General features: G+C 67.3%; 58 protein-coding genes and 1 riboswitch (1 of these 59 running past the window's edge). Of the genes, 29 read left to right on the forward strand and 29 right to left on the reverse strand.

Annotated features, from left to right (window positions below; translation table 11 throughout):
- The first annotated feature begins 379 nt into the window (after positions 1-379).
- Positions 380-1,285 (forward strand): cytochrome c oxidase assembly protein, encoded by a 906-nt coding sequence (locus tag B1790_RS21500; protein WP_142271442.1) that lies wholly within the window; start codon positions 380-382, stop codon positions 1,283-1,285.
- On the opposite strand, the gene B1790_RS21505 is transcribed toward B1790_RS21500, so the two are convergent.
- The 3 genes from B1790_RS21505 to glnX are packed head-to-tail and all read right to left on the reverse strand — an operon-like array spanning position 1,282 to position 5,815.
- A complete protein-coding gene (locus B1790_RS21505; protein ID WP_079925291.1) occupies positions 1,282-3,531 on the reverse strand; it encodes a serine/threonine-protein kinase PknG in 2,250 nt (749 codons plus the stop codon). The genes B1790_RS21500 and B1790_RS21505 overlap by 4 nt on opposite strands.
- Complete coding sequence (locus B1790_RS21510) at positions 3,528-4,499, reverse strand: glutamate ABC transporter substrate-binding protein (RefSeq protein ID WP_079925292.1); 972 nt, start codon at positions 4,497-4,499, stop codon at positions 3,528-3,530. Before B1790_RS21510 ends, B1790_RS21505 begins: the two co-directional genes overlap by 4 nt.
- Positions 4,496-5,815, reverse strand: coding sequence for a protein kinase G-activating protein GlnX (gene glnX, locus B1790_RS21515; protein ID WP_079925293.1), 1,320 nt, complete (start codon positions 5,813-5,815; stop codon positions 4,496-4,498). The genes B1790_RS21510 and glnX overlap by 4 nt, the downstream gene beginning before the upstream one ends.
- Positions 5,816-5,948: 133 nt before the next feature.
- Here glnX and B1790_RS21520 point away from each other — a divergent pair, with 133 nt between their 5' ends.
- Positions 5,949-6,446, forward strand: coding sequence for an NUDIX hydrolase (locus B1790_RS21520; protein WP_079925294.1), 498 nt, complete (start codon positions 5,949-5,951; stop codon positions 6,444-6,446).
- Here B1790_RS21520 and thiE read toward each other — a convergent pair.
- A complete protein-coding gene (gene thiE, locus B1790_RS21525) occupies positions 6,430-7,095 on the reverse strand; it encodes a thiamine phosphate synthase (protein WP_079925295.1) in 666 nt (221 codons plus the stop codon). The two genes, B1790_RS21520 and thiE, sit on opposite strands and share 17 nt — an antisense overlap.
- Before the next feature lie 33 nt (positions 7,096-7,128).
- Positions 7,129-7,239: riboswitch (TPP riboswitch) on the forward strand.
- Here thiE and thiO point away from each other — a divergent pair.
- From thiO to B1790_RS21550, 5 genes are all read left to right on the forward strand, one after another.
- Positions 7,232-8,239 (forward strand): glycine oxidase ThiO, encoded by a 1,008-nt coding sequence (gene thiO / locus B1790_RS21530; protein ID WP_079925296.1) that lies wholly within the window; start codon positions 7,232-7,234, stop codon positions 8,237-8,239. It overlaps the preceding riboswitch by 8 nt.
- Entirely contained in the window at positions 8,236-8,433 is a 198-nt protein-coding gene (gene thiS, locus B1790_RS21535; protein WP_079925297.1) for a sulfur carrier protein ThiS, read from the forward strand. Before thiO ends, thiS begins: the two co-directional genes overlap by 4 nt.
- A 10-nt stretch (positions 8,434-8,443) precedes the next feature.
- Positions 8,444-9,202: a thiazole synthase gene (locus B1790_RS21540; RefSeq protein ID WP_079925463.1), complete on the forward strand. Its 759-nt coding sequence runs from the start codon at positions 8,444-8,446 to the stop codon at positions 9,200-9,202.
- A 5-nt stretch (positions 9,203-9,207) separates the two neighbouring features.
- Positions 9,208-9,978 (forward strand): SGNH/GDSL hydrolase family protein, encoded by a 771-nt coding sequence (locus tag B1790_RS21545; RefSeq protein ID WP_255407296.1) that lies wholly within the window; start codon positions 9,208-9,210, stop codon positions 9,976-9,978.
- Positions 9,979-9,988: 10 nt separating this feature from the next.
- On the forward strand, positions 9,989-10,480 hold the full coding sequence (locus B1790_RS21550) for a MarR family winged helix-turn-helix transcriptional regulator (protein ID WP_079925299.1): 492 nt from the start codon (positions 9,989-9,991) through the stop codon (positions 10,478-10,480).
- 16 nt (positions 10,481-10,496) lie between these two features.
- Here B1790_RS21550 and B1790_RS21555 read toward each other — a convergent pair whose 3' ends face one another.
- Positions 10,497-11,243, reverse strand: a complete 747-nt coding sequence (locus B1790_RS21555) for an SDR family oxidoreductase (RefSeq protein ID WP_079925300.1) — start codon at positions 11,241-11,243, stop codon at positions 10,497-10,499.
- 117 nt (positions 11,244-11,360) lie between these two features.
- On the opposite strand from B1790_RS21555, the gene B1790_RS21560 reads away from it, so the two are divergent.
- From B1790_RS21560 to B1790_RS34390, 3 genes are all read left to right on the forward strand, one after another.
- Positions 11,361-12,848, forward strand: a complete 1,488-nt coding sequence (locus B1790_RS21560; protein ID WP_079925301.1) for a M28 family metallopeptidase — start codon at positions 11,361-11,363, stop codon at positions 12,846-12,848.
- 26 nt (positions 12,849-12,874) lie between these two features.
- Positions 12,875-14,281 carry a M28 family peptidase gene (locus B1790_RS21565; RefSeq protein WP_079925464.1) on the forward strand — a complete coding sequence of 469 codons (1,407 nt, stop codon included), beginning with the start codon at positions 12,875-12,877 and terminating at the stop codon, positions 14,279-14,281.
- Between the two features lie 72 nt (positions 14,282-14,353).
- Positions 14,354-14,740, forward strand: a complete 387-nt coding sequence (locus B1790_RS34390) for a hypothetical protein (protein WP_142271443.1) — start codon at positions 14,354-14,356, stop codon at positions 14,738-14,740.
- Here the strand turns inward: B1790_RS34390 and B1790_RS21575 are convergent.
- Genes B1790_RS21575 through B1790_RS21590 form a run of 4 tightly spaced genes read right to left on the reverse strand, consistent with a single transcriptional unit; the run spans position 14,682 to position 18,963 of the window.
- Positions 14,682-15,875, reverse strand: coding sequence for an SRPBCC family protein (locus tag B1790_RS21575; protein WP_079925303.1), 1,194 nt, complete (start codon positions 15,873-15,875; stop codon positions 14,682-14,684). The two genes, B1790_RS34390 and B1790_RS21575, sit on opposite strands and share 59 nt — an antisense overlap.
- A 45-nt stretch (positions 15,876-15,920) precedes the next feature.
- Entirely contained in the window at positions 15,921-16,802 is an 882-nt protein-coding gene (locus tag B1790_RS21580) for an ABC transporter permease (RefSeq protein WP_079925304.1), read from the reverse strand.
- Entirely contained in the window at positions 16,799-17,752 is a 954-nt protein-coding gene (locus B1790_RS21585; RefSeq protein ID WP_233165250.1) for an ABC transporter permease, read from the reverse strand. The genes B1790_RS21580 and B1790_RS21585 overlap by 4 nt, the downstream gene beginning before the upstream one ends.
- Positions 17,710-18,963, reverse strand: a complete 1,254-nt coding sequence (locus B1790_RS21590) for a spermidine/putrescine ABC transporter substrate-binding protein (RefSeq protein ID WP_233165251.1) — start codon at positions 18,961-18,963, stop codon at positions 17,710-17,712. Before B1790_RS21590 ends, B1790_RS21585 begins: the two co-directional genes overlap by 43 nt.
- 90 nt (positions 18,964-19,053) lie before the next feature.
- Here B1790_RS21590 and B1790_RS21595 point away from each other — a divergent pair, with 90 nt between their 5' ends.
- Together B1790_RS21595 and B1790_RS21600 are read left to right on the forward strand one after the other, a co-directional pair.
- Positions 19,054-20,430 carry an aspartate aminotransferase family protein gene (locus tag B1790_RS21595; protein WP_079925305.1) on the forward strand — a complete coding sequence of 459 codons (1,377 nt, stop codon included), beginning with the start codon at positions 19,054-19,056 and terminating at the stop codon, positions 20,428-20,430.
- Positions 20,427-21,542, forward strand: coding sequence for an ABC transporter ATP-binding protein (locus B1790_RS21600; RefSeq protein ID WP_079925306.1), 1,116 nt, complete (start codon positions 20,427-20,429; stop codon positions 21,540-21,542). The genes B1790_RS21595 and B1790_RS21600 overlap by 4 nt, the downstream gene beginning before the upstream one ends.
- Here B1790_RS21600 and B1790_RS21605 read toward each other — a convergent pair.
- The gene (locus tag B1790_RS21605; RefSeq protein WP_079925307.1) at positions 21,523-22,173 is read right to left on the reverse strand and encodes a TetR/AcrR family transcriptional regulator; all 651 of its coding nucleotides are present in this window, start codon (positions 22,171-22,173) and stop codon (positions 21,523-21,525) included. The two genes, B1790_RS21600 and B1790_RS21605, sit on opposite strands and share 20 nt — an antisense overlap.
- 117 nt (positions 22,174-22,290) lie before the next feature.
- Here B1790_RS21605 and B1790_RS21610 point away from each other — a divergent pair, with 117 nt between their 5' ends.
- Together B1790_RS21610 and B1790_RS21615 are read left to right on the forward strand one after the other, a co-directional pair.
- Positions 22,291-23,934: an NAD(P)/FAD-dependent oxidoreductase gene (locus B1790_RS21610; RefSeq protein WP_079925308.1), complete on the forward strand. Its 1,644-nt coding sequence runs from the start codon at positions 22,291-22,293 to the stop codon at positions 23,932-23,934.
- A 12-nt stretch (positions 23,935-23,946) separates the two neighbouring features.
- The gene (locus B1790_RS21615; protein ID WP_233165252.1) at positions 23,947-25,998 is read left to right on the forward strand and encodes an acetate--CoA ligase family protein; all 2,052 of its coding nucleotides are present in this window, start codon (positions 23,947-23,949) and stop codon (positions 25,996-25,998) included.
- On the opposite strand, the gene B1790_RS21620 is transcribed toward B1790_RS21615, so the two are convergent.
- Complete coding sequence (locus B1790_RS21620) at positions 25,900-27,090, reverse strand: ROK family transcriptional regulator (RefSeq protein ID WP_233165253.1); 1,191 nt, start codon at positions 27,088-27,090, stop codon at positions 25,900-25,902. The genes B1790_RS21615 and B1790_RS21620 overlap by 99 nt on opposite strands.
- A gap of 103 nt (positions 27,091-27,193) precedes the next feature.
- On the opposite strand from B1790_RS21620, the gene xylA reads away from it, so the two are divergent.
- From xylA to B1790_RS21640, 4 genes are all read left to right on the forward strand, one after another.
- Positions 27,194-28,417 (forward strand): xylose isomerase, encoded by a 1,224-nt coding sequence (xylA, locus tag B1790_RS21625; protein ID WP_079925309.1) that lies wholly within the window; start codon positions 27,194-27,196, stop codon positions 28,415-28,417.
- Between the two features lie 84 nt (positions 28,418-28,501).
- The gene (locus tag B1790_RS21630; RefSeq protein ID WP_079925310.1) at positions 28,502-29,584 is read left to right on the forward strand and encodes a sugar ABC transporter substrate-binding protein; all 1,083 of its coding nucleotides are present in this window, start codon (positions 28,502-28,504) and stop codon (positions 29,582-29,584) included.
- 7 nt (positions 29,585-29,591) lie between these two features.
- Positions 29,592-30,368: an ATP-binding cassette domain-containing protein gene (locus B1790_RS21635; protein ID WP_079925311.1), complete on the forward strand. Its 777-nt coding sequence runs from the start codon at positions 29,592-29,594 to the stop codon at positions 30,366-30,368.
- 11 nt (positions 30,369-30,379) lie between these two features.
- A complete protein-coding gene (locus B1790_RS21640) occupies positions 30,380-31,660 on the forward strand; it encodes a sugar ABC transporter permease (RefSeq protein ID WP_079925468.1) in 1,281 nt (426 codons plus the stop codon).
- A 10-nt stretch (positions 31,661-31,670) separates the two neighbouring features.
- On the opposite strand, the gene B1790_RS21645 is transcribed toward B1790_RS21640, so the two are convergent.
- Together B1790_RS21645 and B1790_RS21650 are read right to left on the reverse strand one after the other, a co-directional pair.
- Positions 31,671-32,006 carry a cupin domain-containing protein gene (locus tag B1790_RS21645; RefSeq protein WP_233165254.1) on the reverse strand — a complete coding sequence of 112 codons (336 nt, stop codon included), beginning with the start codon at positions 32,004-32,006 and terminating at the stop codon, positions 31,671-31,673.
- Positions 32,003-33,205, reverse strand: coding sequence for an FAD-binding oxidoreductase (locus B1790_RS21650; protein WP_079925312.1), 1,203 nt, complete (start codon positions 33,203-33,205; stop codon positions 32,003-32,005). Before B1790_RS21650 ends, B1790_RS21645 begins: the two co-directional genes overlap by 4 nt.
- Before the next feature lie 52 nt (positions 33,206-33,257).
- Between B1790_RS21650 and B1790_RS21655 the strand changes: the two genes are divergently transcribed.
- Positions 33,258-34,457, forward strand: a complete 1,200-nt coding sequence (locus B1790_RS21655; protein WP_079925313.1) for an acyl-CoA dehydrogenase family protein — start codon at positions 33,258-33,260, stop codon at positions 34,455-34,457.
- On the opposite strand, the gene B1790_RS21660 is transcribed toward B1790_RS21655, so the two are convergent.
- From B1790_RS21660 to B1790_RS21680, 5 genes are read right to left on the reverse strand one after another with little or no spacing between them, the layout of a single operon-like run.
- Positions 34,430-34,687, reverse strand: a complete 258-nt coding sequence (locus B1790_RS21660; RefSeq protein WP_079925470.1) for a hypothetical protein — start codon at positions 34,685-34,687, stop codon at positions 34,430-34,432. The two genes, B1790_RS21655 and B1790_RS21660, sit on opposite strands and share 28 nt — an antisense overlap.
- Before the next feature lie 13 nt (positions 34,688-34,700).
- Entirely contained in the window at positions 34,701-36,050 is a 1,350-nt protein-coding gene (locus tag B1790_RS21665) for a uracil-xanthine permease family protein (RefSeq protein WP_079925314.1), read from the reverse strand.
- A gap of 57 nt (positions 36,051-36,107) precedes the next feature.
- The gene (locus B1790_RS21670; protein WP_079925315.1) at positions 36,108-36,968 is read right to left on the reverse strand and encodes an LLM class F420-dependent oxidoreductase; all 861 of its coding nucleotides are present in this window, start codon (positions 36,966-36,968) and stop codon (positions 36,108-36,110) included.
- Positions 36,969-36,987: 19 nt separating this feature from the next.
- Positions 36,988-37,422 carry a MarR family winged helix-turn-helix transcriptional regulator gene (locus tag B1790_RS21675; RefSeq protein WP_079925316.1) on the reverse strand — a complete coding sequence of 145 codons (435 nt, stop codon included), beginning with the start codon at positions 37,420-37,422 and terminating at the stop codon, positions 36,988-36,990.
- 32 nt (positions 37,423-37,454) lie between these two features.
- Positions 37,455-38,393, reverse strand: a complete 939-nt coding sequence (locus B1790_RS21680) for a LysR family transcriptional regulator (RefSeq protein WP_079925471.1) — start codon at positions 38,391-38,393, stop codon at positions 37,455-37,457.
- A gap of 190 nt (positions 38,394-38,583) precedes the next feature.
- Between B1790_RS21680 and B1790_RS21685 the strand changes: the two genes are divergently transcribed.
- The 4 genes from B1790_RS21685 (at position 38,584) to modA (ending at position 41,607) form a co-directional block, all read left to right on the forward strand.
- Positions 38,584-39,756 (forward strand): NAD-dependent formate dehydrogenase, encoded by a 1,173-nt coding sequence (locus tag B1790_RS21685; protein WP_079925317.1) that lies wholly within the window; start codon positions 38,584-38,586, stop codon positions 39,754-39,756.
- Positions 39,757-39,835: 79 nt separating this feature from the next.
- Positions 39,836-40,288 (forward strand): cyanase, encoded by a 453-nt coding sequence (gene cynS / locus B1790_RS21690; protein ID WP_079925318.1) that lies wholly within the window; start codon positions 39,836-39,838, stop codon positions 40,286-40,288.
- A gap of 147 nt (positions 40,289-40,435) precedes the next feature.
- Positions 40,436-40,840, forward strand: a complete 405-nt coding sequence (locus B1790_RS21695) for a molybdopterin-binding protein (RefSeq protein WP_079925319.1) — start codon at positions 40,436-40,438, stop codon at positions 40,838-40,840.
- Entirely contained in the window at positions 40,837-41,607 is a 771-nt protein-coding gene (modA, locus tag B1790_RS21700) for a molybdate ABC transporter substrate-binding protein (protein ID WP_079925320.1), read from the forward strand. Before B1790_RS21695 ends, modA begins: the two co-directional genes overlap by 4 nt.
- Before the next feature lie 45 nt (positions 41,608-41,652).
- Here modA and B1790_RS21705 read toward each other — a convergent pair whose 3' ends face one another.
- Positions 41,653-42,423 (reverse strand): SDR family NAD(P)-dependent oxidoreductase, encoded by a 771-nt coding sequence (locus B1790_RS21705; protein ID WP_079925321.1) that lies wholly within the window; start codon positions 42,421-42,423, stop codon positions 41,653-41,655.
- Between the two features lie 17 nt (positions 42,424-42,440).
- Positions 42,441-43,274 carry a sugar phosphate isomerase/epimerase gene (locus tag B1790_RS21710; RefSeq protein ID WP_079925322.1) on the reverse strand — a complete coding sequence of 278 codons (834 nt, stop codon included), beginning with the start codon at positions 43,272-43,274 and terminating at the stop codon, positions 42,441-42,443.
- 198 nt (positions 43,275-43,472) lie between these two features.
- On the opposite strand from B1790_RS21710, the gene B1790_RS21715 reads away from it, so the two are divergent.
- Genes B1790_RS21715 through B1790_RS21730 form a run of 4 tightly spaced genes read left to right on the forward strand, consistent with a single transcriptional unit; the run spans position 43,473 to position 47,338 of the window.
- Positions 43,473-44,807, forward strand: a complete 1,335-nt coding sequence (locus B1790_RS21715) for an MFS transporter (protein ID WP_079925323.1) — start codon at positions 43,473-43,475, stop codon at positions 44,805-44,807.
- Positions 44,807-45,649, forward strand: coding sequence for a transketolase (locus B1790_RS21720; RefSeq protein ID WP_079925324.1), 843 nt, complete (start codon positions 44,807-44,809; stop codon positions 45,647-45,649). The genes B1790_RS21715 and B1790_RS21720 overlap by 1 nt, the downstream gene beginning before the upstream one ends.
- Complete coding sequence (locus B1790_RS21725) at positions 45,646-46,629, forward strand: transketolase family protein (RefSeq protein WP_079925325.1); 984 nt, start codon at positions 45,646-45,648, stop codon at positions 46,627-46,629. Before B1790_RS21720 ends, B1790_RS21725 begins: the two co-directional genes overlap by 4 nt.
- 43 nt (positions 46,630-46,672) lie before the next feature.
- A complete protein-coding gene (locus tag B1790_RS21730) occupies positions 46,673-47,338 on the forward strand; it encodes a GntR family transcriptional regulator (RefSeq protein WP_079925326.1) in 666 nt (221 codons plus the stop codon).
- Between the two features lie 50 nt (positions 47,339-47,388).
- Here the strand turns inward: B1790_RS21730 and B1790_RS21735 are convergent, their stop codons facing one another.
- Positions 47,389-48,021 (reverse strand): TetR/AcrR family transcriptional regulator, encoded by a 633-nt coding sequence (locus B1790_RS21735; protein WP_233165255.1) that lies wholly within the window; start codon positions 48,019-48,021, stop codon positions 47,389-47,391.
- Between the two features lie 133 nt (positions 48,022-48,154).
- Here B1790_RS21735 and B1790_RS21740 point away from each other — a divergent pair, with 133 nt between their 5' ends.
- The gene (locus B1790_RS21740; protein WP_079925328.1) at positions 48,155-49,018 is read left to right on the forward strand and encodes an NAD(P)H-binding protein; all 864 of its coding nucleotides are present in this window, start codon (positions 48,155-48,157) and stop codon (positions 49,016-49,018) included.
- A gap of 16 nt (positions 49,019-49,034) precedes the next feature.
- Here B1790_RS21740 and B1790_RS21745 read toward each other — a convergent pair whose 3' ends face one another.
- Genes B1790_RS21745 through B1790_RS21755 form a run of 3 tightly spaced genes read right to left on the reverse strand, consistent with a single transcriptional unit; the run spans position 49,035 to position 51,173 of the window.
- Positions 49,035-49,574: a hypothetical protein gene (locus B1790_RS21745; RefSeq protein ID WP_079925329.1), complete on the reverse strand. Its 540-nt coding sequence runs from the start codon at positions 49,572-49,574 to the stop codon at positions 49,035-49,037.
- A complete protein-coding gene (locus B1790_RS21750) occupies positions 49,567-50,691 on the reverse strand; it encodes an NADH:flavin oxidoreductase (RefSeq protein WP_233165256.1) in 1,125 nt (374 codons plus the stop codon). Before B1790_RS21750 ends, B1790_RS21745 begins: the two co-directional genes overlap by 8 nt.
- Positions 50,688-51,173, reverse strand: a complete 486-nt coding sequence (locus B1790_RS21755; RefSeq protein ID WP_079925331.1) for a peroxiredoxin family protein — start codon at positions 51,171-51,173, stop codon at positions 50,688-50,690. The genes B1790_RS21750 and B1790_RS21755 overlap by 4 nt, the downstream gene beginning before the upstream one ends.
- A 164-nt stretch (positions 51,174-51,337) precedes the next feature.
- Between B1790_RS21755 and B1790_RS21760 the strand changes: the two genes are divergently transcribed.
- A complete protein-coding gene (locus B1790_RS21760; protein WP_233165257.1) occupies positions 51,338-51,907 on the forward strand; it encodes a TetR/AcrR family transcriptional regulator in 570 nt (189 codons plus the stop codon).
- Between the two features lie 19 nt (positions 51,908-51,926).
- On the opposite strand, the gene B1790_RS21765 is transcribed toward B1790_RS21760, so the two are convergent.
- The 5 genes from B1790_RS21765 to B1790_RS21790 form a co-directional block, all read right to left on the reverse strand.
- Positions 51,927-53,153 carry an APC family permease gene (locus B1790_RS21765; RefSeq protein WP_079925333.1) on the reverse strand — a complete coding sequence of 409 codons (1,227 nt, stop codon included), beginning with the start codon at positions 53,151-53,153 and terminating at the stop codon, positions 51,927-51,929.
- 18 nt (positions 53,154-53,171) lie between these two features.
- Positions 53,172-54,011, reverse strand: a complete 840-nt coding sequence (locus B1790_RS21770; protein ID WP_369832399.1) for a polysaccharide deacetylase family protein — start codon at positions 54,009-54,011, stop codon at positions 53,172-53,174.
- A 120-nt stretch (positions 54,012-54,131) separates the two neighbouring features.
- Positions 54,132-54,401, reverse strand: a complete 270-nt coding sequence (locus tag B1790_RS21775; protein ID WP_079925335.1) for a hypothetical protein — start codon at positions 54,399-54,401, stop codon at positions 54,132-54,134.
- 15 nt (positions 54,402-54,416) lie between these two features.
- Positions 54,417-55,904 carry an NAD(P)/FAD-dependent oxidoreductase gene (locus tag B1790_RS21780; protein ID WP_079925336.1) on the reverse strand — a complete coding sequence of 496 codons (1,488 nt, stop codon included), beginning with the start codon at positions 55,902-55,904 and terminating at the stop codon, positions 54,417-54,419.
- 360 nt (positions 55,905-56,264) lie between these two features.
- Positions 56,265-56,375, reverse strand: partial view of a hypothetical protein gene (locus tag B1790_RS21790; RefSeq protein ID WP_079925338.1) — the 3' portion only. Its footprint extends 141 nt past the window's final position; 111 of the gene's 252 nt are visible here — the last part of the coding sequence; the start codon falls outside the window, past its right edge; the stop codon is at positions 56,265-56,267.

Consider the following 56,375-nt stretch of genomic DNA (forward strand, 5'->3'; position numbering starts at 1 on the left):
CAGGTGTCGGTGCACCACAGGTCGCGCTCACCGGACCCGTCGGCGGCGGAGGCGGTCGCGAACATGCCGGCCATCGCCGCGACGCGACGGGCGCACGCGGCGGACTCCACCCGCGACCACGACTCGACAGCATCGGCACCGGAAGTGCCGGTCGCCGAGCCCGTCAGCCAATCGAACATGCATTCGATAATATGTGCGACGAGCTACTAAAACCAGGCCGGAGCGGCGGCCCTGTGGATGAATGGCAACCTGTGGACAACCCGCCCGCTAACCGCGCGGAATGTCGGTGGCGCGTGCTAGTTGGTGCCGGATGAATCTGCTGCTGTGAACAATTCAGCGCCACCGGTTAGTTCCCAGGTTGGACACATAGCTTCGGCTGGTGCCGTCGCCCGCCCAGACTCCGCTGACCCTTCGGGTGGCGGTCGAGGCGTGGCAGCTGGACCCCGCCGCACTGCTGCTCATCGTGGCCCTCGGCCTCGGCTATGCCTGGTGTCGGCGCACCGCGCCCGCCGAACGTGCGCCCGTGTACTGCTTTACCGCCGGCCTCGTCACCTGGGGACTCGCCACGTCCAGTGCGATCGCGGTCTACGCGCCCGTGCTGTTCTGGATGCGGGCGCTGCAGGTGCTGACGCTGTTGTTCGTCGTCCCCTTCCTGCTCGCCCTCGGCAGGCCGGTGACCACGCTTCGGAACGTCCTCCCGGAGTCGGGTCGCCGGCGGGTCGACCACGTGCTGGCGTCAAGGGCGTGCCGGGTCGCCGCCTCGCCGCTGTGCACGTCGGCGGCGATGCTCGGCCTGCCGTGGCTGCTGTACCTGACACCGTGGTACGTGGCGTCGATGGGGGGAGCGACCGGCTCGGCGACGCGAATCCTGTTGGTGGTGATCGGCTTCGGCTATTTCTACGCCAGGGTGCAGAGTGACCCCGTGCCGAGGCGTTATCCGCCACTGCTCTCCGTCGGCATCAGCGTCGTCGAATCGCTCGGCGACGGCCTGCTGGGCCTGGTGCTGTGGCTCGGTCCGCTGATCGCGCAGTCTTACTACGCTGGTCTGCAACGCAATTGGGGTCCGAGCGCGAGGACCGACCAGTCCGTCGGCGCGGGCGTCCTCTGGGTCGTCGGCGACATCCTCGGCGTTCCGTTCCTGGCCGTCCTCTTCAAGGGGCTGTCCACGCACGAGAAGCGGCGTGCGCGCGAAGTCGACGCCGAAATCGAAGACCTAGCCGAACCCGAACCCGCCCTCTGGTGGGAAGCCGACCCGCAGCTGAATCAACGCTTCCGGAGAGGTTAGAACGTGCTCATAGGGCGCACGCTGTTGGCGAGATCCACCAGCGCGTAACGGTGTTCCTGCGTCGGCGCGACGCGCGACAGGCCGCGTAGCGACGCCTCGACGCCGAGGCGGAGGCCGTGCTCGGTGAAGGGGAAGCCCAGGATGTGATTGGTGCTCGCCTCGTTGTCGGCCAACCAGTCCATCGCCGTGCCGAGTACCAGGGCGCGAATCTGCAGCACCCGAGGCTCGGTGTCTGGCAGCACTTCCACCCGCCGTGCCGCGTCGCGGATCTGCTGCTCGGTGATCTCGCTGCCCGAGCGGCCGGACAACAGCGTGACGGCACTGGTGAGCCGAGCCGTGGTGAAGTGCCTCGAGGTGGGCGGTACCTGGTCGAGTGTCGTGACGGCGTCGTCGCGTTCGCCGGCGGCGGACTGCGTGCGGGCCAGGCCGAAGCCCGCCGAGATGATGCCGTTGTCGGTGTTCCACACGGTCTTGTAGAACCGTCGCTCGTCGGACGTCCCGCTCAGTTCCGCTGTTGCGGCCAGCGCCAACTTCGGCGCGAGTTCGCCAGGCAGGGTGTCGAGGACCTCGGTGAAGTGCTTGGTGGCGTTTTCATAGTCCGCGGAAAGCAACTCGGCCACGGCGCGGAACCACACCAGGCGCCATTGCCAACCCGTCCGTTCGCCGAGATCTTCGAGTTTGCGGTTGGCCTTTGCCACGTCGCCAAGGTCGAGGAGTGCCCGCACCTCCATGAGTGGAAGCTCGACGGACTCTGAAAGATCAACTCCGCCATCGGAATCCAGCGATCCATAGCGCGCCGCACGTAGCGAGTCAAGAGTTTGGACGGGTTGGCTGAGCACCGTCGCCGACAACACCGCCGCCCCGACGTCGGCGGGGTCAACGAGTGGAACCTGCAGTGCCCTGACGATTTCCTGCGCGGTGAGCTTCTCCGAATGCACCTGACCGTCGAGGTACACGTCGGTGTGGGCGACGAGGAGGTCGACGCCGAACGTCGAACGCGACGGGCTGAACACGGCCGACAGGCCCGGCCGCGGCATCCCAGAGTCTTGGGCGACCACTTCTCGCAGCACGCCGATCAGCTGGCCGGACATCTCCTCCGCGCTGGCGAACCGCCGGCGAGGGTCCGGGTCGATGGCCCGCTGCAACAGTCGACCGAACGAATCATATTTCAGCAGAACGGGATCGCCCTCGGGCAAGCCGTCGTCGTATCGACCGTTGCGAGTGCGCAAGTCCAATGTCAGGGCGGCCAGGGTGCGGCCGACGGTGTAGATGTCGGTGGCCATCGTCGGCCCCGTCTTGACGATTTCGGGAGCCTGGTATCCCGGTGTGCCGTAGAGGAATCCGTACGAGTTCAACCGCGACACCGCGCCGAGGTCGATCAGCTTGAGCTGTTCCTCGGTGACCATGATGTTCTCGGGCTTGAGGTCGTTGTAGACCAGGCCGACGGAGTGCAGGTAACCAAGGGCGGGCAGGATCTCGAGCATGTAGGCAATCGCTTGGGCGACCGGAAGCTTGTGTCCCTTGGCCTGTTTGAGCGACGTCCCGCCGACGTACTCCATCACGATGTATCCGACGGGGTCGCCGTTCTTGTCGTCGTGCTCGACGAAGTTGAAGATCTTCACGATCCCGGGATGGGTGACCTCGGCGAGGAACTGGCGCTCGGCCATCGCGATCGACTGCGCTTCGGCGTCACCCGAGTGGACCAGGCCCTTGAGAACGACCGGCCGGTCGTTGACGTTCTTGTCGAACGCAAGGTAGATCCAGCCGAGACCGCCGTGCGCGATGCATCCCTTGATCTCGTACTGGTCGACCACCATGTCGCCCGGACTCAGCTGTGGCAGAAAGGAGTACGGGCTGCCACAGTGCGGGCACCAGCCCTCGGAGAGCGCCTCGCCGTCGGAGGTCGAGCGACCCACCGGCTTGCCACAGTTCCAGCAGAACCGCTTGACCTCGGCGACGACCGGGTCGGTCATCAACGCTTCCAGCGGATCGCGTTCAGGTACCCGCGGCACCTCCACCAGACCGCCACCGAGCCGCCGGATCGGGGACCACTGCCGCGTCATCATGGTCATCTGTTCGTGTGGATCGGTCTCGACGGTGCCCACCGAGAAGCTGTCGGAATCGTCGAAGTTCGGCCGGAAGACGGCCTGGGTGGCCATCGGCCGCAGCGTCGCCAGCGAGTCGTAGGCCATGGCGTCGGCAGGCTGAGTACCCGGGTAGGCCTCGTCCTCGTCTGGCGCGGTCATTGGGACTCGTACCTCGGCGAGGGTGGCGCGGGTGCCGGGCCGAGCACCGTCAACCACTTGCGGTACAACGTGTTCCACGTCCCATCGCGGCGGATTCGCTCGAGGGTTCCGTTGACGAACCGCACCAGGCCGGTGTTCTCCTTGTTGATCCCGATTCCGTAGGGCTCCTTGGCCATCGACGGTCCGACGATGTGCAGGTACGGGTCCTGGCTCACCAACCCGGCGAGAATGGAGTCATCCGTGCTGACGGCGTCGACCTGACGCTGCTGAAGTGCAACCAGGCAGTCGGCCCACGTCACCACCTCGACGATGACCGGCGGCGGGCTGACCTGCCGGACGCGATCGAGCGACGTGGTCCCCGACACCGCGCACACCCGCTTGCCGGCAAGATCTGAGGCTTGGCTGATCGGCGAGTCGCGGGGCGCCAGGATGCGCTGGGTGGCCGCCAGGTACTCGGTGGAGAAGTTGACCAGTTCCTTGCGCGCACACGTGATGCTCATGGTCTTGACGACGATGTCGACCTGATTGTTCTGCAGCGCCGCGATGCGATCGGCTGACGACAGGATGCGGTACTCGACCTGCGACGGCGTGCCGAAGATGTCCCTGGCCACTTCGCCAGCGACGTCGACGTCGAAGCCGGTGATCTCACCGGTGATGGGGTCGCGGAAGCTGAACAGGTTGCTCCCGATGTCGAGGCCGACGATGAGCCTGCCCCGATTGCGGATGTTGGTGACGGCGTCGTCGGCATCGGCCTTGGAGGTGAACGGACGCAGGCTCGCCGTGCAGTTGTCGCCGTCGTCGTCGGGGTCGGGAGGCAATGCGGGCTCCGGCGCGGCTTCCGTCATGCCAGCGGGCGTCGGAGGGGCCAACGTCACGCTCGGCACGCTGACGACGGGCGCGGTCTGGCTGCACCCGGCGACGGTCGTCACCGCCGCGAGCACCGCCAAGGCCTTCGTCAAAACCTTCATCGGTACTCACTCAACCTCGGCCACAGCCCCAGCGCCACCGCGATCGCCGCGATGATGCTCAGCACCGCCGCGCCGACCGTCGCGCCGGACAGCACCCGGCGGGCGTTGACGATGTCGTTGCGCAGCTGCTGGCGACTCTCGCCGATGCCCTTGGTCAGTGCGGCGTCGAGCTTGTCGAAGGCCGGCGTCGAGTCGTCCTCGCCCGTGCCGAGGGCCACCTGCGTGGCGGCCTGGTAGTTGCCGACCGCGATGTAGGCGTTGATCCGGTCGTCGGCGGCCCGCCAGCGTCTCAGCAGTTGTTCGGCGTCGGCAAGGTCGGCCTTGTCGATGGCGTCGTCGCGCCCCAGGTATCCGGCGAGCTGTTGCTGCATCGTGTCGATGCGCTGGTAGTAGGACTGCTTGCGGACGCCCTCGTCGCCGCGGCGGATCAAGGACAGCGTCTCGTCCGCGCGCGCCTGCTGCGCGGTGATGGCCATGGTGGTGACGGTCTTGAGGGATTCGGCCGCGGTGCTCTTGGCGCTGCGACTGTCGGCGGTCGAGATCGTCAGCGCCGTGCCGACCCACACGATCATGATCAGCACGGCAAGACCCCCGGCGACGAAGCCGACGTTGACGCGTCTGCGGGTGCGCCTTGCCAGCCACCGGTTCGCGAACGCACCGAACATCAGGGTCGCAAGAACCACCAAGATGACCGGGGCGGGGATCCTGGTCGAGGCGGTCGTCTCGGTGTCGACCTGCTTGCTGGTCTCCTCGTACAACCGCTGGGCGTTGGGGAGGATCTGCGTCTGCATGAGCGACGAGGCCTCCGACAGGTACGACGAGCCGACCGGGTTGCCGGCGCGGTTGTTCGTGCGGGCGGTCTCGACGAGGCCGGTGTAGACGGCGAGTTGGGCGTTGACGCGGCCGAGCAGCCGTACCATCTCGTCGTCGGTGAGGCCGCTCGACGCGCGCGTCACCGCGACGGACGCGTCGGTGATGGCCTGTTCGTATCGCTGCCGGACGGCTCGGGGTTCGGCTCCCGAGATGAAGGCGGTCGCGGCGGCGGCGTCGGCGACGGACAGTGTCGTGTAGAGCTGACCTGCCGCGAACGACAGCGGCTCGGTGTGGTCGAGCACGTTGGTCAGCGCCTGCTGGCGGTTGTTGATGGTGGTCGACGTCGCGAAGGCGCACGCGATGACCATCGCGGCGAGGACGAATCCGATCGTGAGGATGCGGCCGGGGGTGGTCCAGAGGAACCACCAGCGTGGGTGCGCTGGTCTGGTTTGCGAGCGCGACGCAAGGGGCTCGGTGGAAGGGTGCGCCAACTCCACGGTCACCTGTGCGTGGACCTCTGCTTTCGGTCTGCTTTCCCGACTCCACAACTGTAAAGGAATTCTAAGAGGAGGGGGCGGGACGCGCGGGACAATCGCCGACACCCATGTTCGTCGTCCCTTCCCTATCCTGGGTGGCGTGCGTGGTGACGGGGACGGTTGGGTCAGTTCGACGGATGGCGCGCACTTCTGGGGCCTGCACGGCGCGGCCGGACTGCTGCTGCGGGCGCCACGCCCCGACGGGCGCGCCGCCGTACTGCTCCAGCATCGTGCGCCGTGGAGCCATCAGGGCGGAACGTGGGGCTTGCCGGGCGGAGCCCGCGACAGCCACGAGACCGTCGAGCAGGCCGCCGTCCGCGAAGCGCATGAGGAGGCCGGCCTGTCACCAGACCAGCTGGTGGTGCGGCTCGAGGTCGTGACGTTCGAGCCGGAGGGCGTGTCCTGGACCTACACGACGGTCATCGCCGACGCGCCAGAGCCGTTGCATACGGTGCCCAACCGGGAGAGCTCGGAGCTGCGCTGGGTCCCGGAGGACGAAGTTGCCGACATGCCGCTGCATCCCGGCTTCGCCGCCAGCTGGGAGCGGCTGCGCACCGAGTCGGCGTCGCTCCCGTTCGAGGTCACCCCAGAGCGTTGAGCAAGGTTCTGGCCGCCGCGGCGGGATCATCGGCGGCGGTGATGGCGCGCACCACCACGATCCGACGGGCTCCCGCGGCGAGCACCTCGGGCACCCGGTCCAGGTCGATCCCGCCGATGGCGAACCACGGCATCTCACCGTCCAGTGCGGCGGCCGTCCGTACCAGGTCGAGTCCTGGTGCCGTGCGTCCTGGTTTGGTCGGGGTCGGCCAGCAGGGGCCGACGCAGAAGTAGTCGACGGCCTCCCTGGTGGCGGCGCCGGCCTGCTCGGCGTCATGGGTGGACCGCCCGATCAGTGGCTCCGGACCGATGACGTCCCTGGCGACGGAGAGCGGCAGGTCGTCCTGGCCGAGGTGCAGGATGTCGGCCCCGGCGGCGCGTGCGACGTCGGCTCGGTCGTTGACGGAGAACAGCGCGCCGTGGCGGCGCGCCGCATCGGCGAGCACCTCGAGGGCGGCGAGCTCGCCGCGCGCCTCCAGCGGGCCGAACTGTTTCTCACCCGCCGAGCCCTTGTCGCGGAGCTGGATGACGTCGACGCCACCCGCAAGAGCGGCGTCGGCGAACTCGGCGAGATCGCCGCGCTCCCGCCTGGCGTCGGTGCACAGATAGAGCCGGGCGGTCGCGAGTCGCTGACGACGATCGAAGGACATACCGCGAACGTTAGCGATTGGTGGGTACCCTTGAACACGCGACGCGGGAGTCCCGAGATCGGGGGCTGAGAGTGGGTGCGTTCACCCTTACCGTCACACCTGATCCGGGTCATGCCGGCGTAGGAAGGATGGAACCGTGCGTAGGCACTCATTGGCCGTCATCGGTGGCGGCGTCATCGGATTGTCGGTTGCCCGCCGCGCGGCCCTCGACGGTTGGACCGTGCGGGTGCACCGGGACGACGTGCGCGGCGCCTCCTGGGTGGGCGGCGGCATGATCGCCCCACTCGGCGAGGGCTGGCCTGGTGAAGAGCGGCTACTGCAGATCGGGCTCGCCTCGTTGGCGATGTGGCACGACGACTTCCTGGACGGGCTGCCCTCCGACGTCGTCACCGCCAGGCAGTCGCTGGTGGTCGCCGTCGACCGCGCCGATGCGGCGGATTTGGCCACGATCGGGGAATGGCTTGGCGCCCAAGGGCATCCGGTGACGACGACCAGATCCGCGCGTGATCTCGAACCGCTTTTGGCGTCGGGCATCCGGCACGGGTTCGTCGCCGACACCGAACTGGCGGTGGACAACCGGGCGCTGCTGACCGCGTTGGCGGAACAGTGCGAAACTCTCGGGGTGACGTGGGCGGGTCCGGCGCAGTCGTTGGACGAAGTGCGTGACGCCGACGTCGCGGTGATCGCCAATGGCGTCGACGCGCCGTCGTTGTGGCCCGGTCTGCCGATCCGACCGGTCAAGGGCGAGGTTCTGCGACTTCGGTGGCGACGTGGTTGTATGCCGTTGCCGCAGAGAGTTATTCGAGCCAGGGTGCACGGTAGGCAGGTGTACCTGGTGCCGCGCGCCGACGGCGTTGTGGTGGGGGCGACGCAGTACGAGCACGGCAGGGACACCGCACCCACGGTGGCCGGCGTCCGCGAACTCCTGGACGACGCGTGCGAGGTCATGCCGGCGCTTGGCGAGTACGAGCTGGCCGAGTGTGCGGCCGGCTTGCGCCCGATGACCCCCGACAACCTGCCGTTGGTCGCCAGGCTGGACGACCGCACGCTCGTCGCCGCGGGCCACGGCCGCTCTGGTTTCCTGCTGGCTCCGTGGACCGCCGCCACGATCGCGGCCGAGTTGAAAGTTGGTGTGCCCGCATGAAGATTGAGGTCAACGACGAATTCGTCGACGTCGACGACGGGATGAGTGTCGCCGATCTGTTGGCGACGCTTGGCATTCCTGAGAAGGGCATCGCGGTCGCGGTCGACTGGACGGTGGTTCCGCGGTCGGACTGGAGCCGCGGACTCGCCGACGGTGCGAAGGTGAAAGTGGTGACGGCGGTGCAGGGTGGTTGAGTCGAAGCTGGTGGCGGAATCCAAGCTGACCATCGCGGGCCGTAGCTTCGGCTCGCGGCTGATTCTCGGCACTGGCGGGGCCGCCAACCTCGCAGTGCTCGAGGATGCGCTCGTCGCCTCTGGGACCGAGCTGACAACGGTGGCGATGCGCCGGGTGGACGCCGAAGGGGGCACCGGGGTGCTCGACCTGCTGAACCGGTTGGGCATCACCCCGTTGCCCAACACCGCCGGTTGTCGAGGGGCGGCCGAAGCGGTGTTGACGGCCCAGCTGGCCCGCGAAGCGCTTGGCACCGAGTGGGTCAAGCTCGAGGTCATCGCCGACGAGCGGACACTGCTGCCCGACGGCATCGAATTGGTCAGGGCCGCAGAGCAACTGGTCGACGACGGCTTCGTAGTGCTGGCCTACACCAATGACGACCCGGTGCTGGCGCGACGGCTCGAAGACATCGGGTGTGCGGCGGTGATGCCGCTGGGGTCGCCGATCGGGACGGGCCTCGGCATCGCGAATCCCCACAACATCGAGATGATCGTCGAGCGGGCGAACGTGCCCGTCGTCCTCGACGCGGGGATCGGCACCGCAAGCGACGCCGCGCAGGCGATGGAACTCGGATGCGACGCGGTGCTTTTGGCGACCGCCGTCACCAGGGCCGCCGACCCACCCATGATGGCGGCGGCGATGGCGTCTGCGGTCACGGCGGGCCGGCTCGCGCGCCAGGCCGGTCGAATACCGAAGCGGTTCTGGGCGCAAGCGTCGAGCCCCGCCAACTGATGCCGGTGGGCAACCGCTACGTGGCGCTCGGGTCGTCGATGGCGGCGGGCCCGGGGATCAAGCCGAAGGCGGCGGGCGCGCCCATGGGTTCGGGCCGGTCGGCGGTCAACTACCCGCACCTCGTCGCGGCGCGGCTGTCCTACGATCTCGTCGACGTGACGTTCTCGGGCGCCACCACGGCCAATGTGCTTTCCGAGCGTCAACGCGGCGCGCCGCCGCAGATCGAGGCGCTCGACGGCACCGAGAGTCTGGTGACCATCACCATCGGCGGCAACGACGCAGGTTACGTCCCCCTGCTCTACGCCGCGGGCCTACCGCGCTGGACCCGGTCTCTTCCTGTTCTGGGTCGGATCGTCCGCGGTCAACTAGACGGCGGCGCGCGTGATGCGGCGCTGGCCGCGGTCGGGAACTCGCTGACGGCCGTCGGCGCGGAGGTGCGGCGCCGTGCACCGTCGGCTCGGGTTCTGTTCGTCGACTACCTGACTCTGTTGCCGCCGAAGGGGATTCCCGCACCTCCGCTGTCAGAGGAAGACGCCGAGACGGGTCGTCGAATCGCCGACGCTCTGGAGCGCCTCACCGCGGAGGCCGCCGCGGCGACGGGCTGCGAACTGGTGCGGGCAGCCGCCGCGAGCCGTGACCATCACCCGTGGTCGGCCGATCCGTGGACGACGAGGTTCGGGGTTCCGCTGCCGGGGCGGGCGGCTCCGCTGCACCCCAACGCCGCCGGAATGCGCGCGGTGGCCGATCTGATTTGCGTGAAGTATCACCGATCGTGATGATGGCGGGATGACCGTGTGGTTGTCGCCGTCGCAAGGGCGAACGTGGTTGAACTACATGAGCGTCTACCACCGGTTGGAATACGAGATGAACCGGCACCTGCAGGCCGAGTGCGGACTCTCGCTCGCCGACTACACGGTGATGAACGCGCTCTCCGCCGCGCAGGGGCGCCGGACGAGGCTCTCCCAGTTGGCAATCACCATCGGCTGGGAGCGCAGCCGGCTGTCGCATCACCTGCAGCGGATGGCGAGCCGCGGCCTGGTCGACCGGGTGCAGTCCGAAACCGACGGCCGGGCGACCGACGCCGTGCTGACCGACGCCGGGCTCAAGACGTTGCGGGTGGCGGCGCCAAAGCACGTCGCCTGGGTGCGCACGTTGTTCTTCTCCGACCTCCACGACGACCAGGTCGAGGAGATGGGTGATCTCCTCGACCTGGTCTATCGAACGATCCTGCGCGAAGGCACGCTGCCGACGCCCGAGTGGCCCCCCGCGCCTGAGTGACTCGCGTCTGGACGACTTAGGTCTGCACCTCGCCGCCGTCGACGAACATCTCGCTGCCCGTCATGAAGCTGCTGGCAGGCGAGGCGAGGAACACCACCGCCGCGCCGATCTCGTTGGGCTGCCCGATGCGTCCGAGCGTCACGTCGGCGGTCAGATTCTTCAGCAGTTCCTTCTCGCCGCCGGCCGGGGCGAGGCCGACGAGTCCCGGGGTCTCCACCGGACCGGGCACCAGGGTGTTGACCCGGATGCCGCGCGGTGCCAGCTCGGCGGCCCAGGTGCGACCGAACGAGCGGACGGCGGCCTTGGACGCGGCGTAGACGCCGAAGGAGGGGATGCCCCGTGACGCCGACGTCGAGCCCGACAGGATGACCGAGGCGCCGTCGTTCAGCAGGGGCAGCACCTTCTGCACGGTGAACATCGTGCCGGCGACGTTGCGGTTGAAGGTGTCGAGGTAGTGCTCGACGGTCACCTCTTCGAGGGTGGCGAACTCGCCGCCGCCCGCGTTGGTGAACACCGCGTCGAGACCGCCGCCGTGGGCGGTGATCGCGTCGACGATGGCGTCCAGCTGGGCCGGGTCGCTGACGTCGCTGCGGATGCCGGTTGCCGACGACCCGATCGACGCCACCGCCGCGTCGATGGTGTCTTGATTGCGACCGGTCAGGAAGACATGTGCTCCCGCCTCGGCCAGCGCAACTGCGGACGCGAGGCCGATGCCTGCGGTGCCGCCGGTGACGAGGGCGTTCTTCCCGTCCATTGATCCCATGTCTGCTCCTCCTGGGGTGCCTCGGTGTAGGTTCGAGGGTGCGCGCATTTGCGTGACATGTCAATCAACTGGCATGGCGTCGGAGGTATTCCGCCAAGCGTGACTAACGTTGGGGCGATGCGGCGGAGATCACGGACGGTAGGGGCTGCCTTGACGGCGGCGGTGTTGGCGGCGGGTGTCGCCGGATGTGGCAAGGAGGCCGCCGAGCCGGCGGCGACCTCGCCGTCTGACTTCGCGATCGCACTGAAGGACCGCGTCTCGACCGACGCGATGATGGCGCACCTCAAGAAGCTGCAGGACATCGCCGATGCCAACGGCGGGAACCGGGCGCTCGGCTCACCCGGTTACGACGCCAGCGTCGACTACGTCGTCCAGACGTTGCGGGACAAGGGCTTCGACGTGCAGACCGATGACTTCGAGGTCCGCATTCCGTTCGCCGACGAACCCGTCGTGACCGTCGGCGGACAACGGATCAAGGCCGCACCACTCATGTACACGGCCGGCACGCCGAAGGGCGGGGTCGCGGGACGCCTGGTGCCCGCCCGCACCGGGCCACGGCCGGGATGCAAGGCGTCGGACTATGACGGGCTCGACGTCGCGGGTGCCGTCGTCCTCGTCGACCGCGGCGCGTGTCCGTTCGGTGACAAACAGGTCGTCGCCGCCGAACGTGGCGCGGTCGCCGTAATCGTGGCGAACAACGAGGGCGGAGACGACATCGGTGGCGGCACCCTGGGGGAGGGCACCGAGGTGAAGATCCCCGCCGTCAGCATCTCCAAGGATGACGGAGCGCGCCTGCGCGACGAACCCGCCGAGACGACGATCGCCGTCAACGCGGGCGTTCGCGTCGACCACACCCGCAACGTGATCGCGCAGACCAAGACAGGGGCGACCGACAACGTCGTCATGGCGGGCGCCCATCTCGACAGCGTGCGAGAGGGGCCCGGCATCAACGACAACGGGTCCGGTGTGGCCGCCGTACTGGAAACCGCTGTGCAACTTGGTAGTTCGCCCGACATCAAGAACGCCGTGCGATTCGGGTTCTGGGCGGCCGAGGAGGAGGGCCTGGTCGGGTCCACCGAGTACGTCAAGACCCTCGACGTCGAGGCGCTCAAGGACATCGCGCTCTACCTCAACTTCGACATGCTGGCCTCACCGAACCCCGGATACTTCACCTACGACGGCGATCAGTCGGCGCCACCCACTCCCGACGTGCCGCGGGTCCCCGAGGGATCGGCGGGCATCGAACGCCTGTTGTCCGCCTATCTGAATGACGCGGGTAAGGAACCGCGCGACACCAGCTTCGACGGGCGCTCCGACTACGACGGCTTCACGCAGGCGGGCATCCCGGCGGGTGGGCTGTTCTCCGGCGCGGAGGACAAGATGACTGCCGACGAAGCAAAGCTCTGGGGCGGTGCGGCCGATCAACCGTTCGACCCGAACTATCACGAGAGTTCGGACACCTACGCCCATCTCGACCGCACCGCGCTCGACATTCAGGGCAAGGGCGTCGCATACGCCATCGGCGTCTACGCCAAGGACGACGGCGGGCGCAACGGCGTCCCCGCCCGCGACGACCGCACCCGTCACGTGGTGTCGGAGTCGTGAAGTCGGTACTGATCGCGGCATGCCTGATGTTGGTGGCCGGCTGCTCGTCGCAGACATCACCCCCTGCACCCGCGGCTCTCTCCGCCCGCGAGCTCGCTGACAAGGTGACCGCCGACGGCATGTACGCACACCTCGAGAAGCTGTCGGACATCGCCGCCGCCAACGGCAACAGCAGGGCCGACGGGACGCCCGGCTTCGACGCGAGCGTCGACTACGTTGCCAAGATGCTGCGCGACAAGGGTTTCGACGTCGAAACGCCGGAGTTCGACCGGCTCGCGATGTCGTCACCGGGGCGGCCGTCCCTCGTCGTCTCGGGCCGTAGCTTCTCGGTAACCCAGGCGTCGCCGTTGGTGACCACTGCGCCGGGCGGACTCAGTGCCGTCACCCTGCGGCCGGAGAAGTCGTCCGGCTGTACCGCTGCCGCATACGGGTCGGTCAACGTTCGCGGTGCACTCGCGATCGTCGACGACAAGGACTGCTCGGTGGTCGACAAGCAGAACGCGGCCGTTGGCCGGGGAGCGGTCGGCGTGCTCGTCGTGAGCGATCCCGACGAAAATGGCAGTCCGGCAGGCTTGTTCACGCCGGGGTACTACCAGCAGCTCACGTCGCCGGTCGCGGTGATCGACGAGACCGCCGACGCGGCGCTGCGCCGCACCACCGCGGACGTTCGGCTCACCCTCAACGCCAAGAACGCGGTCGTGAAGTCGCGAAGCGTGGTGGCGCAGACCAAGACCGGTGATCCGCACAACGTCGTCGTGGCGGGAGCGCATCTCGACTCGGCGCTGGACAGTCCGGGCCTCAACGACAACGGGTCTGGTGTCGCCGCGGTACTGGAAACCGCAGTGCAACTGGGTGGTTCGCCGACGGTCACCAACGCCGTGCGGTTCGTCTTCTGGGGCGCCCAGCAAACCGGACTTCAGGGTTCGACCAAGTACGTGGCGGGCCTTGGCGACGCCGGGTTGAACGACGTCGCAATGTATCTCGACTTCGACCTGCTCGGTTCCACCAATGCGGGCTACTTCACCCTCGACGGCGACCAGTCGGGCCAACCCAACCCCGACGTCCCGGCCGCGCGGGTGCCCGCCGGATCGGCCGGGGTCGAACGGACGCTGGCCGGATACCTCAACCTCGCCGGGGTGCGGCCAGCCGATCTCCCGCTGGGTCTGGCCAGCGACTACAGCGCGTTCCTGCGCGCCGGAATACCCATCGGCGGCATCACCACCGGCTCATCGCAGCGCAAGACCGCGACGCAAGCCAGGCTGTGGGGTGGCCGCGCCGGGGTAGCCTTCGACCCCAACTATCAACGGCGCAGCGACACCATTGCCAACGTCGACAGGGCCACCCTGACCATCACCGGTCCCGCGGTGGCCTTCGCCGTCGGTACCTACGCGCAGTCGACCGAGGGCCCGAACGGAGTCCCGCCCCGAGGTTGACAGCAGACGGTACGCCCATCCCCAACCGTGTCTCAGCGGATCTCACAGCTGGCGTGCGTAGGAATGTCGTTCGTGACCAAAACTTCTCGACGCCTGAGCGCGACGGTTGGACTGGCGGCTGCGGTCGCCATGGGTGCGCTGACCGTGGCCTGCGGGTCCACCGGCACCACCTCTCCGTCGACCACCGCAACCACCACGACCAGCACCACCCCGACTACCACCAGCACGACACATCGACAACATTCGTCGAGCGGTAGCAACGACGGTGGTGGCGGCGCTCAAGCCCCCGCCACGGTGACCAACACCGAGACCGACACCCAGACGGTGACCCCGACGGTGAGCACGTCCGTCGAGACCGACACCCAGACCTCGACTCAAACCTCGACTCAGACGGTGACGGTCACGCCGACGCGTCAGCAGCGTGACTTCGGCCCTGGTACGAACGGGCAACACGGGTGACGAACTGGTAGACGCCGTCCTCGTCGGGAGCCAGCGGGCCCGGCCTGGCATGCGGTGAGCTCAGACCGCGTTGGACGGACTCGCATGCCGCCCAGTCCTGTCGGTTGGTCAGATCCCAGAAGTCCACGGCATAGGACGGATCGAAACCCTCTTGGGCCGCAACGTCCTTCGGGAAGGCCCACGCGCATTCGACGTGGGTGCGGTCGGCCGCGAGTGGGGTCATCAGGTGCGTCATGACGTAGTCGGGGTGCAGGCTGACGAGGAGGTTCGGGAAGCCGACCAGGTACATCACGGTGCTCAGCTCGTGTTCGGACAGCCCCTTGATCGCCACGCCACCGCTCTTGCCGGTGAACGACATCGTCTCGGCGCCTTCGATCATCGACATCCAGCCGCCCATCCACGAACCCTCGAAGTGCAGGTTCTCCCCGCTGGTGGGCGGGCTGATCTTGGAGAGCTCGGGGTGAATGGTCGAGCAGTGGTAGCACTCCTGGTAGTTCTCGGCGATGACCTTCCAGTTGGTGGCCAGCTCGTAGGAGTGGCGGGCGACGATCACCAGATCCTCGGGCCGGTAGCCGCTCACCACGTCTTCGAGGCCGGCGACGTGGTCGGTGAATTCGACGTCGGTACCGCTGGCGTCGACGAACAACCAGCCGTGCCAGTCGACCAGCCGCAGTTCGGTCAGGCCGAACTCGCCGTGGTTGAAGCTGTCGTCGAATCCCGGTGCGCTGCGCAGACTCCCGTCGAGTCGGTACGACCAGGAGTGGTAGGGGCACACGATGCCGCGCCGCTTCGCAGTGGTGCCGCACGCGAGTAGCTCGTGGCCGCGGTGGCGGCACGTGTTGGCGAAGGCGCGGATCACGCCGTCGTCGCCGCTTACCAACAGCATTCCGTCGGCACCGGAGCCGATGGCCCGCTGCGAACCCGTGCCCGCCATGTCGGCGGCGTGGCCGACGCACTTCCAGCCGGAGAAGACGTTGCGCTGCTCCCACTCGAAGACCGCCGGGTCGACGTACGCCTCGCGGGGCAGCATGCGGGAGGCGCCGAACGGGGCCAGGCTCGCGGCGAGATCGTCGGCCGGAACGGGTGCCGGGTCCGGACGCGAGGAGGAAGAATTGCTCAAGTGCTGTTTGAACATACAGTCAGGATAGTCCGTGGACGCCCCCCGCGCGAGGGGCCGGGCTCAGGCCTCGCCGGCGAACGCGGCGAGACCCCGGTCGGCTCCCGTGGCGTCGCCGCGCGTCATCCGGCGGTACACCAGATACCCGACGACGACGGCGGCCAGCGCGGCAAGGAGCAGCAGGGTGGCCAGCGCGTTGAGCGCAGGCGTCGGAGCGGCTCGCGCGGTGTTGTAGATCTTCACCGAGACCGGTTCGGTCGAGGATCCCGCCGACAGATAGCGCACCAGCACGAAGTCGTCGATGACGTCGGCGAAGACCAGCACGGTGCTCGCGAAGATGGCCGGCATCAGCATCGGCATCGTGACCCGCCACAGTGACCCGAGCGGGGAGGCGCCGAGATCCGTTGCCGCCTCTTCGTATTGCTTGCCGATGGTCGCCAGGCGGGCCCGCACCAGGACCGCGGGATAGGCCACCTGATAGGTCACCAGGCCGACCACCTGTGCCGAGGTGCCGAGGCCGATCGGCAGCGCCAGGTTCGTCATCACGAACAGCAGCGCGACGGCCAGCAGCACCTCGGGGATGACGAAGGAGATCAGCATCAGCACGTTCGCCCCGGACGGCAGCCTGCCGCGCCAGCGGTCGACGCCGATCGCGAAGAGAACGCCGAGCGGAACGGTGACGAGGGTGGCGATCACGCCGAGCTTCAACGTCTGCAGCAGTGCCGTGTGCAGGCTGGCGTCGTGCCAGACCGACCGGGTCGGGTCGCCCCAGTACCACCGGAACGAGAACCCCTGCCAGTTGGTCCGCGACCTGCCGTCGTTGAAGGAGAACATCACGGCGATCAGCACCGGGAGCAGCGACCACACCAGGTAGAAGACGGTGATGGCGGCGAGAATGCGGGGGCGGCGCCAGGGATCGCGAAACCAGCTGACCGGGCCCCTCACGTCCGAACCTCGTCCCCGCGCAACGTGACTCGGACGTAGTAGAACATCGGCAAGACCGTGGCAAGCAGCACCAGCATCACGAAGGCACCGGCCTGACCGGTCTGGCCGGGCGCCTGCACACTGTCGTTGATGAGGTTGCCGACCATGGCGGTCTTCGGCGAGGCGGACAACAAGTCGTTGGTGAAGTAGTCACCGAGCATGGGCAGGCAGGTCAGCAGTACCGCGGCCAGGATCGTCGGCCGGCACAGCGGCAGTGTCACCCGCAGGAACGACGAGACACGGCTCGCGCCGAGGTCGCGGGAGGCCTCCAGCATCGGCTGCGACAGCCGGTCGAGCCCGGCGTAGAGCGGCAGGATCATGTAGGGGACGTAGCCGTAGGCCAGGCCGAGAATCACCACGACGGGCTGGCCGGTGAGCCAGTCCACGGTGACGTCGAAGAGCCCGCCGACGCCCAGCAGCCGGTTGACCAGGCCGTCGTTCTGAAGGAGGTTGACCCACGCCAACATTCGCATCATGTAGCTGATCCAGAAGGGCGCGATCAGCAAGGCGATCAACATGCCCTTGTGCTTGCCGGCCAGGCGGGCGACGAAGTAGGCCACCGGGAAGGCGATCGCCAGGCACAGGACGCTTGCGGCGCCGACGTATCCGACGGTGCGCAGCAGTGCGGGGAAGTAGACCCCGTCGGGGCTGATCCGCGACAGCACGTAGGTGAACTGAGAGGGGTTCCACTGCAACGGGTTCCAGACCGGAACGGCGGTGCGGAACAGCGGGTCGACGCGACCGAAGACGATCGCCAGCACCACGTACAGCGGGGCAAGGAAGAACAGCAGCAGCCAGCCGATGCCGGGGGCGGCCAAGGCGGCCCACAGTCGGGCGTTGGGTTCGCGGGACCGCTGCAGCACCGCTGCTAGGACCCGCCGGCGTTGAACGCGTTCCAGACGTTGTGCCACGCCGCGTCATTGTCCGCGTCCAATTCGAGCAGTCGGTAGCCGGTGTCGAAGTATTCGGGTTTGACGATGGCTGACCGCAGATTCTCGGGGATGAACTCCTCGGCGATCAACGAGTCGGCGGTCAGGGTGTTCTGCGGCGGCTGGTAACCGATTGCGGAGAAGTTCTCCTTCGCGACGGCGGGATCCAGCATGTGGTTGAGGAACAGATGCGCCAGCACGGGGTTCTTGCCACCCTTGAGGGTGACCAGCATGTCGTTGTCGACGAGCCCCTTGCCATCCTGCGGGAACCAGTACTGCAGGACGTCCGTCCCGACCCCCTCGGGCAGATAGGACTGTGCGTTGATGACGTCACCGGACCACATCTGGCACAGTCCGATCTGGCCGGACGGCATGTCGCTGTACATCGTGATCGTGACCTTGGGCGACGTCGCCTTCACCAAGGCGCTGAGCTGTTCGCCGACCATCTTCAGGTCGTCGGCCGACGACGTGTTGACGTCGGTGATGCCTTGCTTCAACAGCACCATCGCCATGGCGGTGTGCCAGTCGTCGATGATGGCCGTCTTGTCCTTGTAGGCGGGGTCCCAGAGTGATTCGTACGGATTCTTCAGTCCACCGATGTCGGCGGGCACTTGGTCGCTGCGCCAACCCATTCCGGTGGTGTAGATCGTGTACGGCACGGTGTACTGCCACCCCTGGTCGTACCAGGGGTTGGTGAAGCTCGGCCACACGTTGGAGATGTTGGGAAGATAGGTGTGGTTCAGCGGGCGCAGCAACCCACCCGTCACCAGCCTGCTCATCTCGGTGTAGTTGGCGTTGTAGATGTCGAAGTCGACTCCGCTGCGGAGTTTGGTGATGGCCTCGTCGCCGTCGTTGAAGGTCGAGACCTCGACCGTGCAGCCGTGTTCGTCCTCGAACGCCTTGATGGCCTGCGGGCTGAGGTAGTCGGCGTAGTTGTAGATCTTGAGGGTGGCGCCCTTTTCCGGCGCCAGCCCGTCCGCGATGGGTTGATTGTCGCTCGCGATGTCCCATTTGACCGGGCTATCCGGTTTGGCGATCGTCAGCGTTGGCCCAGAGGAGGGTGGCGCGGACTTGGAGCAGGCGGCCAGGAAGGCGCCGAGGGTGGGCGCCGCGGCGGCGAAAAGTGCAGCGCGCTGGAGGAATTGGCGACGATTCGGAGCAGGTCGACCGGGTATCGGCATCTCGGCTGGCATCCGGGCCTCCCGCAGTTCGCGTCTTGTCGGTGATAGGACTCTCGCATAGACTGAATACTCAGTCAACCGCTAGCGAAGTGGAGGTGCGCCGTGCCTTCGACGGTGGTGCAGAGCAAGGTGTCCGACGCGGTCGACGATCTCATCGCCGCCGAGGAGCAGGTTTTCCTCCGCCGCCAGCCGCGCAGCTCCGAGATGATCGTCAGGGCACGCGAGCACCTGGCCGGCGGTGCCACGTCCAACTGGCAGATCGCCGAACCGCAGGCCGTCTGGATGAGCCACGGCGAGGGCTCGAAGGTCTACGACGTCGACGGCAACTCCTACGTCGACATGCATGGCGGTTACGGCGCTTCGATTGCGGGACATGCACATCCGGCGATCGTCGCCGCGGTCAGCGATCGGGTTCGGCGGGGCACGCACTTCGCCCAGCCGACCGAGGACGCGATCTGGATCGCCGGCGAGTTGGCCCGCCGGTTTGGCCTTCCGCTGTGGCGGTTCGCCAACTCCGGCACCGAGGCCACCATGGACGCGATCCACCTGGCGCGCGCGCTGACCGGGCGTGACCTCATCATCAAGGTCGAGGGCTGCTATCACGGTCATCACGATTCGGTTCAGGTGTCGGTGCTGCCGGAGGCCGACGAGATCGGTCCCCGCGATCATCCCACCGGCGTGCCAGGGAATTCGGGGATTCCGGCGGCAATTCGGGATCTGGTGGTCGTCGTGCCGTTCAACGACGCCGACGCGGTCGCGAGGGCACTGTCCGAACACCGCGACCGGGTGGCCGCGATGATCCTCGAGCCCATCATGATGAACGCCGGCATCATCACCCCGGACGACGGCTACCTCGCCGCGATTCGGGACCTCGTCCACCAGGCCGGAGCCCTGCTCGTCTTCGACGAGGTGAAGACGGGCTTCACCACCGGGCCGGGCGGCGTGACCGCACTCTCCGGGGTCGTACCCGACATGGTGTGTCTGGCCAAGGCGTTGGGCGGCGGCATCTCGGTGGCGGCGATCGGCGGTACCACCGAGGTGATGTCGGCGATCGCCGACGGCCGCTACGAACAGGTCGGCACCTTCAACGGCAACCCGTTGGCGATGGCCGCGACCAGGGCCACGCTGTCGGAGGTGCTCACCGACGACAACTACCGCCACCTCGACGCGCTTGGCGCGCGCATGCGTCGGGGGCTTGAGGCGACCGTCGCACGGTACGGCTTCGACTGGTACGTCGTGTCGGTCGGAGCCAAGGGGTGCGTGACGTTCTGCGCCGACCCCGTCCGGGAGTTCCGCGACTTCCTGCGGGTGGACGCGCGTCTCGGCCATCTGCACTGGCTCATGCAACACAACGGCGGCGTGTTCCTGCCACCGTGGGGGAAGGTGGAGCAGTGGCTGCTGTCCGTTCAGCACGACGAGGCCGACGTCGACCGGTTCACGACGAACTTCGCGCGTTTGGCTGAGGCAGTAGCGCCGTGACGGGCGGTCACATCGGGCTGCACCAGCTGGCCAAGTCCTTCGACGGTGTTCCCGCCGTGACGGGGATCGACCTCGACATCCCTGCGGGACAGTTCTATTCGCTGCTGGGGGCGTCGGGGTGTGGCAAGACCACGACGTTGCGGATGATTGCCGGTTTCGAGAAACCCGATTCCGGCCGGATCGAACTCGACGGTCGCGACGTCGCGGGCGATCCGCCGCATCGCCGCCCCGTGAATACCGTCTTCCAGACCTATGCCCTCTTCCCCTTCATGTCGGTCGCAGACAACGTGGCGTTCGGCCTGAAGTACCTGAAGACGTCACGGGAGGAGACCAGGCGCCGCGTCGACGAAGCCCTCGACCTGGTGCAGATGGGCAGGTTCGCCAAGCGGCGACCCGCCCAGTTGTCGGGCGGGCAGCAGCAGCGGGTGGCGTTGGCTCGGGCGTTGGTGCTGCGGCCGCGGGTGCTTCTGCTCGACGAGCCGCTCGGGGCGCTGGATGCCAAGCTGCGCAGGCAGTTACAACTCGAGTTGCGCGCGGTGCAGCGCGAGGTCGGCATCACGTTCGTCTACGTCACCCACGATCAAGAGGAAGCGCTCACCATGAGCGACCAGATCGCGGTTCTGGCGGACGGCAGGGTCGAGCAGGTCGGGCCGCCGCAGGAGATCTACTCGTCGCCCGCGACCACGTTCGTCGCCGGATTCCTCGGGGCTGCAAACATCTTCGACGCCGACGTGGTCGACGTCTCCGACACCTCGGCAGTCTGCCTGGCGATCGACACCCGACTCGGTGCGGTGGTCGACCATTCGGTGCCACGGGGCGCGGCTGCCATCGTGATTCGGCCCGAGCGCATCGCGCTTCAGGGCCGCGACGAACCGGTGCCCGCGGGACACAACGCGATCAACGGCACGGTGGCGCAGATCGTGTACCTCGGCGCCCAAACGCAGGTACACGTGGACGTCGGCGCGGCAACGACATTGGTGGTCGAGGTGCCCAACGCCGCCGGTCCGACGTCGGTGACGCATCCGCCCGGATCCGCGGTGGTCTGCGTCTGTTCACACGACGCCGTACGCGTGTTGCACCGCAGCGCGGCGCTCAGCCCTTCTTCGGCTTGATCTTCTTCTTCGCCGGGGGCAGGTCCAGCTCGCGCTCGCAGAAGCGCATGGCGATGGCGTAGGCCACCTCGGAGTCGACCTCGGGATCTTCGAGTGCGACCTGAATCGACAGACCGTCGAGCAACGCGCCGAACTCGAGTGCGAACATCCGGGCGTCGACCTTGCCCCCGACCTCGTCGGAGGCCTCCCCGGACTTGACGGCGTCGACGATCATCCGGCGCCAACGGGCGTCGAGCTCGACCCGGCCCGCCTTGACCTCCTCGTGTCGGAACGCTTGCGCCCACAGGTCGAACCACAACCCCCAGGCACCAGGAATCTCGTTGTCCGCCTGCGGAATCACCGTCCACTTGATCAGCAGCGACAGCCTCTCGCGCATCGAGGTGACCTCGGCGAGCATCTTCTCGGCCGCCTCGTAGAACGACTCCTCGGAGTAGCGAAGTGCGTCGACCAGAAGCCTGTCGCGAGTGCCGAAGTAGTAGATGACGAGCGCTGAGCTGACACCGGCTCGCTTGGCCACGTCGGCGATGCGGGTGTCGCCGAAGCCGCGCTCGCAGATCAAGCTCGCTGCGGCGTCGAGCATTTCGACGCGACGGCCCTCGTTGTTCTCCGTCGCAGGCGCAGGTTCGGCCATGACCCTTCAAATCCCCCTCAGCGTGGCGGCACTGCCTCTTGTCCGCAAGCCTAACACTCGATTAGATTGAACAGTCAGTCAGGACTTCCCGCCGCACGACACGGAAGAAGGTCTCCAGTGACCAATGCGTATGACGCCGTCATCGTCGGCGGTGGGCACAACGGTCTCGTCTCGGCCGCCTATCTGGCCCGCTCCGGCGCGAGGACCCTGGTGCTGGAATCGCGCGGCAGCATCGGTGGGGCCGCAACCACCGAGGCGCCCTGGAAGGACGCCCCCCACCTGCGGGTCACGCGGCTGTCCTACGTGGTGAGCCTGATGCCGCCGACCATCGTCCGCGAGCTCGGCCTTGAGCGGCACGGCTACAAGGTGCACCCCATGGGGCCCTACTACCAAGCGTTCCCCGAGGGCGGCTCGCTGACCATCTTCGAGGACGATCCGGCGCGCACCCACGAGCAGATCGCCAAGTTCTCCAAGCGGGACGCCGACGCATGGCCACGATGGAACGAGTGGCTGGAGGGCATCGCCGAGGTGATGGGGCCGCTGCTCACCCAGGTGCCACCCAACATCGGCTCCCACAAGCCGTCGGACCTGTTCGATCTCGCCAAGCTGGCGTGGAGCCAGAAGGGCATCACCACCCGGATGACCGCGGACGTCACGCGGCTGCTGACGATGAGCATCGCCGACCTGCTCGACGACTGGTTCGAGTCCCCTCAGATCAAGGGAGCGCTCGCCGTCAACGGCGTGATCGGCACCTGGGCCGGCCCGTACGAGCCGGGCACGGCGTACGTGATGGCACACCACTCGATCGGCGACGTCGGTGACGGGCAGCTCGGAAGCTGGGGCTACCCCGAGGGTGGCATGGGCGGGGTGTCGGAAGCCATCGCCCGCTCGGCGCGCGCCTTCGGGGCCGAGATCCGCACCAACGCAAGGGTGTCCACGCTGAAGGTGCGCGGCGGCAAGGTCGAGGGAGTCGTCCTCGAGAACGGCGAGGAGATCACCGCGCCGCTGGTCGTGACGACGCTGCACCCGCGTACCGCCTTCCTCGACCAGATCCCGCGCCACGAGCTGCCCGACGACTTCGTCCGCGACATCGAGCACTGGAAGACCCGCAGCGGCGTCGTGAAGATCAACCTGGCCCTCGCCGAGCTGCCCAACTTCACCGCCGACCCGAGCTCGGGCATCGCCGAGCACCACACCGGCTCGGTGGAGATGGCTCCGACGATGGAGTTCATCGAGGCGGCCTTCCAGGACGCCCGCGTCGGCAAGCCGGCATGGGCGCCCTTCAGCGACGGCGTCATCCCGACGACCTTGGACAAGACGCTCAATCCCGATGGCACGCACATCATGTCGCTGTTCACCCAGTGGGTGCCCGCGGAGTGGGCCGACGCCCCGCACGCGCACGAACTCGACGCCTACGCCGACCGGATGATCGATCTGTACGACCAGGTGGCGCCCGGTTTTGCGTCCTCGATCCTGCATCGCGACGTCGTCGGGCCGCACGAGATGGAGCAGGAGTACGGGTTGATCGGCGGCAACATCTTCCACGGCGAACTCTCGCTCGAGCAGCTGTTCCACATGCGGCCCGCGCCTGGCTTCGCCGACTACCGCACACCCATCGCCGGGCTCTACAACGGCAGCTCGGCAACGCACGCCGGCGGCGGCGTGTGCGGCATCCCGGGCTGGCAAGCCGCCAAGGCCGCACTGGCGGACAAGAAGCGGGCCAACGGCCGGTTGCGCTCCGTCCTGAGTCGCTCGTCCTAGGTCTGCGATCCGGTGGGGGAGCAGCGCCGCGCGGCGGTGGCCGCCATGCTCGGGGCCCGATCGGTCGCGATCGTCGGTGCCAGTGCGCGCCCCGACAGCTTCGGCGCCCGGATGATCGTCGAGGCGCAGCGCAGTTCGGCGCGGATGCACCTGGTCAACCCCCGCTACGACCGGATCGGCGACGTGCCGTGCGCGGCGTCGCTTGCCGAGCTCGACGAGCCCGTCGACCTGGTGTTGCTCGGCGTGCCAGACGGTGCGCTGGTCGAGCAGGTGGCCGCCGCCGCGGACGCGGGTGCCCGGTCCGCCGTCGTGTTCGGCGCCGCGCTCGGGGTCCGCGACAAGGTGGCGGCCGTCGCCTCGCAGGCCGGGATGGCGCTGTGCGGTGCGGGATGCATGGGCTTCGTCAACAACGCAATCGGTCTTCGCGCGCTCGGATACCTCGAACCCGAGGACCTACCGGCGGGCGGGGTCAGCCTCGTCACCCATTCCGGGTCGGCCTTCTCGACGCTGTTGCGGGCCCGTCGCGGGTTCGGGTTCCGGCTCGCCGTCTCCTCGGGTCAGGAAATCGTCACCACCACAGCAGATTACGTCGACTACGCGTTGGACGATCCTGGCACCGACGTGCTTGCGCTGCTGCTCGAAAGCCCACGCGAGGTGCCCCGGCTACGACGGGCCTTGCGCCGCGCCCATGACGGGGGCATCCCCACCGTGGTGCTCCCGGTCGGCGGTTCCCCGACCGGTCAGGCGATGGTCGCCGCCCACTCGGGAGCGCTGGCCGGTGGTGACGCTGCCTGGCAGGCCTTCTGTGACGACGTCGGAGCCCTCCGGGTGCGGGACATGGCCGAGTTCGCCGACACCGTCGAGATGTTCAGCATGCGTCGGCGGACCAGGTCCGGGGGTCGGGTGGCGACCGTGCACGACTCCGGTGCCGAACGAGCCATGATCGCCGACCTCGCACACGAGGTCGGCGTCGAGTTCGCCCAATTGTCTCCGAAGTCCCTGACGGCCATCGCGGATCTCCTCGACGACGGGCTGATCGCCACCAATCCGCTCGACGTGTGGGGCACCGGCGCCGACACCAGGTCGCTGTTCCGGGCTTGTCTGCACGTCATGACCCAGGATCCCGCGGTCGCCGTCACCGCGTTGGCCGTCGACCTGGTTCCCGAATTCGACGGCGACACGGCCTATCCGGATGCGGTGCTCGACGTGGCAGCGGAGACCGACGCCCCGCTGGCCGTGCTGACCTCACTGCCCGGCGCCGTCGACCGCGATGCGGCGACCCGGTTGCGCGACAACGGGATACCCGTGCTGGAGGGTTTCCGCAGCGGGGTGGTGGCGTTGGGTCACCTGGCCAGGTGGCCGCTGCGCTTGGAGTCCGGTGCGGCGGCCGTCGACCGCGACCGGCGGCGACGATGGCAGGCGCGGCTGGACCACTGGGACCCTGCGCTGGGATTCGAGTTGCTCGCCGACTACGGCATACCGGTCGCCCGGCCGATCGTCGCGAACACCCTCGACCAGGCCCTCGCCGCCGCCGAGGCGACCGGCTGTCCCGTCGTCATGAAAACCGTTGCGGCCGAGCACAAGAGCGACGTCGGCGGGGTTGCGCTCAACCTGGTCGACGCCACCGCGGTTCGGGCGGCATACGCGGATCTGGCCCAGCGTTTGGGCCCGTCGGTGACGGTGCAACCGATGGTGCCCGGCGGCGTCGAGGTGTCGGTGGGCGTGGTACGGGACGCCACGTTTGGCCCGCTAGTCGTGGTCGCCGCAGGCGGCACGCTGGTGGAGCTTCTGGCCGACCGCGTGTTGGCGTGCCCGCCGGTGTCCCACGGTGGCGCGCTGCGGATGTTGGACGCGCTGCGCATCCGGCGCCTGCTGGACGGCTGGCGTGGTGCACCCGCAACCGACGTCGACGCATTGGCCGAAGCGATCGTCGGCTTCTCGCAGCTGGCAAGCGAACTCGGCGATTCACTCGAGGCTGTCGAGGCCAACCCGCTGATCGCCTCGGACTCCGGCGTGGTCGCCGTCGACGCGTTGGTGGTACAGCGCGGCGGGGTTGGCCAGTAGCGGCGCGAAGGCGAGCTCCGCGGCACCGATCATCAGGGTGTCCGCGTCGAGGCTTGCCGGAACGATCCGCAGCATCTCCGCGGGTGCGCGGAAACTGTGTCGCGCGATGGCCTCGTCGAGGGCGGTGGCCGCCACCGATGGGAAGACTCGCAGGAAGCCGCCGAGCACCACCAGGCCGGGGTTGAGCAGGTTGACGACGTTGCCGAGTGCGATGCCGAGGTAGTGCGCCTGGCGTTCGATCGTGCTGGCCCGCACGCTCGAATCCTTCTCGAAGGTCTGTGACTGGCTGACCTCGGTCTCCAAACATCCCGTTGCCCCGCAATGACATTGCTTCGCACCGCCGACGAAGGTGTGGCCGAGCTCGCCGGCGTAGCCCGCCGCACCGTCGAACAGTTGCCCGGCGACCACGACGCCGGCGCCGATGCCGCCCGCGCCTCCGTTGACGTACACCATGTGTTCGGCGTTGGCGTGCTGGCCGAAGATGTGCTCCGCGATGGCACCAAGATTCGCGTCGTTGGCCGCGAACGTTGGCAGACCCGTTGCCGCGCACATCATCTCGCCGATCCGAGCATCATGCCAGTCGAGGTGCGGGGCCAGTCGGATGGTGGATCCGGCCGCGTGCACCAGGCCGGGCACCGCGACGCCGACGGCGGTCACGGTGCAGTCCGGCTCGAGCCGACTCCGCAACCGGTCGATCATGTCGGCCGCGAGGTCGACGGTCTGCTCGGCGGTGAGGACGCCGGGGGTGGCCCGTTTGTTCACCTCGATGACGTTCCCGCCGAGGGTGACCAGGCCGACGGTCAGCGAGTCGACTTCCGGGTTGACGGCGATGGCCAGCATGCTCGGGTGTGGCCGCACGACGGGGCTTGGCCTGCCGACTTGGGTTGAGGCGGCGGGTCGGGTCTCCTCGATCAGGCGATGTTCGGCCAGTTCCTCGACGAGGTCCTTGACCGTCGACCGGGACAGCCCGGTTCTGCGGGTCAGCTCGGCTCGGCTCATTCCGCGGTGGCGATGGACCAAGGTCAGCACACCGGACAGGTTGCGCCTGCGTACGTCATCGGTGCTGGTCCCGATCCTTGCGGCGCGATTCACGACGTTCCTCCCCTCGACGATCTCCCCGTTGACAGTGGCGTGGAACACACTATAAGTTCGGCGACTGAACAAATCTACAGTCTGATTCAACCAGGAGGCGGAGATGTCCGTAGCCCAGTCCAGTGTCTCGCTCGCCGACGGCGTCACGCCTCAGCCGTCGGACAAGTTCTCCTTCGGATTGTGGACCGTGGGGTGGACCGCATCCGATCCGTTCGGCGTCGACACCCGCCCCGCGGTCGACGCGGTCGAGGCGGTCGAGCGGCTCGCCGAGCTGGGCGCCTACGGGCTTACCTTTCACGACGACGACCTGTTCCCCTTCGGCTCGTCGGACGGCGAGCGTCGACGGGCGATCGACCGGCTGGTGTCGGCGCTGAAGTCCACCGGCATGGTGGTGCCGATGGTGACCACGAACCTATTCTCCCAGCCCGTGTTCAAGGATGGCGGTTTCACCAGCAACGACCGCTCGGTGCGGCGCTTCGCGCTGCGCAAGGTCCTTCGGAACATCGACCTGGCGGCCGAACTGGGCGCCGAGACCTTCGTGATCTGGGGTGGGCGCGAGGGCAGCGAGTACGACAGTGCCAAGGACGTTCAGGCCGCCTTCGAACGCTACCGCGAATCGTTGAACCTGTTGTGCGAGTACGTCCTCGACAACGACTACCAGCTGCGCTTCGCGATCGAGCCCAAGCCCAACGAGCCGAGGGGCGACATCCTGCTGCCGACGGTTGGCCACGCGCTGGCGTTCATCGAGACGCTGGACCACTCCGAGATCGTCGGCGTCAATCCCGAGACCGGTCACGAACAGATGGCCGGCCTGAACTTCGTCCACGGCATCAGCCAGGCGCTGGACGCCGGCAAGCTGTTCCACATCGACCTCAACGGTCAGCGCGGCATCAAGTTCGACCAGGACTTGGTGTTCGGCCACGGCGACCTGGCCAACGCGTTCGCCCTGGTCGACCTGCTGGAGAACGGCGGCCCCGACGGCGGCCCGAGCTACCTCGGGCCGCGCCACTTCGACTACAAGCCAAGCCGTACCGAGGACGGGGACGGTGTGTGGTTCTCGGCGGCGGCCAACATGCGGATGTACCTGTTGCTCAAGCAGCGTGCCGCCGCCTTCCGGGCTGATCCGGAGGTTGCCGAGGCCATGGAGTTGGCTCAGGTCGCCGAGTTGCGGCGGCCCACCCTCGACGCCGGCGAAACCTACCGCGACCTGCTGACCGACCGGTCGGCAATGGAGGACTTCGACGCCGAATCATATTTCGGAGCAAAGGGATTCGGCTTCGTCCGGCTCAACCAACTGGCCATCGAGCATCTGCTGGGCGCGCGCTGAGGCTGGCGTACGCCAATCCCTAGACGTGATGCACGTCACGCTATATGTTGTCGTCAAGAACAAATCGAGAATGGGGAGCAATCCATGAACCGAGTGCCATCAATGGTGTGTGCCGTGCTCGCCGTCGCCGGACTGGCCCTTTCGGGCTGCAGCAGCAGCGGAAGCGGCGGAAGCGGCGGCGGCGGTGAAGCCAAGTCCGAGGGCAAGATCGGCGTGATCCTGCCCGACACCAAGTCCTCGGTCCGGTGGGAGTCCAAGGACCGGCCGGCCCTCGAGGAGGCCTTCAAGGCTGCTGGCGTGCCGTACACCATTCAGAACGCCGAGGGGTCGACGGACAGCATGGCCACCATCGCCGACGGCATGATCGCCGACGGTGTCACCGTGTTGGCAATCGTGAACCTCGACTCCGACAGCGGTGCGGCGATCCAGCAGAAGGCGGCCAGCCAAGGCGTCAAGACCATCGACTACGACCGGCTCACCCTTGGCGGATCGGCCGACGTCTACGTCTCGTTCGACAACAACACCGTCGGTCAACTCCAGGGCCAGGGTCTGGTCGACTGCCTGGCGGGCAAGCCGTCGAACGTGGTGTTCCTCAACGGTTCTCCCACCGACAACAACGCGACCCTCTTCACCGCCGGAGCTCACTCGGTGGTCGACAAGACCCCGAGCGTCAAGATCGTCGGCGAGCAGTCGGTGCCGGATTGGGACAACGACAAGGCCGTCACCATCTTCGAGCAGATGTACACCGCCGCCGACGGCAGGATCGACGGCGTGTACGCAGCCAACGACGGCCTCGCCGGATCGGTGATTTCGATCCTCGAGAAGAACGGTCGCGCGGGGCAGGTGCCGGTCACCGGTCAGGACGCCACCGTCGAGGGTCTGCAGAACGTGCTCGCCGGCACCCAGTGCATGACGGTCTACAAGTCCGCGAAGGAAGAAGCGGGCGCGCTGGCCAAGGCCGCCATCGCGCTGGCGAAGGGCGAGTCGGTCACCGCATCGGGAACCTCGCGCGACGACAAGGGAAATCGCGAAGTTCCCTCCGTGCTGCTGACCCCGAAGGCGATCACCAAGGACAACGTCGACGTCGTGATCAGCGACGGCGGCCAGTCCAAGGACGAGGTCTGTGCCGGGCAGTTCGCCGCGATGTGCAGCGCAGCGGGGCTCTGATCGACTGATGACCGCGCCCATCCTCGAACTGCGGGGAGTCAACAAGAGCTTCGGCATGGTGCACGTGCTTCGTGACGTCGACTTCGCCGTCCGGCCCGGCGAAGTGACGGCGCTCGTCGGAGACAACGGCGCAGGCAAGTCGACGTTGGTGAAGGCGATCGCCGGAATCCATCCGATCGACAGCGGCGAGTACCTGTTCGAGGGTGAGCGCGTCACGGTGCATGGCCCCAATGACGTTGCCGCCCTTGGCGTCGAGGTGGTCTACCAGGATCTGGCCCTGTGCGAGAACTTGGACATCGTGTCGAACATGTTCCTCGGTCGCGAAATCCGGCAACGGGGGATGCTCGACGAGGCCCGGATGGAGACGATGGCACGCCAAGCGCTGGCGTCGCTGTCGGTGAAGACGGTCAAATCCGTGCGCCAGACCGTCTCCAGCCTGTCCGGCGGCCAACGCCAGACCGTCGCGATCGCCAAGTGCGTGCTGTGGAACTCGAAGGTGGTGCTGCTGGACGAACCGACGGCAGCACTTGGGGTGGCGCAGACACGTCAGGTCATCGATCTGGTGCGGCGTCTTGCCGATCAGGGGCTCGGCGTCGTGCTGATTTCCCACAACATGATGGACGTCTTCGAGGTGGCCGACCGGATCTGCGCGCTCTACCTGGGGCGGGTGGCGGCCGAGGTCAAGACCGCCGAGGTCACCCGCGGGCAGGTCGTCGAGCTGATCACCGCCGGGCACTCCGGCAGCCTCGGGCTGGCCCCCGCCGACGCCGCCCAGTCGACGTGAAGGAACGCGACATGACAACCACCAACTCGCCGACAGCCAAGGCCGAGCTCGACGACACGGCCTTCGCGGCCGACAGTCACTCGGACGCCACGTTCGCCGACGCGGCCCGCGGCTACCTGCGCAGGGTGCGCGGCGGCGACATGGGTTCGCTGCCCGCCATTCTCGGACTAGTCGTGCTCTTCGTCGTGTTCGGTTTGGCCAACGACCGGTTCCTCTCCGCTCTCAACCTGGCCAACCTGGTGACCCAGGCCGGCTCCATCTGCGTGCTCGCCATGGGCCTGGTCTTCGTGCTGCTGCTCGGCGACATCGACCTGTCGGCGGGGGTGGCGGGCGGTGTGTCGGCCTGTGTGATGGCGCTGACGATGACCGGGCAAGGCTGGCCGTGGTGGGCCGGCGTGGTGGGGGGCGTGCTCTGCGGCGCGTTCATCGGGCTACTGATCGGGCTGCTCCGCGCCAAGCTGGGAATTCCGTCGTTCGTGGTGACACTGGCGTTCTTCCTTGGGTTGCAAGGCGTCACGCTCAAGCTGATCGGTGAGGGCGGCTCGGTCCGGGTGGACGACCCGGTCATCCGCGGCATCACCATCGCCAATCTGCCGGTGGCCATCGGATGGGCCTGCGCGCTGCTGATCGTCGTCGCCTTCGCCGGCTTCGAGTTGCTCAAGCACCGCAACAAGGTCGCGGCCGGATTGCACCACGCCCCACTGGGAGTCGTGATCGCGCGCATCGTCGGCGTGGCCGCGGTGACGCTGGGCGTGACCTTCCTGCTGAGCCTCAACCGCAGCGTCAACCCGCGAGTCGAGATCCGCGGCATCCCCTACGTCCTGCCGTTGGTCGTGGTGCTGCTCATCGGCCTCACGTTCGTGCTCACGCGCACCCGCTACGGCCGACACCTCTACGCCGTCGGCGGCAGCGCCGAGGCGGCGCGTCGGGCCGGCATCAACGTCGACCGGATCCGGATTTCGGTGTTCGTGATCGGCTCGTCTCTCGCGGCCGTCAGCGGCATCATCGCCGCGTCCTACGGTGGCAAGGTGTCGGCGTCCTCTGGCGCGGGCAACGTCCTGCTGTACGCCGTCGGTGCGGCCGTCATCGGCGGCACCAGCCTCTTCGGTGGCAAGGGTCGCGCGGTTGACGCAGTGATCGGCGGCGTGGTGGTCGCCACCATCGCCAACGGCCTTGGCCTGCTGAACCAGTCGTCCTACATCAACTTCCTGGTGACCGGCGGTGTTCTGCTGCTCGCCGCCAGCGTCGACGCGATCTCACGCCGCCGACGGTCGGCCACGGGCCTGAGTTGACCGGGGTCGCTCAGAAGATCGAGTAGACCTTTCGGACGGTCTCGTGGATGTCCCACGTGCCCGTCCAGCCCTTCGGGAACACCGCGACGTCACCGACGCCGATCTCGGAGGCCTCGCCGCCGTCCGGGGTGACCGTCATCCGGCCTGCCACCAGGTAGATCACCTCGTGCGTCGCCAGCGTCCACCGGGACGGGCCGGGGGCGCACTGCCAGATGCCCGCCGACGAGTCGCCGTCCGCCCAGACCTCGAGTCCGCTGGTGGCCATCGGAGCTCCGGTGGCCTCGTCGAGGGGTCCCCAATCCTCGAGCTCGGCGTCGGCGGCGTTGGGCAGCATGCTGGTGATCATCGGGAGGCCCTCTCGGGGAACGGTAGTGAAATCGGTTCGGGGGCAACCCGACTGTTGCCGTCGGCGTCGAAGCGGTCGAGGCCTAGGTCGGTGAGGTCGAGCCAGTCGCAGCGGCCCGTGGTCGTCAGATCGGCCGCCACCTGCGAGACGGCGGGACCCCACATCATGCCGTGGCCCGCCGCACTGGCCACGACGGTGCCGTCGACCGGGCCGTCGTCGGTGAGCAGCGGGCCGAGGATTGGGAGGTGGTCGGGGGTGTAGTCGATGGTCGCCGCCCACGAGCGCCTGAGCCCGAGGCCCCTGACCGCGGGGAAGAGGTGTTCCATGCGCGTCAGCGCCGTGCGGTAGTACGCCGTGTCGAAGTCGACCGCGGTGCCCGGCGCCTCGTCGGGGTTGCTCATGCCCCACAGGACGCCGCCGGCTTCACCTGGGCGCCAATAGATTCCAGAGGTGACGTCGAAGACCATCGGAAGTTCGTGCACGTCGACGCCGGGCGGCGCGGCGGTGACGACGACCTGGTGACGTGCGCCGCCGGCGTGGATCCTGCCGCCCGCCGTGGTGCCGACCGCGGCGAGCTTGGGTCCGCCGGTCAGCACGACGCGGTCGGTGTCGATCGGGCCGTCAGCCGTGTCGACGCCGACCACCCGGCCTCCCTTGGTGCGCAGACCGGTGAACGCGCAGTGCTCGCGGACGTCGACGCCGTGCGCGACCAGGGCGGCGGTGTAGGCGAGTACGTTGCGGGGCGCGTCGATGTAACCGTCTCCTGGGGCGTAGGACGCGCCCATCGTCACGCCGGGTGCGAGGCCCGTCGGGCGGGCGTCGAGGTCGTCGCTGCCGAGCCATTCCACGGTGAGGCCGAGGCTCTGCTGTAGCGCGATACGGGAATGCGCCTGCTGCACTTCGGCTTCGGTGAACGCCGGCATGAGGTAGCCCTGCGCGACGAAGCCGCAGTCGAGCGGAAAGCGGTCACCGCTGGCGGTGTAGAACTCCTGGGCGCGGAGGCCGAGCTTGATCGCGGGTTCGGTGCCGCCCTGGGCGCGGACCATGCCCGCGGCGCGGCTGCTTGCTCCGTCGCCGAGCGTGGCCGCCTCGAGAAGGACGACGTTGGCGACGCCTGATTCGGCAAGAAGCACCGCCGTCCAGGCGCCGACCGTCCCGCCACCGACGACCACCACGTCGGCACGAGTGGAACTAGTCATAGCACTGAACGCTGACATAGACTGAACGCTCAGTCAAGCGCGAGGAGCATGGATGTACGGGCTATCCGAGGCTGATCGACTCGTCCAGGACGCGGCGCGCGGATTCGTCGACTCGCTGATACCACTCGAGCTCGAAGCCGAGCTGGCCGGCGGCCTGCTCCCGAAGGAGGTGACTTCCGAACACCATTCCCGGGCAATCGAATTGGGCCTCTTCGCCACCAACATGCCGGCGTCGGTCGGCGGTCGGGGCTGCTCCGCGCTGCAGCAGGTGCTGGTGCAGGAACAGTGCGGGCGGGCAACCAACGGGCTCGGCTGGGTGATGGCGACTCCGCCGCAGTGGTGGGTCGACGTCGCCACCGATTACCAGCGGGACAGGTGGCTGCTGCCCGCCGTGCGCGGCGAGAAGCACGAGGCCTATGCCATCACCGAGGAGTTCGCCGGCTCGGACGTCTCCGCGCTGACGACCACCGCACGCCGGGACGGCGACGAGTACGTGGTCGACGGTGTCAAGTGGCACGTCACGTCCTACAACCTGGCCGACTACTGCTTCGTGCAGGCGGTGCTCGTCGGAGGGGAGTTCGAGGGCGAGCACGTGCTGCTGGTGGTGGACCTACCGTGGCCGGGTGTGGAAGTGGTTCGTAGTCCGCACTATTCGCACCACATTGCCGACGAGCATCCGATCGTCGCGTTCACCGGTGTACGGGTGCCGGTGGCGAATCTCGTCGGCGCCGAGGGGGAGGGGATGACCTTCACCCAGGACTGGTTTCGGTTCGAACGGCTGATGGTCGCGGCGAGGTGCGTCGGTGCGGCGCAGCGGCTAATCGACGACGTGACGGCGTTCGCGAAGGAGCGAGTGGTCGACGGCAAACCGCTCGGCGAGCATCAACTGGTGGCGGGCATGCTGGCCGACTGCGCCACCGAGCTCTTCGCCGCGCGCACGATGCTCTACGAGGTGGCCCGCTCGATCGACGGCGGCGCCGACCGAAAGACGTTGCATGCGCAGGCATCCATGGCGAAGTTGTACTGCTCGGAGATGGCGGGCCGGGTGGCCGACCGCAGCGTGCAAATCTTCGGTGGCCGTGGCTACATGCGCGAGAACGTCGCCGAGCGGATGTACCGCGAGCTCCGCGTCGAGCGGATCTGGGAGGGCGCCAGTGAGATTCAGCGCCTCATCGTGGCCCGTCAGCTGATGAACCGGGGTCCGTCAGCGGTGTTGGAGGGGCGTCAGCAGGGGGCGCCAGGCGGCGTGTAGTACGGCACTCCCTCGACGGTGTAGCAGGGGACCTCGCCCCAGACGTACGGGGTGGCCTGCGATGCGATCGCGACCCGCGTCACGTCGCCCGCGATGTTGGTGCACCCACCGACCGCCACGTGCCGGCCACCGGCGCCCGCGCAGATGTCGGCCTGAGCCGCCGGCGCGATCGCGAACGGCAGAGCCCCCATCGCCGCTGACGTCAACAGCACTGCTGCAAGCTTCTTCATGTCGTGCATCCCCTCATTTGGCCGACTCGCCGTCATTGTCGCCCACGTCAACGCCAGAGGTCGGGGATTCGCCGTTTCCGTCATCAAGATCACTCTTGGCCAGGTCGCCTTCCCGTGCGGCCGACCGGAAGCCCAGCAGCCGCATGCCGTGATAAATCACCAGCGCGGCGATGGAGCCAAGCGAGATGCCGGTGAAGATCAACGAGCCTGCCTGCCAGGTGAAGTCGGCAATGCCGATGACCAGCGGGATCGCGGCCGTCATCTGGTTGACGGGCAGGCTGAAGTCGACGTGGTTGGTCAGCCAGATGCGGACGCCGAGAATCCCGACCAGCCCGTAGAGCACGATTGTCGCGCCGCCCAGCACGCCGGGTGGGATCGCCGAGATGGCCGCACCGACCTTGGGGCACATGGCCAGCACGATGGCGACCGCGGCGGCGACCCAGTAGGCCGCCGTCGAATAGACCCTGGTCGCAGCCATCACGCCGATGTTCTCGGCGTAGGTCGTAGTGGCCGATCCGCCGCCGAAGCCCGCGAGTGTCGTGGCCACGCCGTCGGCCGCGATGGCCCGACCCATGACCGGGTCGGTGTCGGTGCCCGTCATCTGGCCGACCGACTTGACGTGGCCGATGTTCTCGGCGACCAGCGCGATCACCGCGGGCAGGAACAGCGGTAGCACCGAGAGGCTGAACGATGGCGACTGGAACTCGGGAAGCCCGATCCAGGGTGCGGCCGCGATCGCGGAGGTGTCGACGTCGCCGAGCGCGAGCGCCAAGAGGTAGCCGATGACGACCGCCAGGAAGATCGCGAGTCGGCCGATGATGCCGCGGAAGAACGCCAGGATCGCGACGAGCAGGACGAGGGTGACGATCCCGACGACCGGGCCCTTCTCGAAGTTCGCCTTGGCTGCGGGGGCGAGGTTGAAGCCGATCAGCGCCACGATGGCGCCCGTCACCACCGGGGGGAGCGTCGCGTCGAGCCAGCCGGTGCCGACGACGTGCACGATCGCGCCGATGAGGATCAGCAGCAGGCCCACCGCGATCAGGCCGCCGAGCGCACTTCCGGTGCCGTTGGACGCCACCGCCGCGGTGACGGGGGCGATGACCGAGAAGCTCGAGCCAAGATAGCTGGGGAGTCGATTGCCGGTGATCAGCAGGAAGAGCACCGTGCCGATACCGGAGAACAGCAGCGTGGTGGCCGGCGGGAAGCCCGTCAGCACGGGCACCAGGAACGTCGCGCCGAACATCGCGACGACGTGCTGGGCGCCGATGCCGATGGTGCGCGGCCAGCTCAGTCGCTCGTCCGGGGCGACGACGTGTGCGTCGGCGGGAACGGGTTTCCAGGACATCTTCTCTCTGGCTGACATCACGGTTCCCGACTACACACCATTGCAGCCCATCGCGCGACTCTTCCCCGGGACTCCTCAACCGGGCAGTCGAGGGATGACCTCGTCTCCAAGGCGCTTGACCCAGCCCGCCGGGTCGGGGTTGCCGGGCAACGGTCCGGTCCACATCGTCTGGAAGCCCAGGGCGGCGTACCGGTCGAGCGTGCGGAGATAGCCGTCGACGTCGGAGAACGGATCCTCGAAGAATCCGGCGGTCAGCCGGATCTCGGCGATGTCGCGCCCGACCGCGTCGCAGTGCCCGCGCAGCACGTCGAGCTTGTGGGGGAGTTCCTCGAGCGTCGACGACGCGTTCCACACGTCTGCGTACTGCGCGACCATGCGCAGTGTCTTCTTCTCGCCGGAGCCGCCGATGAGGATCGGGGGCCGACGGATCGGCTGCGGTTGGCAGATGGTCTCCGCCAGCTGGTAGTGCGTGCCCTCGTAGGCTCCGTCGTCGTCGCTCCACATCTGCTGGACGATCTGCAGCGTCTCCTCGAGCATCTCGAACCGATCCTTGAGCGGCGGGTAGGGGATGCCCAGCGCGTGATGCTCGCGCTCGTACCAGGCCGCCCCGATGCCGAACATCGAACGGCCGGAGCTCAATACGTCCAGGGTCGTCATGGTCTTGGCCAGCACGCCCGGATGGCGGTAGGTGACGCCGGTGACCAGCATCGCCAGCGTGATGCGTTCGGTCAGCGCGGCGAGGTAGCCCATGGTCGTGTAGCCCTCGAGGAAGGGATCCTGGGCGCGACCGACGTTCTCCATCTGGAAGAAGTGGTCGGCGAGGGTGAAGGTGTCGACTCCACCATCCTCGGCGGCCGTGACGGTCGCGGCGAGTGTGGGTGCCAGCCGCTCGGGTGCGCCGGGCAGGAAGTCGATGTAGTGAACGGCCAATTTCATTGTGTGTCAGTACTCTCCGCTAGTCGGTGAGCCGGGACAGAAGCGTCAGCGCCTCATTGATGACGCGGCGTTCCGGTTCGGTGTAGCGGTCCTGCAAGGCACGCACCAGCCATTCGTTGCGAACCTTGCGGTCGTTCTCCCCGTGCCTACGCCCGAGGGCGGTGAGGTCGACGAGTTGACGGCGCCCGTCCTCGGGATCTGGTGTGCGCGCGATCATTCCGTGGCGGTCCAGGCCGGCGAGCGTGGTGGCCATGGACTGCGGGCGCACGCGTTCCGCGCCGGCCAGCTGGCTGGTCGACGCGGGACCGTCCTTGACGAGGCGGATCAGGACCGCGGTCTGGGACGGGGTGAGGTCGTCGGCCGTCGCGACTTCCAGCAGTCGCCTGCGCAACCTGCCGAACAGCACGCGCAGATCCTGCGCTGCCACAACTGCCGACTCGCTGACCCGTTCCATTTCAACAGCCTAAACTGCACAGTTGAAACTGTCTACCTTGGCAGCCAGCCGTCGAGGGCGTCCCGCAGAACGCCGGCGAAGTCCACGCCGGTCGCCGCCGTCACCAGTGCTTGGGCCACTATGGATTTGGGTTCGCGGTCGAGGACGATCAGACCGACCGCGGGGCCGTTCCCGGTTCGCGCCATGGGGCGAACCGTCAGCCCGCGCGGCACGCCGAACGCGTACAGCCAGGTGTGAGAGGCCACCGTCGCGAGTTGCCGTCCAGCCAGGTGGGCGAACAAGGCTCCGACCGTGTCGGCTTCGACGGTGGGACGAAAGCGTGCGCCGTCGGCCGCCATGTTGGCGTCGATGATCCGACGGTTCCGCATGGCCGGTGTCAGTGCGCACAGCCGGAGCTTGGCGGCCTGTGACCACCGCACTTCGTCCTGTGCCATGATTGGGTCGTCGGCTGGCGCGAGCAGGACGAATCGTTCGCGGTAAAGTTCGAAACGCTCTGTGCCAGGCGGTGTTTCGCTGTCAATATAGGTGAGTCCGGCGTCGATCTCGAATTCCGCGAGGCGCACTGCGATCTCCCGCGACGAGAGCGCTTCGATGCGCACCGAGGCCGCGGGGTTGTCGTGGAGGAAGCGATCGGTGAGGAGCGGACTGGCGGGCACCGACGTCGGAACCGCACCGACCCGCGCCATGGCGCTCAATCGTCCCTGCATGCGTTCCACGTCGGCAAGTAGTTCGTCACGCTCAGCCAGGATTCGGTGCGCCCACGTCACGACCCTGCTGCCCTCTTCGGTGAAGCCCTCGAACCGATGTCCGCGTCGGACGATGACGACACCCAGCTCGCTTTCCAAACGCCTGATCGCCACCGACAACGTCGGCTGACTGACGTTGCACGAGAGGGCAGCGCGGCCGAAGTGTCTGTCTCTTGCCAAGGCGACCAGGTATTCCAGTTGCTGGATGAGCACGTCACCGTGCATGGCCACACCCCCCGTCGTCATCTCGATAGTTTCGAACTATCGAAGCATGTCAGATCGCAAAGAAGAATCCCTTGTCCGCCATCGGACGACGGCGCTACGGTCGAATTCGTCGACGACCAGCACCGTCCGCAGCCTGATCAGATGCGGGTGCACATGTCCAACTCCGCCTCGATGAGAGAAGAAGACCACCATGGCCAAGATTCTGTGCGTTCTCTACGACGATCCCGTGACCGGCTACCCGAAGACCTACGCACGCGACGGCCTGCCGAAACTCGAGCGGTACCCCGACGGGCAGACCCTGCCCACCCCGTCGGCGATCGACTTCACCCCGGGTGAGTTGCTCGGCAGCGTCTCCGGCGAGCTCGGATTGCGCACGTATCTGGAGGGCCTTGGCCACGAATTGATAGTCACCTCCGACAAGGACGGCGACGGATCGGTCTTCGACCAGCACCTGCCCGATGCTGAGATCGTCATCTCGCAGCCATTCTTTCCCGCGTACTTGACCGCCGAACGAATCGCCAAGGCGCCCAACCTCAAACTGGCCGTCACCGCTGGAATCGGTTCGGACCACGTTGATCTCGACGCCGCGATCGAGGCGGGAGTCACGGTCGCCGAGGTGACCTTCTGCAACAGCATCAGCGTGGCCGAGCACGTCGTGATGATGATTCTGTCGCAGGTTCGCAACTACCTGCCGTCGCACCAGCAGGTGCTCGACGGTGGCTGGAACATCGCCGATTGCGTGGAACGTTCCTACGACTTGGAGGGCATGCAGGTCGGCACGGTGGCGGCCGGGCGCATCGGGCTGGCCGTCATGCGCAGGCTCGCACCCTTCGACGTGGGTCTGCACTACTACGACAAGCACCGCCTGCCGTCAGAGGTCGAGGCCGAACTGAACCTGACGCATCACGAGTCGGTTCAGGAGATGGTGCCGCATCTCGACGTCGTGACGATCAACGCGCCGCTGCACCCGGAGACGAGGGGACTGTTCGACGACGACCTGCTCTCGACGATGAAGCGTGGCGCATACCTGATCAACACCGCCCGTGCTCTCATCGTCGACCGCGACGCCGTGGTTCGCGCCTTGGAGAGTGGGCAACTCGCCGGATACGCCGGCGACGTGTGGTATCCACAGCCCGCGCCGGCAGACCACCCGTGGCGCACGATGCCGTATCACGGCATGACACCGCATATTTCGGGCTCGTCGTTGTCGGCTCAGACCCGCTACGCCGCCGGTACCCGGGAGATCTTGGAGAGCTACTTCGAGGGATCGCCCATCAGGGACGAGTATCTAATCGTCGACGGAGGCGCGCTGGCCGGCACCGGGGCACGCTCCTACACCGCCACCGCCACCGTAAGTAGCTAGCAACCAGAACGCTGCGTGCCCGGTTCGTCGACGGCGACGGACCGGGTGCGCCGTGCGTCCCACCGATCCAGGAGTACCCATGTCTCGCAACGGAATCGACAAGGTCGCCGCCGGACGGATCGTCGACGAAGCACGCTTGGCGAAGGGCCTGAGCTGGCGTGACATCGCAGAACGCATCGACAAACCCCTCGTCTGGACGGTTGCCGCTCTGCTCGGCAAGCACCCGGTCCCGCGAGAATCGGCCGAACTCGTCGCCGAGACCCTCGACCTCGCCCCCGACGTCAGTGCTGCCCTTCAGCGCCAGCCCTACCGGATCGCCGACGCCGGATTGGCCACCGACCCCACCGTGTACCGCTTCCACGAAGCGATCGACGTATACGGGCAAGCCCTGAAGGAACTGATCCACGAAGAGTTCGGCGACGGCATCATGAGTGCGATCAACTTCAACGTAGACTTCGCCAAACACGAAGATCCGCAGGGTGATCGGGTCGTCGTCACCTTCAGCGGGAAGTACCTGCCCTACCAGTGGTGACCGAACTGCCGTTCTTCTACGGCTGAACGTTTCTAATCGACGGCGAGCCGCCGCTGCGGGGACGTTGACGCGCTATGTCCGCAAGATTGCAATTATTCGGCTATTTTAGCCGCATACGCGGAATCTAACGGATGGAGGTGATGCGCCGTGCAGGCGATTCGGATCAGAGATGCGGCCATCCTGCTCGGAGTCAGTGACGACACGGTGCGCCGCTGGATCGACGGCGGCAGCCTCGCCGCCCACAAGGACGACGCTGGTCGCAAGGTGATCGCCGGTGACGTGCTGGCCGCGTTCGCCCGTGATCATGCAACGCCTCCACCTGATCCGCTCGGCGCATCGAGTTCCGCCCGCAATCGGTTCGTCGGCTTGGTCACGAAGGTGACGGTGGATCACGTGATGGCCGAGGTGCAGATGCAGTGCGGACCGTTCACCGTCGTCTCGCTGATGAGCAGTTCATCGGCTACCGAACTTGGCCTGGAGCCGGGTGTCGTCGCGGTGGCCGTCGTCAAGGCGACAACCGTGATCGTCGAAACAGCAGGAGGAGCCTCGTGAAATCGGTTCTGGGCGTCGCTGCGGCCGCACTAAGCGCCGCGACTCTGGTCGCTGGCTGCGCGTCGTCGCAGACCGACACCCCCGCGTCGTCGACCAAGGACATCACGGTGTTCGCCGCGGCGTCGCTGAAGTCGACGTTCACCGAGCTGGGGGAACAGTTCGAGAAGGACAACAGTGGCACGCACGTCGCGTTCAGCTTCGCGGGTTCCTCCGATCTCGTCACCCAGTTGACCCAGGGAGCTCCCGCGGACGTGTTCGCGTCCGCTGATCAGAAGAACATGACGAAGGCGACGGATGCGGGCATCGTCTCGGGCCGGCCGGTCGACTTCGCCAGCAATACGCTGACGATCGTCACGCCTCCGGGAAACCCCAAGGGCATCAAAACCTTTGCCGACCTGGCCAAGCCGGGAACTCAAGTGGTGTTGTGTGCGCCGCAGGTTCCGTGCGGTTCCGCGACCGAGAAGGTCGAGAAGGCGACCGGGGTAGCGCTGGCGCCGGTCAGTGAGGAATCCGCCGTTACCGACGTGCTTGGAAAGATCACCTCCGGCCAAGCCGACGCGGGACTGGTGTACGTCACCGACGCCGCCGGAGCCGGGGACAAGGTCACATCGGTTCCGTTTCCGGAGTCGAGCGGCGCCGTGAACACCTACCCGATTGCTCTGCTGAAGGACACGAAGAACACCGCCACCGCGCAGAAGTTCATCGATCTGGTAACCGGGCCGGAGGGGCAAAAGGTGCTCGGCGCCGCAGGTTTCGCTGCACCGTGACGGCCGGGCGACCCGATGCCCGCCTAGTCGCTCGGAACCTGCGGTTCAGTGAATGTGACTGCCGCCGTTGATGTCCACGGTGGTACCGGTCAGGTAGCTGGCGTCCTCGCTCGACAGGAAGGTGATCACGGCGGCCACCTCCTCGGTGGTGGCGGTGCGGCCGACCGGGATGCCTGCGGCCAGGGCCGCCTCGGATTCGTCGGTGGCGCCGACCCGGATGTTGGTGTCGACCGCTCCGGGGGTGACGGCGTTGACGGTGACGCCGGTGTCGGCGATCTCGCGGGCCAGCGACTTGGTGAAGCCGAGGATGGCGGCCTTGGCCGACGAGTAGGGCACCTTGCCGAACACGCCGCCGCCGCGCTGTGCCGACACCGACGACATGTTGACGATGCGTCCCCAGCCGTTGTCGATCATGGCGGGCAGGAAGGCCTTCGTGACCAGGTAGGTACCGGTGGCGTTGACCGCCATGACCTTGTTCCAGATGTCGAGGGTGGTCTCGAGGAACGGTACGGGGCTGGTGATGCCTGCGATGTTGGCGAGCGCGCCGACGGGTGGCAGGTTGCCCGATGCGACCTCCGCGGCGACCGCGGCCTCGGCGGTCGTCACCGACTCCTCGGAGGTGACGTCGACGGCGTGTCCGAAGGCGGGCACGGCGAACTGGTTGCCGATGTCCGCGGCGACCTTGGCGGACTGCTCGCCGTCCAGGTCCAGGATGACGACGGCCCAGCCCTCGCGGGCGTACCGCTGGGCGAGGGTCATGCCGATGCCGCGGTCGGAGGTCGCTCCGGTGACGACGGCGGTACGGGTGGTTGCCATGGGTAGTGCCTTTCGATCTAGATGAGGTTGCTGATGACGTCGCCGGCCTTGGCGGCGGCCTCGGGTCGTTGGTCGTCGGTGATGTCGCGGGTCTCGAGTTCGAGTGCGTAGTGGCCGCCGTAGCCGGCGGTGGTGAGTTCCTTTATCCCGCGGGCGAAGTCGACGTGGCCGTTGCCGACCGAGACGTTGATGTTGCCGGGGGTGGCGTCGCGGATGTGGACGTGTGCGATGCGGGATCCGAAGCGGGCGACGAAGTCGACCGGATCTCCGCCGGAGGCGACGACGTGGCTGAAGTCCATCACGATGCCGACGTCGTCACCGAGGCGGTCGGCGAGCAGCTGTGCGCGCTCGGTGTTCCAGCACAGCCGGTGGAGATGCAGTGACTCCGTCCACAATTCGACACCGTGGGCGGCCGCGACGGCCGCCGCCGCGGAGAGCTCGTCGGCCACCAGGGTGACGTCGGCTTCGAGCGTCGTGATCGGGGTGTGGTCGAGCGCCCCGCACGGGAGGACCAGCGCCCGCGCACCGATGGCCGCCGCCAGGCTCGACAGCATCTCGAGGTGCGCTCGGCGATCCGAACGACGCCCACCCCTCAGGGGCGCGTTCAGATCGCCGACGTCTCCGTTGACCGAGCGCACGCGCAGGCCGGACGCCACCACGGTTCTGGCCACGTCGGCCACCGCATCGGCGTCGAGCACGAACGGAACGTGGTCGCACACCCCGGGCAGCGCCCCGAGGTCGATCTCGGCGAAGCCCAGCGAGGCGATCGTCTCGAGCGCGTTGGCCAGTGGCTGGTGCCGAAAGCTGATCGTCGAGCACCCCAGACGGGCGGCGAAGCGGGTGTTCGGCACGGCATACCTCGGAACGGTCGGAGATGTGATGGCAGCCACTTTAGGCAGTCAACTGTTAACAGTCAACCCTTAAACGGTGATTTGTGTCGACTGTTGACAATGAATGTGCGCGCGGTCACACTGGGTGACGCAACGGACTGTTGACCGTCAACAGTGACCGTGATTGCCCTGGTGGGACTGACTTGAAAGGATGAGCCCATGAGCGATGACGCTCTGGAGATGCGGGGTCCGGTGCGCGGCACCAAGGACGCCAGACGGGTCGCGATCGGTTCCGGCGTCGGCGCCGTCATCGAGACCTACGACTTCATCGGGTTCGGCACCGCCGCCGCCCTGTACTTCGGCACGGCCTTCTTCCCGGGCGCCAGCCCAGTGGCGGGCACCCTGGCGGCGTTCGCCACACTCGGCGTTGGTTTCGCAGCGCGGCCGCTCGGCGGCATCATCGGCGGCCACCTCGGCGACAAGGTCGGCCGCAAGCCGGTTCTGGTGGCGTCGCTCATCCTGATGGGTGTGGCCACCTTCGCCATCGGTCTGCTGCCCACCTACGAATCGGTCGGCATCGTCGCACCGATCCTGCTGGTCACCGTCCGCATCATCCAGGGCTTGGCGTTCGGCGCCGAGTGGGGCGGCGCGATCCTCATGAGCTACGAGCACGCCCCCTGGAAGCAGAAGGGCCGCTACACCGGCATCGTGCAGGCCGGCTTCCCCGTCGGACTGCTGCTGGCCAACCTGGTCTTCCTCGTCAGCGTCCACCTCGACGGCGACTGGGCGTGGCGGGTGCCGTTCCTGTCCAGCATCTTCCTGGTCATCGTCGGCCTGATCATCCGGGCCAAGGTGCCCGAGTCGCCCGTCTTCGAAGACGTCAAGGACAAGGGCGACATCGTGAAGTCGCCGATCGTCGAGGTCGTCAAGACCGACTGGCGAAACATCGTGCGCGGCATCGGCCTTCGCATCGCGGAGACCGCCGGCTACGCGGTGTCCATTACCTACATGATCTCCTACCTCAAGGGTGCGCAGCTGGCGACCAAGACCGAGACGCTGCTGGCGCTGTGCGTTGCCTCCGCACTCGGCATCGTCGCGACGATGGCCTGGGCCAGGCTCACCGACAAGATCGGCAGGCGGCCGGTTTACTTGTGGGTCACCGCCTTTGGCATCCCGTTCGGAGTCATCATGTTCATGCTGGTGAACACCGGCCTGATGATCCTGATCGTCGCAACCTTCGTGATCGCCTACGGGGTGTGCCAGAACGCCCTGGCAGGCGCTCAGGGCGCCTGGTTCCCAGAGCTGTTCAACGCCAACACCCGCGCCTCGGGAGCCTCACTGGCATACCAGATCTCGGCCATGGTCTCCGGCTTCACGCCGTTCATCACCACCCTGCTCTTCGAGTGGATCGGCTGGATGGGCCCGGCGCTGCTGTTCAGCGGCTACATGGCCATCGGGCTGGTGGCGGCCGTCACGACGCGGGAGACGTGGGGTCCGCGCGAGCGTCGGCTCGCCGACAAGGCCACCGACGAGTCGCACGAGCTGGCCGCCTGATGCGCCGTCAGACCGTCGAAGCGGCCGCCTACCGGGCCAGGCATCACGCCCTCGACATGGGGGAGGCGCAGGGGCAGGGTTACGTCGGGCAGGCCCTCGGCGCCGCCGACATGTTCGCCTGCGTCTACGCCGACCAGCTCCGGTACCGCGCCGACGACCCGCACTGGGCCGAGCGGGACCGATTCCTGCTGTCGACCGGCCACTACGCGATCGGGCTGTATGCCGCGCTCGCCGAGGCCGGCATCGTCGGCGTCGCCGAGCTCGACACCTACGGCAGTGACGACTCCAGGCTGCCGATGTCCGGAATGGCAAGCTACACACCGGGAATGGAGATCTCCGGCGGATCGCTCGGGCACGGGCTCACCGTCGCGGTCGGGATGGCCCTCGGACTGCGTCATCAGGGGTCGACGTCGCGGGTGGTCAACTTCCTCTCCGACGGCGAGCTCGACGAGGGCTCCACGTGGGAGGCGGCAATGGGCGCCAGCCATCACCGACTCGGCCACCTGATCGCCATGGTCGACGTCAACGCGCTGCAGGCCGACGGCCCCACCGCCGGCGTGCTGCGTACCGAACCCATCGGCGACAAGTGGACCGCCTGCGGGTGGTTCGCCCAACGCGTCGACGGCAACGACGTCGGGGCGCTGCTCGACGCCTTCGACGCGGTCGCGGAACGGTCGGCGCCGATCGGCCAGCCCGCAGTCATCGTGTGCGACACCAAGGTTGGCCGCGGAGTGCCGCTGCTGGAAGACAGGGAGAAGGCGCACTTCATGCGCATCGACGCCGACGAGTGGCAGATCTGCCGTGAGCAGTTGACCCTCGGCTACGAAGGAGTACCCGCATGACAGCTCAAGCGCCGCTGCGCACCTCGGCGATGATCGCCTCGTTTGCCGACCCCGGCCAACGCACCACCTCGGCGCCGTTCGGGCATGCCCTGGTCGCCGCGGCCCGCGCCGACGAGCGCATCGTCGGGATGACGGCCGACCTTGGCAAGTACACCGACATGCACGTCTTCGCCCAAGCGATGCCGGACCGCTACTTCCAGATGGGCATGGCCGAGCAACTGCTGTTCGGCGCTGCCGCGGGAATGGCGGAGACGGGGCTGATTCCGTTCGCGTCGACCTACTCGGTATTCGCCACCCGACGGGCGTACGACTTCATCTGCCTCGACATCGCCGAGCCAGGGCTGAACGTCAACGTGATTGGAGGCCTGCCTGGGCTCACCACGGGGTACGGGCCGTCGCACCAGGCCACCGAGGACATGGCGATCTTCCGCGGCATCCCTGGGCTGACGATCGTCGACCCCTGCGACTCGGTGGACATCGAGCAGGCAGTGCCCCAGCTCGCGGAGACCCCGGGGCCGACCTACCTGCGGCTGCTGCGCGGCCACGTGCCCACGGTGCTCGACGAGTACGACTACACCTTCGAACTCGGCAAGGCCAAGGTGGTGCGTCCGGGAACCGACGTGGTCTTCGTCTCCAGCGGGCTGATGACGATGCGGGCGCTGCTCGCCGCCGAGGAACTCGCTGCCCACCGCGTCGACGCCGCGGTGGTGCACACGCCGACCATCAAGCCCTTCGACGAGGAGACGGTGCTGCGCGAGATCGACACCGACCGCCTCGCCGTGACGCTGGAGAACCACACCGTCGTCGGCGGCTTGTTCGAGACGGTGGCGTCGGCCGTGGTGCGCCGTGGGCTGGGCAAGCAGGTCACGCCCATCGCGCTGCCCGACGAGTTCCTCGCCGCGGGTGCGCTGCCCACCCTGCACGACCGATACGGACTGTCGACGCGTCGGATCGTCGCCTCGGTACTGGACCGGCTGTAGCATCGATGTCGACATTCAAGTGTTGACACTCGAGGGGCGACGAATGACGGCCGAACCCGGATTCCTGCGCTTGGAGAAGACCAGCCTGCGGGAACAGGCGCTCTCGGCGCTGCGCAAGGCCATCACCACCGGACAGATTCGGCCCGGTACGCATCTGGTCGAAACGGAACTGTCCGAGGCGCTGCAGATCAGCCGCGGCACGCTGCGCGAGGCCATGCGCCAACTGCAGCAGGAGGGTCTGATCTCGGCGGGCGCCAGGGGCAGGCTCTCGGTGCGGCACCTCGACACCAAGGAGATCCGCGACATCTTCGGTGTCCGCGCCGCGTTGGAGGCCTTGGCTGCAAGCGAATTGGCGTCACGACCCGACCGGGCCGACGTCGTCGCCGAACTCCGCGGAGCCGTCGAGGACATGGAGCGCTGGGCGGCCTCCAACCTCGAAGACCGCATCGAGGCGGACCTGCGCTTCCACCGGACGCTGTGCCGGCTGTCGGGCAACGAGACGCTGATGCACTCGTGGTCTTCGCTGGAGGGCAGCATCCGGATGTCGATCATGTACGCCGGCGTCGAGCGGGCACTGAAGAACATGGACGCCAAACGGCACCTGGAGATCGTCGACGCGATCGAGTCGGGCGACGGTGTTGCGGCGGCCGACGCGGTGCGCGCGCACATGGCCGGCGCGGCGTCGGTGCTGGTCGACGGCGCTGCCTAGCGGCGCACCGTCCCCGAACATGTTGCTGCCCAACGGGATTGAGTGCGAGCTCAATGCATCGGTTCGCCATCGGAGTCGGTCACGCCGGCCATCGTCAGGATCGTGTGCAGCGTCGTCCGCAAGGGGCGGACGTCGCGATGAACTTGAGCGAGCAGTAGTCCGCCTTGCAGCGCTGCCAGCATGGTGACAGCAAGGTCGTCGGGATCGACCCCGGCCGCCAGACGTCCCTGGTCGTTCAGGGAACGCAATCCCTCCTGAATTGCGTTGGCCCAGCGGCCGAATCCCGCGGCGACCAGTGCGCGGGCCTCGGGGTCATACTCGGCCAGCTGGCTTCCCAAGGCCCCCAGCGGGCAGCCGCCTTGGCCATGGATGGCATCGGCGTGTGCGACGACCAGATCGCGCCACGCCGCGAGGCTTTCAGCAGTCCCAAGGTTGGCGTTTGCGGTGTTGTTCACCAGTTTGTCGGCTTGGTGCTCGACGACCGCGTTGATCAGCTGCTCCTTGTCGGCGAAGTAGTGGTAGAGCTGTGAGCTGCTCACTTCTGCGGCGAGCTTGACGTCGTCGAGCGTGGTGGCGGTTATGCCGCGCTCCCAGATCAATCGAGCCGCCGCGTCGACGATGCGTGCGCGCGTCCGTTGCCCCTTGGGGGTCAACCTGCCGGGCCCGTTCGTCGTTCTCGTCACCGCGTCACCCCGGAAGCGTTTTGGTATTGATAATCCATTTTCGCTCCAGAATTGTGGATTGCATGATCCATTACACGGTACCCAGGCCAGAGTTCGCTCGCTTACCCGCAAGCCGCCGCGATGCGGGTGCGGCATGAGCGGGCCGATCGTCGTCACTGGTGCGACCGGAAACGTCGGGCGCCCCTTGGTGGCTCTCCTCGCCGACGCCGGAGTCGAGGTTCGCGCCGTCACCCGCAATCCGGCGGGCGCCAATCTGCCCGGCGGCGTGCAGGTCACCGATTCCGTCCGTGGGGCGCTGCGGGGAGCGTCGGCGGTCTTCCTCAATTCTCGTGCGCTCGCCGCGGATCTGGAGCAGGTGATCACGGACGCCCGGGAGGCAGGAAGTGTCACTCGGCTCGTCGCGCTGTCGGCGGGTAATGCCGACGACGACGTCGCACGGCAGCCGTCGCGTTTTCGCGGTGACCGAAACAAGGAAGTCGAGCAGCTGGCGGTCGATTCTGGGCTCGCGTGGGTGAGCGTGCGGCCGGCGGTGTTCGCCTCGACGTCTGCGGACATGTGGTCGGCCCAGCTGCGTGCCGGTGACGTGGTCAGCGGCCCCTTCGCCGACGCGTCGTTCGCGCCAATCGTGGATGCCGACATCTCCGCCGTCGCTGCCCAGGCTCTCCTCGGCGGGCACCTCGATGGTCGGCGAATTCCGCTGACCGGGCCACAGGCGTTCACCGTCGCCGAACAGGTCGCCGTCATCGGCGACGTCTTGGGCCGTCGGATGCGGTATCAGCAAGTCGACCCCGCCCTGGTGCGGAGCCGCCTCGTCGACTCCGGGGTGGCACCGGAGTTCGCCGACGCCTACGTCGCCCTGCAGGCTGCCGCCGCGAAACAACCCGCGGCCGTCACCGGAGACGTCGAGGAGATCTTGGGCCGGCCGGCCACACCGTACGCCCGGTGGGTGGAGGCACACCGCGATCTCTTCAGCAATCAGGCACATCTCACGAACTAACGGCCCAAAGGCCCAGCTACCCTTTGGCTTTCGCTTCGGCCACGCTGCCTGGACCTTCTGCGACTCCGTTATTCCACAACTTGGATCTGAGCAATATCCAGAAGATCATCAGATGTGCGACAACGACCGTGGGAGCGTAAAACGTATAGATGAAATAGGCGGGACCGAGGTTGAAACTGGGCAGATTCGTCTGCACGACACCGCGCAATGTGTTGAGCAGATCGACGAATCCCCAGATGCTGAACACCCACACCAGCGGTATGGCGAAACGCCACCCGCCGCGCAGCGCGAAGATGGAAGCCAGGGCCAGCGCCGCCGCCAAGAGATCACCGTATGCAGCAGCGGAAAGTGCCTCTCTGGGCAGCTTCGGATCGACCATGCCCGTAACCAGCAAGACCATTCCCACATAGCGGAAGACGTGCACGAAGATCGGTGGGACGAGAGCAGAATTCAGGGAGAGCTTCGTCAGTCTCGGCCATACATACCACTTGGCGACGAGGGCGCAGACGACGCAACTCAAAAGTAGCTGCAGCCAGAATATTGCGGTGTCATTCATCGCGGGTCGTACCCTTCACATCGGTGACTTCCCAGTCCTTGACGGTCGCCAGCGGCCCGAACAGGTCGGCGGGCAGGTCCGCCGAAAGCGGCTGTCCCGTACGCACGCGATGTGGCCAGTTCCGGTTGGCCAGAGCGGGTTTGGCCAGGGCGACGACGTCGGCGGCACCGGAGTCGATCATGGCGGCGGCGTCGTGGGGGTCGTCGAGGTGGCCGTTGGCGATGATCGACAGGCGGCTGTACTGCTTGGCCAGCTTCGCCAATGGCTTGACGGTGTTGTCGAAAGCCGGTGCCAACGCGCGGTATTCGGTGGTGTGAATGTAGTCGATCCCGGTGTCGGCCAGAGCGGTGAAGATTTCGGCGGCGTCGTCTTCGCCTCCGGCCCAACGATGTTCGTTGTCGGAGACCTTGCCCTGAGAAATCCGGATACCGACGGCGATGTCCGCTCCGACAGCCGCTGCGACGTCACCGCAGACCTCGGTCGCCAGCCGGACGCGGTTGGCGACGCTACCGCCGTAGCCATCGGTGCGGGTGTTGAGGTAGTCGGTGAGGAATGCGTCGATCAGGTATCCGTTGGCGCCGTGGATCTCCACACCGTCGAACCCGGCGTCGCGGGCCATGCGGGCGGCGTTGACGAACGCGGCACGGACCTGCGCGATGTGTTCAGCGGTCATCGCTTTGGGAATCTGATACGGGCCGGACCCGCGGTACATCGCCAGCTGCTCGCCTTTGGGTCGCACTGCTGAGGGCCCCCAGGTGGTGGTGTGCGGGTTGCCTTGTGACTGGCTGCCGGCATGCATCAACTGGGCGAAGAACTTCGCCCCAGAGGCGTGGACACCGTCGACGACTCGAGTCCAAGCCGCGGAGTGGGAGGGATTGGCGATGCCGGGTTGAAAGAAGTACCCCTGGCTGGCCTGGTCATCGATGTAGAGGCCTTCGGTGATCAACAAGCCGAAGCCACCGTCGGCGAAAACCCGGTAATACGAACCGATTCGATCGGTGGGTGCACCATCGGCTGCCGCGCTTACGCGGGTCATCGGCGCCAGGGCGATGCGGTTGTCCAGTCCTACGTCGCCGATGAGAGTCGGGCTGAAGAGATCGTCTTGGTGGTGTGTCACTGTGCGTCCGGACGTGCGGACACGTACTTGACGAAGCCGGCCACGTCGTCGGGAACGAGCCGTCCGATTGCCCCACTCGAATACACGGCCAGGCATACCGTCCCATCCGGTGCCAAGATGACTCCGGTCGACTGCAGATAGTGCGGGTCGTCGTTGACGTAGGCACCGATCGCGTCGGCGACCTGGTCGGCGTCGGCGCCGTATCCGACGGGGAAGCGCAACTTTCGCTTGGCGACTAGTCCTGTCGAGGTGTCCTCGTCGTCGACCGAGAGGGCGACGACCTTGACGTTGAGCTCGCTCAGAGTGTCGAGTGCGCGCGAGAACGAGCCGAGTTGCGCGTTGCAGTAGGGGCACCAGGAGCCGCGATAGATCAAGATGACGCCGTATGAGCCGGCGAGGTCGCCCGGCAGGCTGATCGTGCCGCCTCCCACGGCGGGAACGTCGATCGGGGGGAACGGCTGACCGTTCTTGAGGCTCGGCACAGAGGGGTCCTTTCATCGTGGTTCGGTGACCACACGTGATGGATCATGCTGAGGGAAAAGTGGACTGACAATTCCAATTCGGATACTGTCCGGCCGTGGCGACAAGGGAACGTGGTTCTGTGCCGCGGCTGACGGCCCGCGGGGCGGTCACCAAGGCTCGCATCGTGGCTGAAGCCACGTCTCTGGTCCGTGAGCGCGGCGTTGCGGGCACGAGCCTCGACGCGGTGATGAATGCCAGTGACACCAGCAGATCGCAGCTCTATCACTACTTCGCCGACAAGGACGCCCTCATCGGCGAGGTGATCAAGACTCAACTCGGGCGGGTCATCGCCGCACAGGAGCCACGCCTAACCGAGGTGACGTCCTGGACCGGTCTGCAGCGTTGGTGCCACCACCTTGTCGCCACGACGCGCACGACACAGGGAATCGGCGGTTGCCCCCTCGGCTCCCTGGTGAGCGAGCTCGCCGACCGATCCGACTCCGCGCGCCTCGAGCTCGCGCGGTCGTTCGCCGAATGGCAGTCCTATCTGTCCACTGGCTTCGCAGTCATGCGAGACAACGGCGAACTCGTCCCCGACGCCGACCCGGACGAACTCGCGTTGACGATGATGAGCGCACTGCAGGGCGGACTGCTCATGGCGCAGACCACGCGCAGCGTCCGTCCCCTCGAACTGGCCCTCAACATGGCACTAGGGCACATCGCCGGATACCGGACCATCCCGACACCTGAGTAGCGGACTCGAGGAATCGCAGTCAGACTCGACGACCCACGGCGGCGTAGAGCGCCGCTCCGACCAGCAAAACCGCCATCCCGGTGAGCACCGACGCGGCAGGCAGGGTGAACGCCAGCACGAGGCACCCGACGAGTCCTGCAACCGGAATGAGCTTGGCGCCCAACGTGATTGCCGAGGCGTTGGCGATCGCGTAGTAGACCAGCACGGCGAACGACGAGAACCCGATGGCGCCCCGCAGGTCGAGTACGCCCGCGAGCACGGCGACGACGGCTCCGACGACGAGTTCCGCGCGGTACGGAGTCGCGAACCGCGGATGCACGGCGGCCAGGGCCTGCGGCAGATGGCGATCGCGCGCCATGGCCAGCGCGGTGCGCGACACCCCGAGGATTAGCGCGAGCAGTGAACCGAGCGCCGCGATCGTCGCGCCCACCCGCACGACCGGCGTCAGCCCCGGGTAACCCGCGGCGGTCACCGCGTCGGCCAAGGGCGCCGTCGCGGAAGCCATTTCGGCACTACCCAATTGGGCCAGTACTGCGATCGCGACCGCCGCGTAGACCACCAGGACGAGACCCAGCGAGATACGGATCGCGCGCGGGATCGTCGTCGCCGGATCCCGCACCTCCTCGGCCAGCGTGGCGATGCGCGCGTATCCGGCGAACGCGAAGAAGCACAGTCCGGCCGCCTGCAGCACCCCGAGCGCGCTCGCGTCGTGAAACGACAGATGCGAGGCGTCAGCGCCACCCGAGGTGGCGATCGCGACGACGACCGTCGCCAACGCCGCGAGCACGACGGCGACGATGATCCTGGTGAGCCACGCCGACTTCTGCACCCCGACGGTGTTGACCGCCGTCAGCGCCACCACCGCGCCGACCGCGACGGCGTGCGCGTGGGCGGGCCAGGCGTAGACGCCGACCGTGAGCGCCATGGCGGCACACGACGCGGTCTTGCCGACGACGAAGCTCCACCCGGCGAGGTAACCCCAGAACGGGCCGAGCCGCTCCCGACCGTAGACATACGTGCCGCCGGACTGTGGGTAGAGCGCGGCGAGGCGGGCCGACGAGGTGGCGTTGCAGTACGCCACGACCGCGGCGACGGCCAGTCCGATCAGCAGCGCCGAGCGCGCGGCGGCCGCGGCGGGTGCGAGTGCGACGAAGACGCCCGCGCCGAGCATCGAGCCGAGACCGACGGTGACGGCGTCCGTCGTGCCTAGGGTGCGTCGCAGGGCAGGCGGTTCTGGCACGGCCACGGGTGAGAGCGTAGAGCCTCAGGTTGGGTAGGCCGACGTGAGGCGGCTGGCCTCCGGCTTGGAGAAGACGTCGTTGAGCGTGACCGTGCGCAGGCGCCGGTCGTGGATGATGTCGACCAGTTCGCGGTACACGCCAGTGACCGGCGGGTGGTTGAGGTGGCCGATCACGATCTTCTGCGGCACGTAGTACTTGTCGGCGTTGGCGACGATGTCTCGCGGCGCCAGGATCTGGTCGTCGCCGATGTTGCCGTCCCACAGCGCGGTCTGGGTGTAGCCGAAGTCGGCGGCCACCGACTGGACCAGATCGTTGTACGCGCCGTAGGGCGGTCGGTAGTAGGGCGTGGCGTCCACGCCGAAGGTGTCCCTGATGAATTGGTCGGTGTGGCGCAGCTCGTCGGCGATCCGGCTGCCGGTCAGCTTCGTCAGATCGGGATGGATCCAGGTGTGGTTGCCCAGCTGGATCTGACCGGATTCCACCAGGGGTAGCAACAGGTCGCGGTTGTCGGTCCACGACGCGTACACGCCGGTGACGAACATCGTCAGGCGGATGCCGGTGTCCTTGGCCAGCTGGGCGTACGCCCGCACCACCCCGGAGTCGACGCCGTCGTCGAGGGTCAGCGACAACAGATCGCCGGGACCGGGCAGCGCGCTGAGCACCCCACCGCCGGGAAGTGCGATCCGCGTCTGCGGTGGCGGAGCGGGGAGCAGCTCGGGCCAGGGCGGTGGTTGCGGCAGCCCGACCGGTGCCGGGGGGACGGCTGCCGGTGCGGCGTGGCTCGCCCCTCCCGCGCCGCAGCGGACGAGGGCAATGCCAGCTGCTGATGCGACGACGCCCATGAGCACGTTGCGGCGGGACAGCATGGTCCCTTCCGTCACTCTGGTCACATCGGGCACGTCCAGCAGGGTAACTGCCGCGCGACCGATAGCCCGGGACGCTGGGCTGACAGTTAGCTGAGTGCCGGAACTAGTGGGTGCGCGTCAGCGATTGCGGATGACGTTGACTGCCAGGTAGCCGCCGTACCCGAGCAGTCCGACCACGGCCAGCTTCCTGGTCTGCGGCAGCGCCACGCCGAGACCCAATGCCGTCTCGAGGCCGCCGTTGATCTTGAGGAAGCGTGCGGTGTCGTTGGGGAACGCCGCCTTCGTGATGCCCTCGAAGAGCTCCGGCCGGACGAAGTGCGCCACGCCGGTTCCGGCCAAGGCCAATCCGGCGAACGTGGCTGACTTCGAACTCTTCTCCTGCGGCACGAATGGATCCTCTCGTCAGGCAATCTGGTAGTCGGTCAACGGAAATTCGGATGCTTCCTTGATCGCCGTCTCGGTGGACGACGGACGCAGCAGGGTCGGTTCACCCGCCGGGTTGAAGTAGTACGAATGAGCGCTGCCGCAGTTGCCGTTGGTGAACAGGGAGTCGCCGAGCAGCTCGGTCATCCGGTCGAGGAACGCGGCGTTGGCTTCCTCGGTCACCTCGAACGTCGTCGCACCGCGCCGCTTCACCTCGGTCAGCAGCCGGCCCATCAGCCGCATCTGGTATTCCATCGTGTTGAAGAAGTTCAGTCCGAGGAATGCGTACGGGCTCGCCAGGCTCAGGTAGTTCGGGAAGTACGGCATCGACACACCCTGGTAGGCCTGGAACCTGGTGTCGCGCCACCACTTTCCCAGATCCCGACCCTCGCGGCCGATGATCTCGATGGCGGGGAAGTTGGCCTCCCACAGGTCGAATCCGGTCGCCAGCACCAGGGTGTCGACGACGTTCTTCGTACCGTCCTTGCCGACGATGCCGTCGGCGACGATGTGGTCGATGCCCGCGTCCTGCAGGTGCACATGGGGTTTGGTGAACGCGCGGTAGTACCCGTTGGAGAAGGTCGGGCGCTTGCAGCCGAAGTCGTAATCCGGCGTCAGCCTGCGACGCAGGTCGGGATCGCGGATCACCGCGAAGCGATGCAGTCGGGACAGGTCGGCGGCCGAGATGTTGAACCGGCCGCGGAAGGTGCGGTAGTGCCGCACTCCGACGGAGACCATCACCTCGTAGATCGAATCGGTCAGCCAACGAAGGACGCGCTGAGTCAACGGGATTCGCGCGAACATCCGCTTGGTCCGCTCGCTGAAGCGCACGTCGATCTTCGGCACCACCCAGATGGGGGTGCGCTGGTAGACCGTGACGTCTGCGGCCTGCTTGGCGAGTTCGGGGATCAACTGCACGGCGGTGGCCCCGGTGCCGATCACCGCGATGCGGCGTCCCTCGGGGTCGAAGCCGTCCTCCCACTTGGCGGTGTGGACGACCTTGCCCGCGAAGTCGGCGATGCCCGGAATGTCGGGCATGGCGGGCTGGGACAGGAATCCCGTGGCGGTGACGAGGTAGCGGGCGGTCAGCGTCGTGCCGCCGGCCAGGGCGATCCGCCAGTGGCTGGCGTCCTCGTCCCAGCGCGCACCCTCGACGGTGGTGTTGAAGCGCATGTGCTTGCGGACGTCGTACTTGTCGGCGACGTCGTCGGCGTACTGCTTGATCTCCGGGCCCGGGGTGAACAGGCGGGACCAGTTCGGGTTGGGCTCGAAGAAGTACGAGTACGTCGTGGTCGGCACGTCCACGGCGAGGCCGGGATAGTGGTTGACGTACCAGGTGCCGCCGAGGTCGTCCTCGCGGTCCAGGATGACGAAGTCGTCGACGCCGTTGCGCTTGAGCTGAATGGCTGCGCCGATTCCCGCGAACCCTGCTCCGACGATGACTGCGTCAAAGTGCTCCGAAGTCATGGCAAGACGGTACCTCAGGTACCGCCGACGCCAGTTCGGCCGTCAGCCCTTGATCGATCCGGTGCGCTTGTCCTCGGTGGTGGCGATGTAAGGAGCCACTCGTCGACGAGATTCATCGCAGCGCGGCCGCCGCCAATACATAGACGTAAAACGCTACGTAATAGCAGAGCCAGCCCAGGCTCGCGGCGGCGAATCCCACCGAGAGGGAACGGCTACGAGGGCTAATCTGCAGCACGAGAGCGATCACCCCGGGGATGATCCACGTCAAGAACAAGAATGTGTACAGCCCTGGGTAGATAACGGCGGAGATCGCTCCCAGAATTAAACCGAGTAGTTGTTGTACCGGGACACGCTGCTCGTTCACCACAGCGCAAACCAGCCCAGGACCGGAAGCCCGATCAACGCGCCGATGCTGACTGCGAGGCCGACCCGTCGGGCACTGGTGCTGCGGGGTAAACGAAACAGCGCTAT

Origin of the sequence: Mycobacterium sp. AT1 (assembly GCF_002043095.1) — a bacterium.
Classification (GTDB): domain Bacteria; phylum Actinomycetota; class Actinomycetes; order Mycobacteriales; family Mycobacteriaceae; genus Mycobacterium.

What these genes read in the sequence shown, in the direction of transcription:
- B1790_RS21635 (WP_079925311.1), top strand. Translation starts at nt 29,592, where the DNA reads ATGACCGCGCCCATCCTCGAACTGCGGGGAGTCAACAAGAGCTTCGGC.
- B1790_RS21665 (WP_079925314.1), bottom strand. Translation starts at nt 36,050, where the DNA reads ATGTCAGCCAGAGAGAAGATGTCCTGGAAACCCGTTCCCGCCGACGCA.
- B1790_RS21560 (WP_079925301.1), top strand. Translation starts at nt 11,361, where the DNA reads ATGCGGCGGAGATCACGGACGGTAGGGGCTGCCTTGACGGCGGCGGTG.
- B1790_RS21715 (WP_079925323.1), top strand. Translation starts at nt 43,473, where the DNA reads ATGAGCGATGACGCTCTGGAGATGCGGGGTCCGGTGCGCGGCACCAAG.
- thiS (WP_079925297.1), top strand. Translation starts at nt 8,236, where the DNA reads ATGAAGATTGAGGTCAACGACGAATTCGTCGACGTCGACGACGGGATG.
- B1790_RS21670 (WP_079925315.1), bottom strand. Translation starts at nt 36,968, where the DNA reads ATGAAATTGGCCGTTCACTACATCGACTTCCTGCCCGGCGCACCCGAG.
- xylA (WP_079925309.1), top strand. Translation starts at nt 27,194, where the DNA reads ATGTCCGTAGCCCAGTCCAGTGTCTCGCTCGCCGACGGCGTCACGCCT.
- cynS (WP_079925318.1), top strand. Translation starts at nt 39,836, where the DNA reads ATGTCTCGCAACGGAATCGACAAGGTCGCCGCCGGACGGATCGTCGAC.
- B1790_RS21575 (WP_079925303.1), bottom strand. Translation starts at nt 15,875, where the DNA reads ATGTTCAAACAGCACTTGAGCAATTCTTCCTCCTCGCGTCCGGACCCG.
- B1790_RS21565 (WP_079925464.1), top strand. Translation starts at nt 12,875, where the DNA reads ATGTTGGTGGCCGGCTGCTCGTCGCAGACATCACCCCCTGCACCCGCG.
- B1790_RS21675 (WP_079925316.1), bottom strand. Translation starts at nt 37,422, where the DNA reads ATGGAACGGGTCAGCGAGTCGGCAGTTGTGGCAGCGCAGGATCTGCGC.
- B1790_RS21590 (WP_233165251.1), bottom strand. Translation starts at nt 18,963, where the DNA reads ATGCCAGCCGAGATGCCGATACCCGGTCGACCTGCTCCGAATCGTCGC.
- B1790_RS21725 (WP_079925325.1), top strand. Translation starts at nt 45,646, where the DNA reads ATGACAGCTCAAGCGCCGCTGCGCACCTCGGCGATGATCGCCTCGTTT.
- B1790_RS21745 (WP_079925329.1), bottom strand. Translation starts at nt 49,574, where the DNA reads ATGAATGACACCGCAATATTCTGGCTGCAGCTACTTTTGAGTTGCGTC.
- B1790_RS21655 (WP_079925313.1), top strand. Translation starts at nt 33,258, where the DNA reads ATGTACGGGCTATCCGAGGCTGATCGACTCGTCCAGGACGCGGCGCGC.
- B1790_RS21640 (WP_079925468.1), top strand. Translation starts at nt 30,380, where the DNA reads ATGACAACCACCAACTCGCCGACAGCCAAGGCCGAGCTCGACGACACG.
- B1790_RS21550 (WP_079925299.1), top strand. Translation starts at nt 9,989, where the DNA reads ATGACCGTGTGGTTGTCGCCGTCGCAAGGGCGAACGTGGTTGAACTAC.
- B1790_RS21685 (WP_079925317.1), top strand. Translation starts at nt 38,584, where the DNA reads ATGGCCAAGATTCTGTGCGTTCTCTACGACGATCCCGTGACCGGCTAC.
- B1790_RS21650 (WP_079925312.1), bottom strand. Translation starts at nt 33,205, where the DNA reads ATGACTAGTTCCACTCGTGCCGACGTGGTGGTCGTCGGTGGCGGGACG.
- B1790_RS21630 (WP_079925310.1), top strand. Translation starts at nt 28,502, where the DNA reads ATGAACCGAGTGCCATCAATGGTGTGTGCCGTGCTCGCCGTCGCCGGA.
- B1790_RS21605 (WP_079925307.1), bottom strand. Translation starts at nt 22,173, where the DNA reads ATGGCCGAACCTGCGCCTGCGACGGAGAACAACGAGGGCCGTCGCGTC.
- B1790_RS21505 (WP_079925291.1), bottom strand. Translation starts at nt 3,531, where the DNA reads ATGACCGCGCCAGACGAGGACGAGGCCTACCCGGGTACTCAGCCTGCC.
- B1790_RS21705 (WP_079925321.1), bottom strand. Translation starts at nt 42,423, where the DNA reads ATGGCAACCACCCGTACCGCCGTCGTCACCGGAGCGACCTCCGACCGC.
- thiE (WP_079925295.1), bottom strand. Translation starts at nt 7,095, where the DNA reads ATGTCCTTCGATCGTCGTCAGCGACTCGCGACCGCCCGGCTCTATCTG.
- B1790_RS21510 (WP_079925292.1), bottom strand. Translation starts at nt 4,499, where the DNA reads ATGAAGGTTTTGACGAAGGCCTTGGCGGTGCTCGCGGCGGTGACGACC.
- B1790_RS21555 (WP_079925300.1), bottom strand. Translation starts at nt 11,243, where the DNA reads ATGGGATCAATGGACGGGAAGAACGCCCTCGTCACCGGCGGCACCGCA.
- B1790_RS21720 (WP_079925324.1), top strand. Translation starts at nt 44,807, where the DNA reads ATGCGCCGTCAGACCGTCGAAGCGGCCGCCTACCGGGCCAGGCATCAC.
- B1790_RS21680 (WP_079925471.1), bottom strand. Translation starts at nt 38,393, where the DNA reads ATGCACGGTGACGTGCTCATCCAGCAACTGGAATACCTGGTCGCCTTG.
- B1790_RS21730 (WP_079925326.1), top strand. Translation starts at nt 46,673, where the DNA reads ATGACGGCCGAACCCGGATTCCTGCGCTTGGAGAAGACCAGCCTGCGG.
- B1790_RS21780 (WP_079925336.1), bottom strand. Translation starts at nt 55,904, where the DNA reads ATGACTTCGGAGCACTTTGACGCAGTCATCGTCGGAGCAGGGTTCGCG.
- B1790_RS21645 (WP_233165254.1), bottom strand. Translation starts at nt 32,006, where the DNA reads ATGATCACCAGCATGCTGCCCAACGCCGCCGACGCCGAGCTCGAGGAT.
- B1790_RS21660 (WP_079925470.1), bottom strand. Translation starts at nt 34,687, where the DNA reads ATGAAGAAGCTTGCAGCAGTGCTGTTGACGTCAGCGGCGATGGGGGCT.
- B1790_RS21740 (WP_079925328.1), top strand. Translation starts at nt 48,155, where the DNA reads ATGAGCGGGCCGATCGTCGTCACTGGTGCGACCGGAAACGTCGGGCGC.